The sequence below is a fragment of the Amycolatopsis sp. genome (assembly GCF_036008905.1).
GTDB lineage: Bacteria > Actinomycetota > Actinomycetes > Mycobacteriales > Pseudonocardiaceae > Amycolatopsis.
The window spans coordinates 1-55,305 of the sequence record NZ_DASYMU010000117.1; the positions used below are offsets into that span (position 1 = coordinate 1).

58 protein-coding genes are annotated in these 55,305 nt (G+C 68.0%); 45 read left to right on the forward strand and 13 right to left on the reverse strand.

Features of this window, described 5'->3' with window-relative positions:
- The first annotated feature begins 178 nt into the window (after positions 1 to 178).
- The 4 genes from VGP60_RS21210 to VGP60_RS21225 all read left to right on the forward strand — a co-directional run bounded on the left by VGP60_RS21210 (position 179) and on the right by VGP60_RS21225 (position 3,024).
- Positions 179 to 502: a hypothetical protein gene (locus VGP60_RS21210; protein WP_327549840.1), complete on the forward strand. Its 324-nt coding sequence runs from the start codon at positions 179 to 181 to the stop codon at positions 500 to 502.
- A gap of 68 nt (positions 503 to 570) precedes the next feature.
- Positions 571 to 894, forward strand: coding sequence for an antibiotic biosynthesis monooxygenase family protein (locus VGP60_RS21215; protein ID WP_327549788.1), 324 nt, complete (start codon positions 571 to 573; stop codon positions 892 to 894).
- Between the two features lie 67 nt (positions 895 to 961).
- The gene (locus VGP60_RS21220; RefSeq protein WP_327549789.1) at positions 962 to 1,780 is read left to right on the forward strand and encodes a siderophore-interacting protein; all 819 of its coding nucleotides are present in this window, start codon (positions 962 to 964) and stop codon (positions 1,778 to 1,780) included.
- 11 nt (positions 1,781 to 1,791) lie between these two features.
- A complete protein-coding gene (locus VGP60_RS21225; RefSeq protein WP_327549790.1) occupies positions 1,792 to 3,024 on the forward strand; it encodes a serine hydrolase domain-containing protein in 1,233 nt (410 codons plus the stop codon).
- 42 nt (positions 3,025 to 3,066) lie between these two features.
- On the opposite strand, the gene VGP60_RS21230 is transcribed toward VGP60_RS21225, so the two are convergent.
- The 5 genes from VGP60_RS21230 to VGP60_RS21250 form a co-directional block, all read right to left on the reverse strand.
- Positions 3,067 to 4,293, reverse strand: coding sequence for a glycoside hydrolase family 71/99-like protein (locus VGP60_RS21230; RefSeq protein ID WP_327549791.1), 1,227 nt, complete (start codon positions 4,291 to 4,293; stop codon positions 3,067 to 3,069).
- A gap of 169 nt (positions 4,294 to 4,462) precedes the next feature.
- Positions 4,463 to 5,461 (reverse strand): TIGR03842 family LLM class F420-dependent oxidoreductase, encoded by a 999-nt coding sequence (locus tag VGP60_RS21235; protein ID WP_327549792.1) that lies wholly within the window; start codon positions 5,459 to 5,461, stop codon positions 4,463 to 4,465.
- A gap of 47 nt (positions 5,462 to 5,508) precedes the next feature.
- Complete coding sequence (gene hydA / locus VGP60_RS21240) at positions 5,509 to 6,900, reverse strand: dihydropyrimidinase (RefSeq protein WP_327549793.1); 1,392 nt, start codon at positions 6,898 to 6,900, stop codon at positions 5,509 to 5,511.
- 3 nt (positions 6,901 to 6,903) lie between these two features.
- On the reverse strand, positions 6,904 to 7,746 hold the full coding sequence (locus tag VGP60_RS21245) for a nitrilase-related carbon-nitrogen hydrolase (RefSeq protein WP_327549794.1): 843 nt from the start codon (positions 7,744 to 7,746) through the stop codon (positions 6,904 to 6,906).
- Positions 7,697 to 9,280: an NCS1 family nucleobase:cation symporter-1 gene (locus VGP60_RS21250; protein WP_327549795.1), complete on the reverse strand. Its 1,584-nt coding sequence runs from the start codon at positions 9,278 to 9,280 to the stop codon at positions 7,697 to 7,699. The genes VGP60_RS21245 and VGP60_RS21250 overlap by 50 nt, the downstream gene beginning before the upstream one ends.
- A gap of 218 nt (positions 9,281 to 9,498) precedes the next feature.
- Between VGP60_RS21250 and VGP60_RS21255 the strand changes: the two genes are divergently transcribed.
- From VGP60_RS21255 to VGP60_RS21265, 3 genes are all read left to right on the forward strand, one after another.
- The gene (locus tag VGP60_RS21255; protein WP_422653004.1) at positions 9,499 to 10,188 is read left to right on the forward strand and encodes a response regulator; all 690 of its coding nucleotides are present in this window, start codon (positions 9,499 to 9,501) and stop codon (positions 10,186 to 10,188) included.
- A complete protein-coding gene (locus VGP60_RS21260; protein WP_327549796.1) occupies positions 10,185 to 11,225 on the forward strand; it encodes a HAMP domain-containing sensor histidine kinase in 1,041 nt (346 codons plus the stop codon). Before VGP60_RS21255 ends, VGP60_RS21260 begins: the two co-directional genes overlap by 4 nt.
- A gap of 72 nt (positions 11,226 to 11,297) precedes the next feature.
- Positions 11,298 to 12,872 (forward strand): DUF4153 domain-containing protein, encoded by a 1,575-nt coding sequence (locus VGP60_RS21265; RefSeq protein WP_327549797.1) that lies wholly within the window; start codon positions 11,298 to 11,300, stop codon positions 12,870 to 12,872.
- Positions 12,873 to 13,016: 144 nt separating this feature from the next.
- Here the strand turns inward: VGP60_RS21265 and VGP60_RS21270 are convergent, their stop codons facing one another.
- On the reverse strand, positions 13,017 to 13,391 hold the full coding sequence (locus tag VGP60_RS21270; RefSeq protein WP_327549798.1) for an SSI family serine proteinase inhibitor: 375 nt from the start codon (positions 13,389 to 13,391) through the stop codon (positions 13,017 to 13,019).
- Between the two features lie 72 nt (positions 13,392 to 13,463).
- Positions 13,464 to 13,844, reverse strand: coding sequence for a MarR family winged helix-turn-helix transcriptional regulator (locus VGP60_RS21275; protein ID WP_327549799.1), 381 nt, complete (start codon positions 13,842 to 13,844; stop codon positions 13,464 to 13,466).
- Positions 13,845 to 13,929: 85 nt separating this feature from the next.
- On the opposite strand from VGP60_RS21275, the gene VGP60_RS21280 reads away from it, so the two are divergent.
- Complete coding sequence (locus tag VGP60_RS21280; protein ID WP_327549800.1) at positions 13,930 to 15,387, forward strand: MFS transporter; 1,458 nt, start codon at positions 13,930 to 13,932, stop codon at positions 15,385 to 15,387.
- Positions 15,388 to 15,426: 39 nt separating this feature from the next.
- Here the strand turns inward: VGP60_RS21280 and VGP60_RS21285 are convergent, their stop codons facing one another.
- Positions 15,427 to 17,031 carry a PucR family transcriptional regulator gene (locus VGP60_RS21285; protein ID WP_327549801.1) on the reverse strand — a complete coding sequence of 535 codons (1,605 nt, stop codon included), beginning with the start codon at positions 17,029 to 17,031 and terminating at the stop codon, positions 15,427 to 15,429.
- 84 nt (positions 17,032 to 17,115) lie between these two features.
- Here VGP60_RS21285 and VGP60_RS21290 point away from each other — a divergent pair, with 84 nt between their 5' ends.
- Both VGP60_RS21290 and VGP60_RS21295 read left to right on the forward strand, forming a co-directional pair.
- Positions 17,116 to 18,417, forward strand: coding sequence for an aspartate aminotransferase family protein (locus tag VGP60_RS21290; protein ID WP_327549802.1), 1,302 nt, complete (start codon positions 17,116 to 17,118; stop codon positions 18,415 to 18,417).
- Complete coding sequence (locus VGP60_RS21295; RefSeq protein ID WP_327549803.1) at positions 18,414 to 19,910, forward strand: CoA-acylating methylmalonate-semialdehyde dehydrogenase; 1,497 nt, start codon at positions 18,414 to 18,416, stop codon at positions 19,908 to 19,910. The genes VGP60_RS21290 and VGP60_RS21295 overlap by 4 nt, the downstream gene beginning before the upstream one ends.
- 92 nt (positions 19,911 to 20,002) lie before the next feature.
- Here VGP60_RS21295 and VGP60_RS21300 read toward each other — a convergent pair whose 3' ends face one another.
- Positions 20,003 to 20,350: a hypothetical protein gene (locus VGP60_RS21300; protein ID WP_327549804.1), complete on the reverse strand. Its 348-nt coding sequence runs from the start codon at positions 20,348 to 20,350 to the stop codon at positions 20,003 to 20,005.
- Between the two features lie 135 nt (positions 20,351 to 20,485).
- Here VGP60_RS21300 and hrcA point away from each other — a divergent pair, with 135 nt between their 5' ends.
- The 18 genes from hrcA to VGP60_RS21390 all read left to right on the forward strand — a co-directional run bounded on the left by hrcA (position 20,486) and on the right by VGP60_RS21390 (position 34,861).
- Entirely contained in the window at positions 20,486 to 21,511 is a 1,026-nt protein-coding gene (hrcA, locus tag VGP60_RS21305; protein ID WP_327549805.1) for a heat-inducible transcriptional repressor HrcA, read from the forward strand.
- 59 nt (positions 21,512 to 21,570) lie between these two features.
- Positions 21,571 to 22,740, forward strand: a complete 1,170-nt coding sequence (gene dnaJ / locus VGP60_RS21310) for a molecular chaperone DnaJ (RefSeq protein WP_327549806.1) — start codon at positions 21,571 to 21,573, stop codon at positions 22,738 to 22,740.
- The gene (locus VGP60_RS21315) at positions 22,737 to 23,507 is read left to right on the forward strand and encodes a 16S rRNA (uracil(1498)-N(3))-methyltransferase (protein WP_327549807.1); all 771 of its coding nucleotides are present in this window, start codon (positions 22,737 to 22,739) and stop codon (positions 23,505 to 23,507) included. The genes dnaJ and VGP60_RS21315 overlap by 4 nt, the downstream gene beginning before the upstream one ends.
- 519 nt (positions 23,508 to 24,026) lie before the next feature.
- The gene (locus tag VGP60_RS21320; protein ID WP_327549808.1) at positions 24,027 to 24,395 is read left to right on the forward strand and encodes a histidine triad nucleotide-binding protein; all 369 of its coding nucleotides are present in this window, start codon (positions 24,027 to 24,029) and stop codon (positions 24,393 to 24,395) included.
- A gap of 108 nt (positions 24,396 to 24,503) precedes the next feature.
- Positions 24,504 to 25,565 carry a PhoH family protein gene (locus VGP60_RS21325; RefSeq protein ID WP_327549809.1) on the forward strand — a complete coding sequence of 354 codons (1,062 nt, stop codon included), beginning with the start codon at positions 24,504 to 24,506 and terminating at the stop codon, positions 25,563 to 25,565.
- Positions 25,562 to 26,134, forward strand: a complete 573-nt coding sequence (gene ybeY / locus VGP60_RS21330) for an rRNA maturation RNase YbeY (protein ID WP_327549810.1) — start codon at positions 25,562 to 25,564, stop codon at positions 26,132 to 26,134. The genes VGP60_RS21325 and ybeY overlap by 4 nt, the downstream gene beginning before the upstream one ends.
- Positions 26,135 to 26,145: 11 nt before the next feature.
- On the forward strand, positions 26,146 to 27,489 hold the full coding sequence (locus tag VGP60_RS21335; RefSeq protein WP_327549811.1) for a hemolysin family protein: 1,344 nt from the start codon (positions 26,146 to 26,148) through the stop codon (positions 27,487 to 27,489).
- A complete protein-coding gene (locus VGP60_RS21340) occupies positions 27,482 to 27,817 on the forward strand; it encodes a cytidine deaminase (RefSeq protein ID WP_327549812.1) in 336 nt (111 codons plus the stop codon). The genes VGP60_RS21335 and VGP60_RS21340 overlap by 8 nt, the downstream gene beginning before the upstream one ends.
- Complete coding sequence (gene era / locus VGP60_RS21345) at positions 27,814 to 28,722, forward strand: GTPase Era (RefSeq protein WP_327549813.1); 909 nt, start codon at positions 27,814 to 27,816, stop codon at positions 28,720 to 28,722. Before VGP60_RS21340 ends, era begins: the two co-directional genes overlap by 4 nt.
- A 1-nt stretch (position 28,723) precedes the next feature.
- The gene (locus VGP60_RS21350) at positions 28,724 to 29,155 is read left to right on the forward strand and encodes a CD225/dispanin family protein (RefSeq protein WP_414640387.1); all 432 of its coding nucleotides are present in this window, start codon (positions 28,724 to 28,726) and stop codon (positions 29,153 to 29,155) included.
- Positions 29,156 to 29,158: 3 nt separating this feature from the next.
- Complete coding sequence (locus tag VGP60_RS21355; RefSeq protein ID WP_327549814.1) at positions 29,159 to 29,614, forward strand: DUF2752 domain-containing protein; 456 nt, start codon at positions 29,159 to 29,161, stop codon at positions 29,612 to 29,614.
- A 166-nt stretch (positions 29,615 to 29,780) separates the two neighbouring features.
- Entirely contained in the window at positions 29,781 to 30,323 is a 543-nt protein-coding gene (locus VGP60_RS21360) for a CD225/dispanin family protein (protein ID WP_327549815.1), read from the forward strand.
- Between the two features lie 49 nt (positions 30,324 to 30,372).
- Entirely contained in the window at positions 30,373 to 30,873 is a 501-nt protein-coding gene (locus VGP60_RS21365) for a CD225/dispanin family protein (protein ID WP_327549816.1), read from the forward strand.
- A gap of 49 nt (positions 30,874 to 30,922) precedes the next feature.
- Positions 30,923 to 31,684, forward strand: coding sequence for a DNA repair protein RecO (gene recO / locus VGP60_RS21370; RefSeq protein WP_327549817.1), 762 nt, complete (start codon positions 30,923 to 30,925; stop codon positions 31,682 to 31,684).
- A 38-nt stretch (positions 31,685 to 31,722) separates the two neighbouring features.
- Entirely contained in the window at positions 31,723 to 32,556 is an 834-nt protein-coding gene (locus VGP60_RS21375; protein WP_327549818.1) for an isoprenyl transferase, read from the forward strand.
- Positions 32,553 to 32,990 carry a hypothetical protein gene (locus VGP60_RS21380; RefSeq protein ID WP_327549819.1) on the forward strand — a complete coding sequence of 146 codons (438 nt, stop codon included), beginning with the start codon at positions 32,553 to 32,555 and terminating at the stop codon, positions 32,988 to 32,990. The genes VGP60_RS21375 and VGP60_RS21380 overlap by 4 nt, the downstream gene beginning before the upstream one ends.
- A 147-nt stretch (positions 32,991 to 33,137) precedes the next feature.
- Positions 33,138 to 34,142 carry a permease gene (locus VGP60_RS21385; RefSeq protein ID WP_327549820.1) on the forward strand — a complete coding sequence of 335 codons (1,005 nt, stop codon included), beginning with the start codon at positions 33,138 to 33,140 and terminating at the stop codon, positions 34,140 to 34,142.
- Positions 34,139 to 34,861: a TIGR03943 family putative permease subunit gene (locus VGP60_RS21390; RefSeq protein WP_327549821.1), complete on the forward strand. Its 723-nt coding sequence runs from the start codon at positions 34,139 to 34,141 to the stop codon at positions 34,859 to 34,861. The genes VGP60_RS21385 and VGP60_RS21390 overlap by 4 nt, the downstream gene beginning before the upstream one ends.
- Here VGP60_RS21390 and VGP60_RS21395 read toward each other — a convergent pair.
- Both VGP60_RS21395 and VGP60_RS21400 read right to left on the reverse strand, forming a co-directional pair.
- On the reverse strand, positions 34,858 to 35,271 hold the full coding sequence (locus VGP60_RS21395) for a Fur family transcriptional regulator (RefSeq protein ID WP_327549822.1): 414 nt from the start codon (positions 35,269 to 35,271) through the stop codon (positions 34,858 to 34,860). The two genes, VGP60_RS21390 and VGP60_RS21395, sit on opposite strands and share 4 nt — an antisense overlap.
- A gap of 2 nt (positions 35,272 to 35,273) precedes the next feature.
- Positions 35,274 to 35,633 (reverse strand): metalloregulator ArsR/SmtB family transcription factor, encoded by a 360-nt coding sequence (locus VGP60_RS21400; protein WP_327549823.1) that lies wholly within the window; start codon positions 35,631 to 35,633, stop codon positions 35,274 to 35,276.
- A 240-nt stretch (positions 35,634 to 35,873) separates the two neighbouring features.
- Between VGP60_RS21400 and VGP60_RS21405 the strand changes: the two genes are divergently transcribed.
- From VGP60_RS21405 to VGP60_RS21460, 12 genes are all read left to right on the forward strand, one after another.
- The gene (locus tag VGP60_RS21405) at positions 35,874 to 36,938 is read left to right on the forward strand and encodes a hypothetical protein (RefSeq protein WP_327549824.1); all 1,065 of its coding nucleotides are present in this window, start codon (positions 35,874 to 35,876) and stop codon (positions 36,936 to 36,938) included.
- 76 nt (positions 36,939 to 37,014) lie between these two features.
- A complete protein-coding gene (locus tag VGP60_RS21410) occupies positions 37,015 to 37,602 on the forward strand; it encodes a class F sortase (RefSeq protein ID WP_327549843.1) in 588 nt (195 codons plus the stop codon).
- Positions 37,603 to 37,705: 103 nt separating this feature from the next.
- The gene (locus VGP60_RS21415) at positions 37,706 to 38,365 is read left to right on the forward strand and encodes a class F sortase (RefSeq protein WP_414640388.1); all 660 of its coding nucleotides are present in this window, start codon (positions 37,706 to 37,708) and stop codon (positions 38,363 to 38,365) included.
- Between the two features lie 89 nt (positions 38,366 to 38,454).
- A complete protein-coding gene (locus VGP60_RS21420) occupies positions 38,455 to 39,843 on the forward strand; it encodes a glycine--tRNA ligase (protein WP_327549826.1) in 1,389 nt (462 codons plus the stop codon).
- A gap of 158 nt (positions 39,844 to 40,001) precedes the next feature.
- Positions 40,002 to 40,928, forward strand: coding sequence for an ABC transporter ATP-binding protein (locus VGP60_RS21425; protein ID WP_327549827.1), 927 nt, complete (start codon positions 40,002 to 40,004; stop codon positions 40,926 to 40,928).
- Positions 40,925 to 41,665 (forward strand): ABC transporter permease, encoded by a 741-nt coding sequence (locus VGP60_RS21430; RefSeq protein ID WP_327549828.1) that lies wholly within the window; start codon positions 40,925 to 40,927, stop codon positions 41,663 to 41,665. The genes VGP60_RS21425 and VGP60_RS21430 overlap by 4 nt, the downstream gene beginning before the upstream one ends.
- A 14-nt stretch (positions 41,666 to 41,679) precedes the next feature.
- On the forward strand, positions 41,680 to 42,834 hold the full coding sequence (locus tag VGP60_RS21435) for a sensor histidine kinase (protein ID WP_327549829.1): 1,155 nt from the start codon (positions 41,680 to 41,682) through the stop codon (positions 42,832 to 42,834).
- Positions 42,831 to 43,367 carry a response regulator transcription factor gene (locus VGP60_RS21440; protein ID WP_327549830.1) on the forward strand — a complete coding sequence of 179 codons (537 nt, stop codon included), beginning with the start codon at positions 42,831 to 42,833 and terminating at the stop codon, positions 43,365 to 43,367. Before VGP60_RS21435 ends, VGP60_RS21440 begins: the two co-directional genes overlap by 4 nt.
- Positions 43,368 to 43,416: 49 nt before the next feature.
- Complete coding sequence (locus VGP60_RS21445) at positions 43,417 to 44,070, forward strand: YdcF family protein (protein ID WP_327549831.1); 654 nt, start codon at positions 43,417 to 43,419, stop codon at positions 44,068 to 44,070.
- Positions 44,071 to 44,127: 57 nt separating this feature from the next.
- Positions 44,128 to 45,402 (forward strand): deoxyguanosinetriphosphate triphosphohydrolase, encoded by a 1,275-nt coding sequence (locus tag VGP60_RS21450; protein WP_327549832.1) that lies wholly within the window; start codon positions 44,128 to 44,130, stop codon positions 45,400 to 45,402.
- Between the two features lie 184 nt (positions 45,403 to 45,586).
- On the forward strand, positions 45,587 to 46,696 hold the full coding sequence (locus VGP60_RS21455; protein ID WP_327549844.1) for a serpin family protein: 1,110 nt from the start codon (positions 45,587 to 45,589) through the stop codon (positions 46,694 to 46,696).
- A gap of 248 nt (positions 46,697 to 46,944) precedes the next feature.
- Positions 46,945 to 48,549 (forward strand): glycosyl transferase, encoded by a 1,605-nt coding sequence (locus VGP60_RS21460; protein WP_327549845.1) that lies wholly within the window; start codon positions 46,945 to 46,947, stop codon positions 48,547 to 48,549.
- Here VGP60_RS21460 and VGP60_RS21465 read toward each other — a convergent pair.
- Positions 48,539 to 48,997 (reverse strand): MarR family winged helix-turn-helix transcriptional regulator, encoded by a 459-nt coding sequence (locus VGP60_RS21465; RefSeq protein ID WP_327549833.1) that lies wholly within the window; start codon positions 48,995 to 48,997, stop codon positions 48,539 to 48,541. The genes VGP60_RS21460 and VGP60_RS21465 overlap by 11 nt on opposite strands.
- 54 nt (positions 48,998 to 49,051) lie before the next feature.
- On the opposite strand from VGP60_RS21465, the gene VGP60_RS21470 reads away from it, so the two are divergent.
- Both VGP60_RS21470 and VGP60_RS21475 read left to right on the forward strand, forming a co-directional pair.
- Complete coding sequence (locus tag VGP60_RS21470) at positions 49,052 to 50,437, forward strand: MFS transporter (protein WP_327549834.1); 1,386 nt, start codon at positions 49,052 to 49,054, stop codon at positions 50,435 to 50,437.
- 22 nt (positions 50,438 to 50,459) lie between these two features.
- Entirely contained in the window at positions 50,460 to 51,026 is a 567-nt protein-coding gene (locus tag VGP60_RS21475; protein WP_327549835.1) for a carboxymuconolactone decarboxylase family protein, read from the forward strand.
- Here the strand turns inward: VGP60_RS21475 and VGP60_RS21480 are convergent.
- Complete coding sequence (locus VGP60_RS21480) at positions 51,016 to 51,954, reverse strand: sigma-70 family RNA polymerase sigma factor (RefSeq protein WP_327549836.1); 939 nt, start codon at positions 51,952 to 51,954, stop codon at positions 51,016 to 51,018. The two genes, VGP60_RS21475 and VGP60_RS21480, sit on opposite strands and share 11 nt — an antisense overlap.
- Positions 51,955 to 52,005: 51 nt before the next feature.
- Between VGP60_RS21480 and dnaG the strand changes: the two genes are divergently transcribed.
- Genes dnaG through VGP60_RS21495 form a run of 3 tightly spaced genes read left to right on the forward strand, consistent with a single transcriptional unit; the run spans position 52,006 to position 55,245 of the window.
- Positions 52,006 to 53,907: a DNA primase gene (gene dnaG / locus VGP60_RS21485; RefSeq protein WP_327549837.1), complete on the forward strand. Its 1,902-nt coding sequence runs from the start codon at positions 52,006 to 52,008 to the stop codon at positions 53,905 to 53,907.
- Positions 53,908 to 53,909: 2 nt separating this feature from the next.
- Positions 53,910 to 54,431: a hypothetical protein gene (locus tag VGP60_RS21490; protein ID WP_327549838.1), complete on the forward strand. Its 522-nt coding sequence runs from the start codon at positions 53,910 to 53,912 to the stop codon at positions 54,429 to 54,431.
- A 49-nt stretch (positions 54,432 to 54,480) separates the two neighbouring features.
- Positions 54,481 to 55,245 carry a trans-aconitate 2-methyltransferase gene (locus VGP60_RS21495; RefSeq protein WP_327549839.1) on the forward strand — a complete coding sequence of 255 codons (765 nt, stop codon included), beginning with the start codon at positions 54,481 to 54,483 and terminating at the stop codon, positions 55,243 to 55,245.
- The last annotated feature ends 60 nt before the right edge of the window (positions 55,246 to 55,305 follow it).

A 55,305-nucleotide genomic window follows, 5' to 3' on the forward strand; every position in this document is an offset into this window, starting at 1 on the left:
TCCGGTTCGTGCGGCCCGGCGTCGCGCTCGTGCTGTCCGGCGGGGGACGGTCGCTCGGCGGTGAATCCGGCCCGGCGTCGATGGTGAGCTACGTCCTGGTCAAGGAGGACGTGGGCTGGCTGATCACGGCGTTCCAGAACACCCGTGTCAGCGACCCGCGGGCGACGTCGTGAAACCGATGGTCGAGGTCTCCGGGGTTGTGGCGGCGCCGGCGGACGTCGTTGTGGATCGGGTGTTCGAGTACTTCGATTCCCGGCGGGGCGCCCATTATCCGGCCGTCGAAATCGACCCGCCCGGCCGGACCGTGGCGATCCAAGGTGGCTGGTGGTATCGCGGCGAGTACACAGTGGACGATCATCCCGGCGGGAGCCGGGTCACCCATCGGGTCTACAACGTGGCGACCTGGATGCGGTGGGGAGTGCCGCTGGCGAACCGGCTGTTCATCGGCTTCCGGCCCAAGGTCGAAGCGGGGTTCGCGGAGTTCCTCAAGCAGTTGCGATAACCGCGGGTGAGCCGGATTGTCGGTGCTGGTCGGCACACTGGGGGCACGAACAGGAGAAGGAGGAGCCGATGGCCACCACGATCAGCACCGAGGCACCGGTCGTCACCTTGATCAACGTCTTCACCGTCGAGCCGGAGGACCAGCCGGAACTCGTTCGGCTGCTGGGCGAAGCGACCGAAACGGTCATGCGGCACCAGCCGGGGTTCGTCTCCGCGAACATCCACGCCGGACTGGACGGGGTCACGGTCGCGAACTACGCGCAATGGCGGAGCGAGGAGGATTTCGAAGCCATGCTCGCCGACCCCGTCGCCAAGAAACACCTGGCAGAGGTCGCTTCGCTCGCCAAAGTGGAGCCCCGGCTCTACTCGGTCGTGTCCACTCATGGTCGTTAATCGACGCGGCCCTTACGGTTAGGGTAGCCTTACCGCAACAAGGCAAGTTGTAGTGAGGAGCGTCCTAATGGCCGAACAGCCCGCCCGCAAGGCTCGCCCGCTGACGCGGCTGCGTGTCCTGCGCAAGGAGCAGCTCACGCCGCACATGATCAGGATCGTCGCGGGCGGCGAGGGATTGGCGACGTTCACGCACAACGACCTCACCGACGCGTACGTCAAGCTCACCCTTCCGCTGCCGGGGGTGAGCTATCCCGAGCCGTTCGACCTGGAGAAGATCCGGGCCGAGCTGCCACGCGAGCAGTGGCCGAAGGTGCGGTCCTACACCGTCCGCGCCTACGACCAGGCCGCCGGGGAACTCACGATCGACTTCGTGCACCACGGCGACGAGGGTCTCGCCGGTCCGTGGGCCGCGGCCGCGAAGCCGGGCGACGAGCTCATGTTCGCCGGTCCCGGCGGCGGGTACATCCCGGATGAGGAAGCGGACTGGCATCTCCTGGTGGGCGACGAAAGCGCGCTCCCGGCGATCGCGGCTTCGCTCGAAGCCGTCCCCGCGGGTGCCCCGGTGCACGCGTTCATCCTCGTCGAGGACAAGGCCGAGGAGCAGCCGCTCTCGACCAAGGGCGATGCGCAGATCACCTGGCTGCACCGGTCGTCCGGTGGCGACCTGGCGGAAGCCGTGCAGGCGTCGGACTTCCGCGAGGGGGTCGTGCAGGCGTTCGTCCACGGCGAGGCGGGTTTCGTGCGCCAGCTGCGGAAGCACCTGCTCGACGAGCGCGGTGTCCGCAAGGATCTGCTGTCGATCTCGGGTTACTGGCGGCGCGGCGCCGACGACGAGACCTGGCGAGCGGAGAAAGCCGCGGAGCGCGCCAAAGCGCAAAACGCGTAAAGTCCCGTTGTATGGCAACGGAGCTGAAGGTGGACGTCGACCCGGCCGAGATCGGGTTCGACGCGGGGCGGCTGGGTCGGATCGACGGGCATTTCGCCCGGTATGTCGACAAAGGACTGCTTCCCGGCTGGCTGGCCGTGATCACCCGGCACGGCAAGATCGCGCATGTCGCCGGTTCCGGGCAGCGTGACGTCGAAGCGTCGCTGCCGGTCGAGCCGGACACGGTGTGGCGCATTTATTCGATGACCAAACCGGTCACCTCGGTCGCGGCGATGATGTTGTACGAAGAGGGCGCCTTCGACCTCAACGACCCGATTTCCCGCTGGCTACCAGAATTCGCCGAGCCGCGCGTGTACGTCAAGGGTTCGGCGCTGCGCCCGCTCACTGAGCCCGCGACGGAACCCATCCGCGTCTGGCACCTGCTCACGCACACCTCGGGGTTGACCTACGGGTTCCATCACGCGCACCCGATCGACGCGATCTACCGCGCGGCCGGGTACGAATGGGGCACGCCGCCGGGGCTGGACCTCGCGGGCTGTTCCGAGGCGTGGGCCGGGTTCCCGCTCGTGTTCCAGCCCGGCAGTGAATGGAACTACTCGGTGTCGACCGACGTCCTCGGCCGGCTGGTCGAGGTCATCTCCGGTCAGTCGCTCGACGAGTTCTTCGCCGAGCGGATCTTCGGCCCGCTGGGGATGACCGACACCGGATTCTGGACCGAGGACCTCGAACGCCTTGCCGCGCTTTACCTTCCGGCCCCGGGCACGAAACTCGCCGTCCGCAACGACACCTTCGGCGCGCTCGGCACCAAGCCCCCGGCGTGCCTGTCCGGCGGAGGAGGACTGGTGTCGACCGCCGCCGACTACCACCGGTTCACACAGATGCTGTTGCGCGGCGGGGAACTCGACGGCGTCCGGCTGCTGGGACCGCGCACGGTCCGGCACATGGCGAGCAACCACCTGCCGGGCAACGTCGACCTCGAGGAGTTCGGGCGGCCGCTGTTCGCGGAAATGCCGTTCAACGGGCACGGGTTCGGGCTCGGCTTCTCCGTACTGCAGGACCCGATCGCGGCGAAAACCCTGGCCAGTGCCGGGGAATTCGCCTGGGGCGGCGCGGCGAGCACCGCGTTCTGGGTCGACCCTGATGAGGACATCACCGCGTTGTTCTTCACCCAGCTCCTGCCTTCGAGCACCCACCCGATCCGCCAGGAACTCCGCACCCTCGTCTACCAAGCCCTGCTGGAGTGAGCTAAGAGAAACGCCATCTGTCGACAGATGGCGAAAGTGAGCTCACCCGGGGCTGGTGGGGCGGGTGGGGGTGAGGCCGATTTGCTTTTTCAGCATGCGGCCGCCGTCTCCGGTGAGCCGGAGGTAGTAGTCCGACGAGCAGGCCGTGCCGTCTTCGTCGAGAGCCCAGAGGCCGGAACCCGCCGGGACCATCGAGGCGTTCGCGGCGGTCTTCGCGATCTGGTTGCCTTCGTTGTATTCGTCGAACATCGAGATATAGATGCCTTGTGCGCCCACGCGGGTCATGTTGTAGAACTGCCGCCACATGAAATCCCCGTGCGCGCGTTGCCGTGCCTGGGTGTCGCCGGGCAGGACACAGGGCTGGTAGTCGATGCCGTTGGCGTTGCAGTCCGCCTGATCCTGCAGGTTGACGTTGTGGTAAAAATTGTCCGAGTCGGCGGCGTTCCCGATCCGCCCGACCATCCATGGCGAGAGCATGTTGAAGGCGTGGTACACGCCGAGAAAACCCGGTCGGGAGTCTGAGTTCTCGTTGCGCCAGTGCGTCGGTACGCCACCGATCACGTAGCAGCCTTGGGCTTTGAACCAGTTGACGACGTCGAGGCAGGCCGCGGGACCAAAGGGGCGCCCGGCGTCGTTGAAGCCGAAGCCCCAGATGCACACGACCGGTTTCCCGTTCTGCTTGGCGTACGCCGAGGACGACGTCATGGCCTTCATCTTGTTCGTCCAGTCGGTTTTGATCTCTCCCTGCATGTTCGTCCAGCCGGTGACGTCGTACATGATGTAGAACTTCCGCCCGGTCGCCTCCGCGGCGGAGCGCACCTTCACCGCCATCGCGTCGCGGGTCGGGCCCTCGCCGCCGACGGGGTTGAAGCGTTGCAGCGCGGCGGTGTCGCAGCCGTAGTTCTGCATCCAGCGGAAATGCACGTCGACGGTCTGCTGGTCGTGGGAGGAGAAGAGGTTTGCCGGCTGGCCGTTGTTCAGGTTGGGGTATGCCGTGTGGAAGCTCCGCGAGTACTCGCTCATGTCCGGCCACGACTTGATGGTGGTGTTGCTCAGTGACGGCGGCTGGCTCGAGTCTTGGCTCCAGTGCCACCACCGGTTGATAGGCGAACCGTCACCGGTGCAGGCGAACCAGCCCTGGTAGCCGACGGTGATCTTCCCGACGACGTCACCCGGCCCGCTCGCCGCGCTGGCCACGTTCGGGGAGAGGACGCCGAGTGCCGATCCGGCCGCCGCGAGCGCGAGAAAAGATCGGCGCGAGATTCCCATGTATGAACGCCTCCTGCTTGGTGTAGAGGGCGCTCATAGTAGGAATTCCCCACGAAAGAAGGCAACAGTTTGGCAGGGATTATCAAGGATTGTGGCGGATGTCTTGAGCGGACGGGGTTGTCTAGACCAGACAACGCCTGTCATCACGACAGGCGTTGTCCAGGCTGGCTCAGGTGGTCAGTTTCGAGATGATCTGCGAGCCGTAGTCGTCGAGCGTCTGTTCCCGCTCGTCGTGCATCAGGTACAGGGCGAACTGGTCGACGCCGAGCTCGGCCAGTTCCTCCAGGCGCTGGACGTGCGCGCCCGCCGGGCCGAGCAGGCAGAACCGGTCGACGATGTCGTCCGGGACGAAATCGGTCGTCGGATTCCCGGTCTTGCCGTGGTGCGCATAGTCGTAGCCCTGCCGCTCGCGGATGTAGTCGGTCAGCTCGCGGGGCACCTGCCCCGCGTCGCCGTACCGGGCCACCAGGTCCGCGACGTGGTTGCCGACCATCCCGCCGAACCAGCGCAGTTGCTCACGCTGATGCGCCAGGTCGTCGCCGACGTACGCGGGCGCCGCGACGCAGATGGTGATCCCGGCCGGGTCGCGCCCGGCCGCGCGAGCCGCTTCCCGCACCGAACCGATGGTCCAGCGCGCGATCGCTGGGTCCGCGCACTGCAGGATGAAGCCGTCGGCATGCTCGCCGACCATCTTCAGCGCCTTCGGCCCGTACCCGGCCATCCACATCTCGAGCCGCCCGTTGCGGACCCACGGGATCTTGACCGCGGTGTCGCCGAGCATCGCCTCGCGGCCCTCGGCGAGTTCCTTGATCACGTGCATGGACTCGCGCAGCGTGGCCAAAGTAGACGGTGGCTTGCCGATCACGCGGTGCGCCGAGTCGCCCCGGCCGATCCCGCACACCGTCCGGTTGCCGTACATGTCGTTGAGCGTGGCGAACAGCGACGCCAGCACCGACCAGTCCCGCGTGCCGGGACTGGTCACCATCGGGCCCACCACGAGCGACGACGTCGCCGCCAGTATCTGCGAGTAGATGACGAACGGCTCCTGCCACAGCACGCAGGAGTCGAATGTCCACCCGTACCGGAAACCCTTGTCCTCGGCGGTTTTCATCAGCCGCACGACGTCACGGGCAGGCGGGTCCGTCTGCAGCACGATTCCGAAGTCCACTCCGGACCCCTTCTCTTGTCGAAGCAATAACCAAAGAAAACGGCGAATCAGTTGAGGTATTGGTTCAGCTCACGCGAAAGGAAGTGCCCGTGCTTCGTGCTGCCACTGAAGCCCGCCGGCGAGATGACGACGTTCCCGCGTGACAGCACGGTTTCCACCTTGCCGGTGAGCTCGAATCCTTCGTACGCCGAGTAGTCGACATTCATGTGATGCGTTTCGGCGGACAGCGTCTGCTTCGCGGCCGGGTCGTAGATCACGATGTCCGCGTCCGAACCCGGCGCGATGACACCCTTGCGCGGGTACAGCCCGAACATCCGCGCCGGGGTGGTCGAGCAGGTTTCCACCCAGCGGCCGAGCGAGATCTCGCCCGCGACCACGCCCTGGTGCAGCAGGTCCATCCGGTGCTCGACGCCGGGCATGCCGTTGGGGATGGCCCGGAAGTCGTTGCGGCCCATCTCCTTCTGGTCCTTGAAGCAGAACGGGCAGTGATCGGTGGACACCACGGACAGGTCGTTGGTCCGCAGTCCCCGCCAGAGATCGGTCTGGTGCGACTTCTCGCGCAGCGGGGGAGAGGCCACGTACTTCGCGCCCTCGAAGTCCGGTTTCGCCATGTCCTCAATGGACAGATAGAGATACTGCGGACAGGTCTCGGCGAAGACGTTCTGGCCCTCGTTGCGTGCCTGCGCCACCGCAGCCAAGGCCTGCGACGCGGAGAGGTGCACGATGTAGAGCGGGGAACCGGTCACCTTCGCGAGCGTGATCGCCCGTGACGTCGCCTCGCCTTCGAGCTCCGGCGGCCGGGTGTAGCTGTGCTGCACCGGATCCGTCTTGCCCGAGGCGACGGCCAGTGCGGCCAGCTCGTCGATCGCGATGCCGTTTTCGGCGTGCATCATGATCGTGGAGCCGTTTTCGCGTGCCTTCTGCATCGCCCGCAGGATCTCGCCGTCGGTCGAGTAGAAAACCCCGGGATAGGCCATGAACATCTTGAAGCTGGTGACCCCGGCGCTGACGCAGGTCTCCATCTCCTTCAACGAGGTGTCGTTGACGTCCGACACGATCATGTGGAACCCGTAGTCGATCGCGCAGTTGTCGTCGGCCTTCTCGTGCCACTTGTCCAAAGTGGCCAGTAGCGAGGTTCCCTTGGCCTGCACCGCGAAGTCGATGATCGTGGTCGTCCCGCCCCAGGCCGCGGCCGTGGTGCCGGTGGAGAAGGTGTCGTTGGAGAAGCTGCCGCCGAACGGCATCTCCATATGGGTGTGGGCGTCGATCCCGCCGGGCATGACGTACTTCCCGGTCGCGTCGATGACCGTGTCCGCGGTCTCGTCGGGGAAGACACCGGGCGCGGCGACGGCGGCGATCGTCTCGCCGTCGATCAGCACGTCCGCCGCCGAAGCGCCGGTCGTGCTCAGAACCGTTCCGCCCTTGATCAGCGTGCGCATCGCTCAGGCCTCCGTCAATGGGCCGTAGCTGTCGGGACGGCGGTCACGGTAGAAGGCCCACTGGTCGCGGACCTCGGTGAGCTTGCCCATGTCCAGGTCTCGGACGACGATCTCCTCCTCGGTGTCCGACGCGGCGTCGCCGACGAGCTGGCCACGCGGGTCCGCGAAGTACGTCTGGCCGTAGAACTCGTTGTCGCCCAAGGGTTCCACGCCGACGCGGTTGATCGTGCCGACGAAGTACTCGTTCGCCACGGCCGCGGAGGTCTGTTCCAGGCGCCACAGGTACTCCGACAGCCCGCGGCTCGTCGCCGAGGGGTTGAACACGATCTTCGCCCCGGCCAGTCCGAGCGCGCGCCAGCCTTCGGGGAAATGCCGGTCGTAGCAGATGTACACGCCGATCCGGCCGACCGCGGTGTCGAAGATCGGGTAGCCGGTGTTGCCGGGCCGGAAGTAGAACTTCTCCCAGAAGCCCTTCACCTGCGGGATGTGGTTCTTCCGGTACTTCCCGAGGTACGTGCCGTCGGCGTCGATCACCGCGGCGGTGTTGTAGTAGACGCCCGGCTGCTCGACCTCGTACATCGGCGCGACGATGACGATGCTGTGCCGCTCCGCGACCTCCTGCAGCAGTTTTGTCGTCGGGCCGTCGGGGATCTGCTCGGTGTAGGAGTAGTAGTCCGCGTCCTGTACCTGGCAGAAGTACGGGCCGTAGAACAACTCCTGCAGGCAGACCACCTGCGCGCCCTGGGATGCGGCCTTGCCGATCGCGTCGACGGCCGCGGCGATCATGGACTCCTTGTCACCGGTCCATCGTTGCTGGATCAATGCGGCTCGCACCAGATCGCTCACTTGACTCCTCCTCAGTGTGCATTTCGGACAGGGGTAGAGATTTGTGACCCGGCAAGGACAACGCGAGATACGTGACAAAGGCGGCCACCAGGCCGACCAGCCAGTTGTAGTCGTACAGCGGTTTCAGGAACGGGATCAGGCCGTCGGCCGGGAACGGACCGCCGTAGGCACCGCCGACCGAGAGCACGGCACCGACCAGCGTCGCGACCAGCGCTTTCCAGTTCCAGCCGCCCTTGAACCAGTACGCGCCGCGCTCGGTGTACAGCCCGGCCAGGTCGAGTTTCGTGCGGTTGACCACCCAGTAGCCCGCGACCAGCACGCCGGCGACCGCGCCGAGGAGCCCGCCGTAGAACCCGAGCCACGCGAAGATGTAGATGCTCGGATCGGAGTAGAGCTTCCACGGCATGATCAGGATCCCGATGACCCCGGTGATCAGGCCGCCGATGGCGAAGGTGACCTTCTTCGGGAAGGCGTTGGAGAAATCGTAGGACGGGCTGACGACGTTGGCCGCGAGGTTGGCCGAAATCGTGGCCAGCACCAGCGCGACGAGCGCGACCACCACGACGACCGGGCTGTCGAACTTGTCGGCGAGCCTGGCCGGGTCCCAGATCTGCTCGCCGTAGAGCACACTTCCGCCGGACGTCGTCAGGATCGCGACGATCGCGATGAACGTCATCGTCGTCGGCAGGCCGAGGATCTGCCCGCGGACCTGCTTGCGCTGGCTCCCGCCGAACCTCGTGAAGTCCGGCATGTTGAGCGACAGCGTCGACCAGAACGCGATCATGGCCATCAGTGTCGGCGCGAAGACCTTCCAGAAGTCCGGGCCCCAGCCCAGTTTGCCCGGCTCGGACAGGATCGGGCCGAAGCCGCCGGCCTTGATCAGGACGTAGCCCAGCAGGATCAGGAAACCGACCGACACGAGCGGCGCGGTCCAGTTCTCGAACTTCCGGATCGCCTCCATCCCGCGCCAGATGATCAGCATCTGGATCACCCAGAACACCGCGAACGACAGCCACAGCGTCCAGTGCTGCCCCGCGACCACCGCGGAGTCCTTCCAGCCGGACCCGGCCAGGCGCCCGACGATGATGTAGATGGCCTCGCCACCCACCCAGGTCTGGATACCGAACCAGCCGCACGCGATGAACGCGCGGAGCAGCGCCGCGAAGTTGGCGCCGCGGGTGCCGTAGAAGGCGCGGGCGAACACGGGGAACGGGATGCCGTACTTCGTCCCGGCGTGGCTGTTCGCCAGCATCGGGGCGAGTACGACGATGTTGCCGATGGTGATGGTGAGCAGCGCCTGCACCCAGTTCATGCCGAGCGCGATGAGCGAAGCGGCGAGGGCGTAACTGGGGATGTTGTGCGCCATCCCCATCCAGAGCGCGAAGTAGTTGTAGGTGCTCCAGGTGCGTTTTTCCACCGGCACCGGGGCGAGTTCGTCGTTGTAGAACCGGCTGTCCTGAATGGACGTCAAGTCGCCGAGTTCCACCCGGCCATCACTGTGCACGATCTGCGTTCCGCGTGCGGTCGGCTCCATTGCGGAATCCTGCGCGCCCGCGAAGCGTCGACGTCAGTGGCAGAGTGTTCACTTTTGCCGGTGTCGAGACGCATTCTGTCGATTGCGCCGCAGGCCCTCCGGTGCATGGCGTACGTCACACCCCTGCCCGTAGCACGCCTGAAACCCGACCTCAACCTCCACAGGATCTCCACAAATCACGCCGAGGCTCTCCACGGCGATTCCCTACAGTTCATCCCATGGAACCGGGAGCACGGCGGATTCTCGTCGTCGAGGACGAACTGACGATCGCCGAAGCGGTCGCTGCCAGGCTGCGTGCCGAGGGATTCGCCGTGGATCTGGCGCACGACGGGCCGTCCGCGGTGACGGCGTTCGAGGCCACCGAGCCGGACCTCGTGGTGCTCGACGTCATGCTGCCCGGGTTCGACGGGCTCGAGGTGTGCCGCCGGATCCAGTCGAAGCGGCCCGTGCCGGTGTTGATGGTGACAGCACGCGCCGACGAGACGGATCTGCTGGTCGGCTTGGGGGTTGGCGCCGACGACTACTTGACGAAGCCGTTTTCGATCCGTGAGCTGGCGGCGCGGGTCCACGCGCTGCTGCGACGGGTCGAACGCGCGACGCAAACGGACCACGACGAGTCGCGGATCGTCCTCGGCGACCTGGAGATCGACACGACCGAGCGACGCGTGTCGCGCGCCGGAGTCGCCGCGCAGCTGACGCCGATGGAGTTCGACCTGCTCGTCCATCTGGCCAGGCGGCCGCGGGCGGTGCAACCGAGGGAGCGGCTGCTCGCCGAGCTGTGGTCGTGGAGCGACGCGTCCGGGACCCGCGCGGTGGACAGTCACATCAAGGCGTTGCGCCGCAAGCTCGGGGCGGACCTGATCCGGACCGTGCACGGCGTCGGCTATGCGCTGGAGGTGGCCAAATGAGCCTCAGGGTGACCACGAGACGGTATCTGGACATGGTGCCGCGGCCGCTCGATTCGGTGCGGTCGATGAAACTGAAACTGGCGATCCTGTTGGTCGCCTCCGGTGGGCTGGCGTTCGCGTTCTTCTGGTCGCAGATCGGCTGGCTGCCGCCGCGGACGACGATCACGGCGTTGCTGGGCGCGTTGATCTTTTCGCAGCTGCTGGCGCACGGCATGACCAAACCATTGCGGGAGATGACCGCCGCGGCGAGGGCGATGGCTCGCGGCGACTACACCCGTCGCATTCCGGCCACTTCTCGTGACGAGGTCGGCGAACTGGCCCACGCGTTCAACCAGATGGCGGCCGATCTGGCGGCGGTCGACCAGGAACGCCGTGAGCTGATCGCGAACGTGTCGCACGAGCTGCGCACGCCGATCACCGCGTTGCGCGCGGTGCTGGAGAACCTGGTCGACGGCGTCGAGAAGCCCGATCCGGCGACGCTGAGCACCGCGCTCGCCCAGACCGAACGACTCGGCCTGCTGGTCGGCGAGTTGCTGGACCTTTCGCGGATCGACGCCGGTGTGCTGGCACTCGACCGTGAGGAGTTCGAACTGGGGCCGCTGGTGGAGGAGGCCGTCGCCGAAGCCGAGGTCACCGACGCCGCCACCGGCAGGGGGATCCGGTTCGCCATCGACGTCGAGCCGCCCGGGGTGCGGGTGCTCGCCGATCGCGGGCGGCTGCACCAGGTCGTCATCAACCTGCTCGACAACGCCGCCCGCCACGGCCCCGCCGGGGGCGAGGTCGGCGTCCACGTCCGCACGATGGGCGACGACGTGACGATCGAAGTCCGCGACGAAGGCCCTGGTATCCCGCGGGAGGAGCGGCACCAGGTGTTCGAGCGCTTCACCCGCGGCGGGCGCGCCGGAGGCGGCGGGACCGGGCTCGGCCTGGCCATCGTGCGCTGGGTGGTCGACCTGCACGGCGGCACGATCGCCGTCGTCGACCCCGCGGGCGGAGCACCCGGGGGCCATATCCGCGTGACGCTGCCCGCCCGCTAAAAGTCTTCTTTTCCTTGTATAGCCCGGACCGTTCTCGGTCACGGGGCGATGCCGCACACCCTGGAGGACCCGATGACCGACCCGTCCCCGCCCGTAGCCCACGCCACGCCGCCGGATGTCGCGGTGCCGGATGTCGCAGTGCCGACCGGCGGTTCCAGTGTGGCCACTGCCGAGCCGAAGCCGAAGATCCCGGAACCGATGCTGTTACGGCCGCCGGTGCTGCCGAAGTCGGCCGTCGTGCCGCTGCCGCCCGCGGTGCTCCCTGCCATGGGCGTCGCCGGAGTGGCCGCCGCGGCGATGCTGCCGATGGACCGGCCGGGTGTCGGGTGGCTGCTGGTCGGGCTGGTCGTGACCGCCGCGGTGTACCTCGTCCACCGGAAGACGCGCTCCGCCAAGAAGTTCTCGCCCGCCCGCGTGCTGTGGGCGGGCGCGGCGATCGTCCTGCTGGGCGTCGGGACGTTCCGCACCTCCGGCTGGCTGTTCGCGCTCTGCGTTTTCGCGGCCTGTGTAGCCGGTTCCCTCGCGGTCGTCGGGCGCCGCTCGTCCCACGGCTTCGCCTACGACATGCTCGCCGTGCCGCTCGAAGCGCTGCGGAGCCTGCCGTGGATCATGCGGGGCACGGCGAAACTCCGGCCGCGCGACGCCGCCAAGACCAACAGGGTCAGCATCGCGGTGGCGATCAGTGTCACTTTGCTCGCGGTGTTCGTGCCCCTGCTGGCCGGCGCCGACGAGGCGTTCGCCGATTTGCTGACCAACCTGATGCCCGACGTGAACGGGCCCACCACGTTCCGCTGGCTGTTCGCGTTCGGACTGGTCGGGCTGGGCACGGTCGGCGCGTGTTACGTCCTGGCGGCACCACCCGCGCCCGCCGGCTCGCCGAAACGGCCGCGGCGGCAGCTCGACCGGGTGGAATGGGCGTTGCCGGTCGGCGTGCTGGTGGCGCTGTTCACCGTGTTCGTGGCGGTGCAGTTCGTGGCGCTGTTCGGCGGGGACGCCTACGTGCTGCAAACCTCCGGCCTGCGGTACTCGGACTACGCGCGGACTGGGTTCCATCAGCTGGTCGCTATCACGGTGCTGACGCTGGCCGTCATTTCGACAGCGCTTCGGTGGGCCCCCAAGGAAACCGCGGGCGACCGGGCCTGGCTGCGGGGGCTGCTGAGCGGGTTGAGCGTGCTGACGCTGGTGATCGTGGCGTCGGCGCTGGGACGGATGTGGACCTACCAGCAGGCGTACGGGTTCACCGTGTTGCGGCTGCTGGTGGAGGCGGCCGAGCTTTGGCTGGGCGTGCTGTACCTGCTGATGCTGGTGGCGCTGATCCGGCTGGAGCAGCGATGGCTGCCGCGGGCTGTGATCGGGACGGCGGTGGCGGGACTGGTGACGCTGGCCGCGATCAACCCGGAGGGGTTCATCGCGGACCGCAACATCGACCGGTTCGAGCGGACGCAGTCGATCGACATCGCTTACCTGCGAACACTTTCCTCAGACGTGGTGCCGACGCTGGCCCGGCTGCCGGAGCCGATCCGCGCCTGTGTCCTGGTGGGGATCCGCGAGCGCGTACAGGACACGTGGTGGGAGTGGAACTCCGCCCGGTCCTACGCGCGGAGCCTGCCGTACCCGACTCTTTCCGAGCCGTGCAGCCGATTCTGACGAAAACTGACATGAACGGACCTTTCCTTGCACGAGAGGCCAGGAAAGGTCCGTTCATAGCGCGCTTTGGACATCACGAGATGTCGACATCTCGTGATACCCCGCGTCCGCAACTATCGCCATCTGTCGACAGGTGGCGGTGGGTCAGAAGTCGAAGATGCCGTTCGAGCTGACCGCCGCCAGGCACGGGTTGCCGTAGGACGCGGTGAAGGTCTTCGGTTTACCGCGCCAGTGGCCCTCCACGGAGACGTCCACGGGCTGGTAGATCAGCGTGCACGCCTCGGGGTTCGAGTGGATGTTCTCGAAGTCGCCGTCGACGGCGGCCAGTTCGGCGCAGGCGTGCGCGCGGTCGGGGTGGGTGCCGCCGGCCGGCTGACACTGGAGGGACACCGAGCTGGCACGACCGTCCACGGTCTGCATGCGGAGCTCGAAGGAGGAGCCGGCGGGTTGTGCCGGGGCGCCCAGGCACGCGAGGGTGAGCGCGCAGGCGGTGATCGGTTCGACAAGGAAGAAAGCCATACCTGACCTATCGGCAGTTTCAGCCGTTCACTCCCCACTCACCTGAGTGAAGATCACCCCACGAACGGGTGGTCAGTCGTCGCCCAGCATTTCCTTGAGCACCGCGCGTTGAGTCGGCTTCGCTTGTTCGTGGCGCAACCGGCCGGCTTCGGTCAGTGTGACGAAGATCCCGCGCCGGTCCTGCTCGCACATCGCGCGCTCCACGAGACCTTCGCGCTCCATTCTCGCGACAAGGCGGGAGGTGGCGCTCTGGCTCAAGTGCACGGCTTCGGTGAGGTCGGTACCCCGGCACTGACGGTCCGCGTTGGCCAGTCGCTCGAGTGCCTCGAACTCGCTGACACCGATGCCGTGCAGCTCCTGCAGCTTGGCCTCCAGCGCACCGAACACCGCGGCGTGGCGGGCGAGCAGCCCATGCCACTGCTGGACCAGACCTCGTTCCGCGACATCGCTCACGACACGAAGATAGCATGCACCTGAATTTGATGCAAACGGGTTTAATTCTCTTGCATTAGATGCACACGCATGTAGTGTGCTCCGCATGAGCTCTTCCACTCAACTGTCCACCACCTCGACACGGTGGGACGCGCGCCTGTGGGGCGTACTGCTCACCGTGTCCACCGTCGTCGGCCTCGACGCACTCGACGTCTCGATGGTCGGCGTCGCCCTTCCCTCCATTCGGGCTGACCTCGGCCTTTCCACCAGCGCGCTGCAATGGGTCGTCAGCGGCTACGTGCTCGGCTACGGCGGACTGCTCCTGCTCGGCGGGCGCACCGCCGACCTGCTCGGCAGGCGCCGGGTCTTCCTCGTCGCGGTCAGCGTTTTCGCGGTCGCCTCCCTGCTCGGGGGCCTTGTCGACAACGAGGCGCTGCTGATCGCCAGCCGCTTCGTCAAGGGACTCGCCGCGGCGTTCACCGCACCGGCGGCGCTGTCCATCGTCACCACGACGTTCAAGGAAGGACCCGCCCGCAACCGGGCGATCAGCATCTTCGCGGTGTTCGGCGCCAGCGGGTACTCGGCTGGGCTCGTCTTCTCCGGCTTGCTGACCGAGGTCGGCTGGCGGTGGACGTTCCTGCTCCCGGTGCCGATTGCGCTCATCGCGCTGGTGGCCGCGTTCATCTTGATCCCGGACTACCGGCCGGACCGCTCCGGCGCGGGCTACGACATCCCGGGCGCGATCACCGGTGCCGCGGGTTCACTGCTGCTGGTGTTCGCCGTCGTCGAAGCTCCTCACGCCGGCTGGGCGTCGCCCCGGACGCTGATCTCCTTCGTCGTCGCGGCCGCCCTGCTCGTCGCCTTCGTGTTCATCGAGAAGCGCAGCAGCCACCCGTTGCTCAGGCTCGGCATCCTGCGCTCGGGTCCGTTGGCCAGGGCCAACCTCGGTGGCGGCCTGTTCTTCGGTGCCTACATCGGCTTCCAGTTCGTGGTGATGCTCTACCTGCAGTCGGTGCTCGCCTGGTCCGCGCTCGAGACCGCGCTGGGATTCCTGCCCGCGGCGTTGATCGTGGCCTTCGGCTCACCGCGGATCGAGCCGCTGATCGATCGGTTCGGCACCTCGCGTGTCATCTTCGTCGGCGTTCTCGCGCACGTGGTCGGGTACGCGCTGTTCCTCGGCGTCGATGAGAACTCCGGCTACGCGGCTTCGGTGCTGCCGAGCATGATCCTGCTCGGGATCGGCTTCATGCTCGCGTTCTCCTCGCTCAACATCCAGGGCACCGCGGGGATCCCCGACAACGAGCAAGGCCTCGCCGGTGGCCTGCTCAACACCTCGCTGCAGGTCGGCGGCGCGATCGGGCTCGCGATCGTGACGGCGGTGCTCACCGCCAACGGTGGTGGCGACGCCTCACCGGCCGCGCTGCTCACCGGGCTTACCCCGGCGCTGAGCGTGGTCACCGGGATCGCCGTGCTCGGCCTGCTGGTCGCACTGTCGGGAATCGCCGGACGTCGGCGCCAGGAAGCCGTCGCCGCCGAACCGGAGCTCGCGCTCGCATCGGAGTAACCGGGATGCCACCACGGCCGCTTCGGCCGTGGTGGCACCTCAGTTTTGGACGTCGTGCGCCAGCAAGGCGACATACAGCGACAGCATCGACGCCGGGTCTTCCAAGTGGACACCCAGGATCTGCTCTATCCGGGCGAGCTGCTGGTAGTACGCCGTACGGGAAATATGCGCGGCGGCCGCGGCGGCGGACTTGTTGCCGCCCTGTTCGCAGTAGTGCCGCAGGGCCTGCACGAGCCTGCTGCCGGTGGTCGCGTCGCGTACCAGGAGCGGGCCGAGTTCGCGGGCGGCGAAGGCTTCGAGGCGTTCGTCGTGGGCGAGCAGTTGCAGCAGGCCGGGCAACCTGACGTCGTCGAGCCGGTGGAACACCCTGTCGACGTTCCCCTGCAACGCGGCGGCGGCGACCTGCGCGGCCTCGACGAGGGTGCGGCGCGCGTCGGCGGGCCCGTCCACAATGGTCCCGGCGGCGATCACGCACGCCGAGCCCGGCCGCGCTTCGTGGATATCGGTGGCGAGCCGCTGCAGCACGCTTTCGGCGTTCGCCTCCGGGGACAACGAGACGAGCGCGCGCACACCGGTGTCGTCGATCGTCGAGACCAGCAGTGACACCCGCGCCCGCCGCGCGGCCAGCGAAGCCGCTTCGGCGAACGCCCGCAGCAGCGGCGGAGTCGAGAGCGCGGGCTGCGTCGACACGGTCATCTTCGGCCGGACGGCGACACCCACCAGCCGTCGCCCGGTCAGCGGCACGGCCAGCGCGGACGACCTCGCGAGCAGCTCCGCCGAGGGCACCGGCGAAGCCAGCAACTCGGTCAGCACCGCGCGATGGGCCTGCCGTTCCAGACTGTCGGAGTCCTTCGCGACCAGCCGGTGCACGGCGAGCGCGGACGCGGCGCGTTCGGCGACGACGACATGCCGATGCGGCGGCGGTTCGGCGCAGACCACCACGAGCCGTCCCCAGTCGTGCCCGCGCGCGCCGACGATCGTGACCAGCCAGCCCGCACCCGCGTGATACCCGGTGCGCTCGCCGAGCTGGATCGCGCGTGAACGCGTCAGCCAGCCGGACAGCAGCTCGCTCGGGTCGGTGCCGGCCGCGTCGTAGGCGAGTACCTCGTGGGACAGCGTTTCCAGCACCACCGGTTGTTCGGTCATCCGCGCGACCTCGCGCAGCACCGCGTCGGGCTCGGCGCCGGACACCGTCAGCGTGGTGAACGTCTGGTGCACTTGCTCGGCGGCCCGCAGCTCGTCGACCTGCGCGTCCACGATCAGCCCGTTGACCGACTCGGTCACCGTGACGAACCGCGTCTCCCGCGACAGCGTGACCAGCGGGATCCCGTGCTCGTCCGCCGCGTCGAGCAGTGCGGCGGGCAGTTCGTCGCTCCAATGCCGCAGGAGTTCGACGACCAGCCCCGCGACGCCGACAGCGGCCAGCTCACCGATGTACTTGGTCAGGGCGTCGTCGTCGTCGGGCAGTGCGATGCCGGTGGTGAGCACCAGTTCGCCACCCTTGAGCAGATGCGCGATGTCGGCGACCTCGGCCACGTGGACCCAGCGGACTCCCGCGTCCAGCCCGGAAGCACCCGCGACGACGTGCGGCCTGCCGTGCCGGAGCACGGGAAGCTTGAGCACCTCGGCGACCGTGGGATACATAAGACACAGACTGTACGGCCGGGAGCGGGAGTCGGTACATGTTGACGGTCGCGCCCGCGCGGCGCGCACCCCGAGACTCAGACCATGAGCGACGACTTGGTGACCCGGCATCGGGCGGTCATGCCGAACTGGCTGGCCCTGTACTACCAGGAGCCCATCGAGATCGTGCGGGCCGAGGGGAGGCGCGTCACCGATTCGACCGGGAAGACCTATCTCGACTTCTTCGCCGGCATCCTCACCAACGCCATCGGCTACGACGTCGCCGAGATCTCCGACGCCATCCGCTCGCAGCTCGACACCGGGGTGCTGCACACCTCGACGCTCTACCTCATCCGCAAACAGGTCGAGCTCGCCGAGCAGATCGCGGAGCTCTCCGGCATCCCGGACGCCAAGGTGTTCTTCACCAACTCCGGTACCGAGGCCAACGAGACCGCGCTCATGCTGGCGACGCAGTACCGCCGCAGCAACCAGATCCTCGCGGTCCGGAACTCCTATCACGGCCGGGCGTTCGCCACGATCGGCATCACCGGCAACCGCGGCTGGTCGGCCAGCTCGCTCTCGCCGGTCAAGGTCAGTTACGTCCACGGCGGTTACCGTTACCGTGGCCCGTTTTCGGCGTACTCCGACGCGGATTACGTCGCCGCGTGTGTCGAGGATCTGCGGGATGTCTTGCAGACCACCACTTCCGGTGACGTCGCCGCGATGATCGTCGAGCCGATCCAGGGCGTCGGCGGGTTCAACGTGCCGCCGGACGGGTTGCTCGCCGGGTACAAGGAGGTCTTGGACGAGAACGGGATCCTGTTCATCTCCGACGAGGTGCAGACCGGCTGGGGCCGGACGGGTGAACATTTCTGGGGCTTCGAGTCGCACGGTGTCGTGCCGGACGCGCTGACGTTCGCGAAGGGGCTCGGCAATGGGCTCGCGATCGGCGGGATCGTCGCGCGCGGGGACCTGATGGACTGCCTCAACGCGAACTCGATCTCGACGTTCGGCGGCAACCCGATCTCCACCGCGGGTGCCAAGGCGACGCTGGATTACTTGCTGGACAACGATTTGCAGGGCAACGCGGCGAAGCAGGGCGACAAGCTGCTCAGCGGGCTGCGGGACATCGCCGCTCGTCACGACGTCGTCGGGGACGTCCGTGGCAAGGGGCTGATGATCGGGGTCGAGCTCGTCGAGCCGGGCGGTGTCGAGCCGAGCCCGCCGGCGGCGGCGCAGGTGATGGAGGAGACGAAGGCACGCGGGCTGCTCGTCGGCAAGGGCGGGCTGCACAACAACGTGATCCGGCTGGCGCCGCCGATGACGCTGACCGACGAGGAAACCACCGAAGCGCTGGGAATTCTCGGCGAAAGCATCGCGAAGGCACAGGAGTCGAGGGCGAAATGACCGGACGTATCAGCCATTGGATCGACGGCAAGCCGTGGTCCGGCGTCGCGGACCGCACCGGTGACGTGTTCGACCCGGCGACCGGCGAGGTGAGCTCGAAGGTCGATTTCGCTTCCACCTCAGAGGTTGCCGAAGCCGTCGCGGCCGCGTCCCGGGCGTTCCCGGGCTGGCGCGGGACGTCGTTGGCCGGGCGGACGAAGGTGCTCTTCGCCTTCCGTGAGCTCCTTTCGGCGCGCAAGGGAGACCTCGCGAAGATCGTCACCAGCGAGCACGGCAAGGTCGAATCCGACGCCGCCGGCGAGATCGCGCGGGCACTGGAGAACGTCGAATACGCTTGTGGCGCCGCACAAATGCTCAAGGGCGGCTTCAGCGAGAACGCGTCCACGGGGGTCGACGTCTATTCGATCGCGCAGCCGCTCGGGGTGGTCGGCGTGATCTCGCCGTTCAACTTCCCGGCGATGGTGCCGCTGTGGTTCGTGCCCAACGCGATCGCCAGCGGCAACACGGTTGTGCTCAAGCCGAGTGAGAAGGACCCGTCCGCGGCCAATTTCATCGCGGAACTGTTCGCCGAAGCCGGTTTGCCGGATGGTGTGCTGAACGTGCTGCACGGGGACAAGGTCGCCGTCGACGGTTTGCTGGAGCACAAGGACGTCAAGGCGATCTCGTTCGTCGGGTCGACGCCGATCGCGCGCTATGTCTACGAAACCGGCACGCGTAACGGCAAGCGGGTGCAGGCGCTGGGCGGCGCGAAGAACCACATGGTCGTGCTGCCGGACGCCGATCTCGACCTCGCGGCGGATGCGGCGGTGTCGGCCGGGTTCGGTTCGGCGGGGGAGCGGTGCATGGCCGTTTCGGTCGTCGTCGCGGTCGGTCCCGTCGGGGACGAGCTGGTCGGCAAGGTCGCCGACCGGATCTCGGGGCTGCGTGTCGGCAATGGTCACGAGCCCGAGTCGGAGATGGGCCCGCTGGTCACCGCCGCGCACCACACCCGCGTCAAGTCCTATGTGGACGCCGGAGTGGAGTCGGGCGCGTCGCTGGTCGTCGACGGACGGGGCATCGAGGTCGAAGGCGCGGCAGGTGGGTATTGGCTCGGCCCGACGCTGTTCGACCACGTCCGGCCCGAGATGTCGATCTATACCGACGAAATCTTCGGTCCCGTGCTCGCCGTGGTCCGCGCGGAGAGCTACGCCGAAGCGCTGGAACTGATCAACGGCAACCCGTACGGCAACGGCACCGCCATCTTCACCAACGACGGCGGCGCCGCGCGGCGGTTCCAGAACGAGGTCGAGGTCGGCATGGTCGGGGTCAACGTCCCGATCCCGGTGCCGGTGTCCTACTACTCGTTCGGCGGCTGGAAGGACTCCCTGTTCGGCGACTCCCATGCCTACGGGCCGGAGGGGTTCCACTTCTTCACCCGGACGAAGGTCGTCACCTCCCGCTGGCTCGACCCGTCCCACGGCGGCGTCAACCTCGGCTTCCCCCGCAACTCCTGACGCACCTCGGGGACTACGCCGGCAGTTTCCCGGGTACGGCCAGGCCGTGTCCTGTTCGTCTTACGTTCGCAAGGAAACAGGATCACCCAACACTAGGTCGTCGAACGTCTGCGGCGGGCGAGCAAGGCACCGAGGACGCCGAGCACACCGAGGCCGGTGAGTGGCCAGGCCCAGAGTCGACGGCCGGTGACGGCGTCGCGGCAGGCCGCCGTGTAGGTCGTGACGGAGCTGGTGCTGCGGGCGGGGGCGCCGGTGAGTGTCTTGAAATAGTCGTCGGCGGTTCCGAAGTATATGGCCTCGCGGGAGTCGGGGTTGACGGCGCTGCCGCAGTCGAAGGTGGCCCTCCAGGCGTCGTCCATGGTGACGGTGCCGGTGAGCGCGACGACGCCGATCACGAGCAGTGCGGTGGCGATGAGGCCGGCGAGTAGCCGCAGGATCATGGAGTTCCCTTCCTCCTTACGAGCCAGCAGATGCCATCAGATACGGTCACCGGCTGGTAAACAAGTCCATATTCCCCCGGGCGGAGGGAGCGCCGCGGAGCATGGGTCCGGCCGGTCTTCCCGTAAGCTGGAAGTGTGGCCAACTCGGATGAGCGCCGCTTCGAGGTGCTGCGCGCGATCGTTGCGGACTACGTGTCCAACCAGGAGCCGGTCGGCTCGAAGGCGATCGTCGACCGGCACAACCTCGGCGTGTCCAGCGCTACGGTCCGCAACGACATGGCGGCGCTGGAAGAAGAGGGCTACATCACACAGCCGCACACCAGCGCCGGTCGTATCCCGACGGACAAGGGCTACCGCCTGTTCGTCGACAGGCTCTCCGACATCAAGCCGCTGAGCGCCGCCGAGCGCCGCGCCATCACGAACTTCCTGGACTCTGGCACCGACCTCGACGACGTGCTCAGGCGCTCGGTGCGGCTTCTCGCGCAGCTCACCCGCCAGGTCGCCGTCGTGCAGTACCCGGTGCTGACCAACTCGACGGTCCGCCATCTCGAGGTCGTTCCGCTCTCCCCGGCGCGCCTGATGCTGGTGCTGATCACCGATACCGGCCGCGTGGACCAGCGCACCGTCGACCTCGGCGACGTCATCACCGAGGACGCCGTCGCCCGGCTGCGCACGGTCCTCAACGCCGCGCTGGGTGGCCGGAAACTCTCCGAAGCCGCCGCCAGGGTCGCCGAGCTGCCCGACAAGTCGCCCAACGAGCTGCGCGACGTGCTCGTCCGGGTCTGTACCGTTCTTATCGAATCACTCGTGGACCATCCGGAGCAGCGGCTCGTCCTCGGTGGCACGGCGAACCTCACCCGCAACGCCGCGGACTTCCCCGGCTCACTGCGTCAGGTGCTCGAAGCGCTCGAAGAACAGGTCGTCGTGCTGAAGCTTCTCGCGGCCGCTCGCAACCCCGGTGCGATCACGGTGAGCATCGGTGAGGAAAATGAGGACGAGCAGATGCGCAGTACCTCGGTGGTGTCGGTCGGCTACGGCATGGACGACCTGCTGCTCGGCGGTATGGGGGTGGTCGGGCCGACCAGGATGGACTACCCGAACACGATCGCTTCGGTGCGCGCGGTGGCCAACTATGTCGGACAGATTCTGTCCAGTAAATAGTCGTTCGGCAGTGGTTCGATCGAACAGAGTTTTAGTAATACAGAGGAGACGGCAAGACGGTGGCGAGGGATTACTACGGCACACTCGGGGTGGCCAAGAACGCGACCGATCAGGAGATCAAACGCGCTTACCGCAAGCTCGCCCGCGAGCTGCACCCCGACGTTAACCCGTCCGAAGACGCGCAACACCGCTTCGGCGAGGTCACCACCGCTTACGAGGTGCTGTCCGACCCGCAGAAGCGCAAGGTCGTCGACCTCGGTGGCGATCCGATGGACGGTGGTCGCGGCGGTGGCGGCGGCGGGCAGGACCCGTTCGCCGGTTTCGGCGGCCTCGGCGACATCATGGACGCCTTCTTCGGCGCTTCCGGTGGCGGAGGCGGCGCTCGTGGCCGCGGGCCGCGCAGCCGGGTCCAGCCCGGTTCGGACGCGCTCATCCGCCTCGGCCTGACGCTGGAGGAGTGCGCGACCGGCGCCGATCGCCAGATCGCCGTCGACACCGCGATCCTGTGCGACCTGTGTCACGGCAACGGCACCGCCCCGGGCGCGACCCTCAAGACCTGTGACACCTGTGGTGGCGCCGGTGAGGTCCAGTCCGTGCAGCGGTCGTTCCTCGGCCAGGTCGTCACCGCGCGGCCGTGCCCGGTCTGCCGCGGGTTCGGCGAGGTCATCACCGACCCGTGCCAGAAATGCGGCGGCGACGGCCGCGTCCGCGCGCGGCGCACTGTCACCGCGAAGATCCCGGGTGGCGTCGGCGACGGCATGCGGATCAGGCTGTCCGGCCAGGGCGAAGTCGGCTCCGGCGGTGGCCCGGCGGGTGACCTGTACGTCGAGATCGACGAAGCGCCGCACGAGGTCTTCGTCCGCCAGGGCCACGACCTGCACTGCAACTTCCGCATCCCGATGACCACCGCGGCGCTCGGCGCCAGCGTGCCCATCGAGACGCTGATCGACGGCGACTACGAGCTCGACATCGAGCCCGGCACCCAACCGGCCACCGAACTGGTGCTCACCGGGATGGGCATGCCGCGGATCCGGTCGTCCGGGCGCGTCGACGGCCGTGGTGACCTGCACGTCCACATCGACGTCCAGGTGCCGACCAAGCTCGACGACGCCCAGCGCGACCTGCTGGTCGACCTGGCGCAGCAGCGGGGCGAAGAGGTCCCGACGCTGGCCACCAACGGCACCAAGCACGGCGGTCTCTTCTCGAAGCTGCGCGCCAAGAACCGGTGAGCACTCGGGAATCCGGGACCACTGCCACCCCGCCGGTCTTCCTCGTCGAAACGGTGCCCGCGAGCGGGCAGGTCGTGCTCGACGGCGAGGAAGCCCGGCACGCGGCCACCGTGCGTCGGCTGCGGGTCGGCGAGCGGCTCATGCTGTCCGACGGCGACGGTGGCCTGGCGCGTTGTGTGGTCGACGCAGTTCAAGCAGGTCGTGACGCGTCGCTGCGGCTGTCGATCGAAGAGCGCTGGACCGAACCCGCGCCCGCGCTGCGCGTGATCGTGGCGCAGGCACTGGTGAAAGGCGACCGCGGCGAACTCGCCGTCGAACTCGCGACCGAAGCCGGCGCGGACGCCGTGCTCCCGTGGCGCGCCGCACGCAGCGTGGCGAAATGGGAAGACGGACCGCGCGGCGAAAAGGCGTTGGCGCGCTGGCGAAGCACGGCCCGGGCCGCGGCGAAACAAGCCCGGCGTTCACGTGTCCCCGAAGTCGGCGAACCGGTGAACACCCGCGCCTTGACCGAGCTGATCAGCGCGTCCGCGGTAACGCTCGTCCTGGAATCCGCTGTCAGCGAACGATTGGCTGACGTCGAACTCCCCGAAAGCGGCGACCTCATCCTCATCGTCGGCCCCGAAGGCGGCATCACCGACGAAGAGATCACCACCTTCACCGACGCCGGAGCCAAAATCGTCCGCCTCAGCCCGACCGTCCTTCGCACTTCGACAGCCGCCGCCGTTGCACTCGGCGCACTGGGCGCCCTCACCACCCGCTGGGCCTGAACAACCCTATAAAACCCGACCCTGCAATTCGCGCCCAGTTATGGCGCGATCACACTCCGACCCGTTACCCTTGTTAACTAGCAGGCAACACCACAGACTCGGGTGCACCGACGGCCAAACCCCCGGACGCACCCACAATCCCCGCCGGACACCTCCCCCCTCGGTCCGGCGGAGCCGCGAGGGCGGTGGAGCGACCCCCAGGCTCCACCGCCCCGCGGCGTCTACTCGTCGCTTCGCTTCCTCGTAGCCGCGGCGGTTCCGCATCCGTTTGGGGGGCCGAGCCCCCCACGGTGCGTCACGCCCCTGCTGCCAGCCGCTCGTCTTCGATATCGATTGTGGGCGCGAGTGCAGTCTGTGCGCGGCTAAGTGCAATCCATGTACGTGTGAGTGCCGTCTGTGTGCGCGTGTCGGCGATCTGGGTACGCGTGTTTCCGTCTGCGGAGTCGTGTTTCCCGGCTGTGTAGGTGTGGCTCCCAGTTGTGTGTGGCGGGTGGGGGTGGGGTGGTTAGGGTTTGGGGTATGAGTGACGTGGCGGAGACGTTGTTTGAGCGGATCATCGCTCGTGAGATTCCGGCTGATGTGGTGTACGAGACCGAGACTGTGTTGGCGTTTCGGGATATCAATGCGCAGGCCAGGGTGCATGTTTTGGTGGTTCCGAAGACTCGGTATCGGAATGTCGCCGAGTTGGCTGCTGCGGATGCCGGGTTGTTGGGGGACGTGGTGTTGGCGGCTAAGGCTGTGGCGGAGATCGAGGGGATTTCCGAGAGCGGCTACCGGGTGGTGTTCAACACCGAGGGGGATGCCGGGCAGACGGTTTTTCATGTGCACGCGCATGTTTTGGGTGGGGAGCAGCTGGGGTTTTTCGGTCGCCATGGGGCCGGGGCGTAGCTGGCTGGGGAAACCTGACTGCGCGTGGGTTGGTCGGGCGACTAGCATCGGTGGGGTCAAAGTTCGAAACAGGCACGACGATTGCGCAGAAAGCAGGCCCGAGGGCACGTGGCCGGTACCGCACAGGGTGGAGCCGCCCGATCCGACGTCCCCAGGGACGTCCCACAGGCGGCAGTATCCAAATTCCCCATCCCCGAGGCCGCGACGCTTTCGCTGCTCGGCTCCCGTGACGAAAACCTCCGGGTCGTCGAGGACCTCCTCGTCGCCGACGTCCACGTCCGGGGCAACGAAGTCACCCTCACCGGCGTACCCGCCGACGTGGCCTTCGGCGAGCGCGTCTTCGCCGAACTCGTGACCCTGACCTCCCGCGGCCAGCAGATCGATCCCGACGCCGTGCGCCGCACCATCGGCATGCTTTCCGACGGCGGTTCCGATTCGCCCGCGGCAGTGCTCGGCCTGGACATCATCGCGCGCCGCGGCAAGAACATCCGGCCCAAGACGCTGAACCAGAAGCACTACGTCGACGCCATCGACAAACACACGATCGTGTTCGGTGTCGGCCCCGCCGGTACCGGCAAGACGTACCTCGCCATGGCGAAAGCCGTCCAGGCGCTGCAGGCCAAGCAGGTCACCCGGATCGTGCTGACGCGCCCGGCCGTCGAGGCCGGCGAGCGCCTCGGCTACCTGCCCGGCACGCTGAACGAGAAGATCGACCCGTACCTGCGCCCGCTGTACGACGCGCTGCACGACATGGTCGAGCCAGAGTCGATCCCGCGCCTCATGCAGGCCGGGACCATCGAGATCGCGCCGCTCGCCTACATGCGCGGCCGCACCCTGAATGACGCGTTCATCATCCTTGACGAGGCGCAGAACACCACGCCCGAGCAGATGAAGATGTTCCTCACGCGCCTCGGTTTCGGGTCGAAGGTCGTCGTCACCGGCGACATCACCCAGATCGACCTTCCCAACGGCCAGAAGAGTGGCCTGCGGGTCGTGCGCGACATCCTCGAAGGCGTCGAAGACCTGCACTTCTCGACGCTGACCAGCCAAGACGTGGTCCGCCACCGGCTCGTCGGCGACATCGTGGACGCCTACGAGAAGTGGCAGGCCTTCCAGGACGCGGAAGACCTCAAAAAAACTGGTAACGGCTGGAAAGGCGGACGACGTTGAGCATCGAAATTGCCAACGAGTCCGGAGTCGCGATCGACGAGACCACCATCGTGTCGGCTGCGCGTTTCGCACTGGACAAGATGGAGGTCAGCCCGCTCGCGGAGCTGTCGATCATGCTGGTCACCCTGGACGTGATGGAAGACCTGCACGAGCGCTGGATGGACCTCCCCGGTCCCACCGACGTGATGGCCTTCCCGATGGACGAGCTCGACTCGTCCCGGCGACCGGACGCGGCGGACCCGTCGCCCGCGCTGCTCGGTGACATCGTGCTCTGCCCGGCGTTCGCCAAGGACCAGGCCAAGACGGCCGGGCACGGGCTGCTCGACGAGCTGCACCTGCTCACCGTGCACGGCGTGCTCCACCTGCTCGGCTACGACCACGCCGAGCCCGCGGAAGAGCGCGAGATGTTCGGGCTGCAGAAGCGGATCCTCGGCGAGTACCAGGCGGCGGCCGCGGCTTTCGAACGTCGTGACGCGCAGCGTGACGCCGACGACAGGCTGCTCGGCACCGCGGGTCTCGACGCGCCTCCGGCGCCGGTCAAGACGGCCGACGATGTCGACTCCGTATAGGACGGACGCCCGTGGCTAGCTCAACGGCATTGCTGGTCTTCGCCGTCGCGCTGGTCCTGCTCGCCGGGGTTTTCGCGGCGGCGGACGCGGCCATCAGCACGGTTTCGCAGGCACGGGCCGAAGGTCTCGTCCGGCTCGGCCGCACGGGCGCGCGCCAGCTGGCCATGGTGGTCGCCGACCGCAGGCGCCACATCAACCTGTTGCTGTTGCTCAGGATGAGCTGCGAGCTGACGTCCACGGTACTGGTCACGGTCACCTTCCTGCGCTGGATCGAGCCGGTGGGCCTGGCGATGCTGGTCGCCGCGGTGAGCATGGTCGTGATCAGCTACGTCCTCATCGGGGTCGGGCCGCGCACGATCGGCCGTCAGCACCCGTACCGTGTCGGCCTGCTGGTCGCGGGCCCGGTGCGCGTGCTCGGCACGGTTCTCGGGCCGTTGTCCAAACTGCTGATCGTCATCGGTAACGCGATCACCCCCGGTAAGGGTTTCCGCGAAGGACCGTTCACCACCGAGGTCGAGCTGCGTGAGCTCGTCGACCTCGCGCAGGAACGCGGTGTCGTCGAGGACTCCGAGCGCGAGATGATCCACTCGGTCTTCGAACTGGGGGACACCGTCGCCCGCGAGGTGATGGTGCCGCGCACGGAGATCGTCTGGATCGAGCAGACCAAGACCGTGCGGCAAGCGCTTGCGCTGGCCCTGCGCACCGGGTTCACCCGGGTCCCGGTGATCGGCGAGTCGGTCGACGAGATCGTCGGTGTCGCCAATATCAAGGACCTGATGCCCGCGTACATGGCCGAAGGCGGCCCGAGCCGTCCGGTCCACGAACTGATGAACCCGGCGAGTTACGTGCCGGATTCGAAGCGGCTCGACGAACTGCTCAAGGAAATGCAGCTTTCGCACAACCACATGGCGATCGCGGTGGATGAGTACGGCGGCACCGCCGGCCTGCTGACCATCGAGGACGTCCTGGAGGAGATCGTCGGCGAGATCACCGACGAGTCCGACACCGACGAACGTCCCCCGATCGAGTATCTCGACGACCGTTCCGTGCGGGTTTCGGCCCGGCTCGGGGTCGACGACCTGGGCGAGCTGTTCGGCCTGGAACTCGAAGAGTACGACGTCGAGACCGTGGGCGGCCTGCTCGCGCAGCGCCTCGGTAGGGTTCCGCTGCCCGGCGCGGAGGCCGAGGTCGCGGGGCTGCGCCTGCACGCGGAAGGCGGCAAGGACCGTCGCGGCCGGATGCGGATCACCACGGTGGTCGTGCACGCCTGCGACGACAGGATCGCCGGGCGCCGGGTGCGCGTGGCCGGCGCCGAAGAAGACGATGACCGCGACAGGAGCGTCGAACATGCTTGAACTCGATCCGGAAGACCAGAAGCTGGTGACGCTGGCGCGGTCGGCGAGGGCCCGGATCCAGGCCGAAGAAGGCGCCGCGGTGCGTGACACTGACGGCCGCACCTACGCGGCGGGTACCGTGAACCAGCCGTCGTTCCAGCTCACCGCCGTGCAGGCGGCGATCGCCGCGGCGCTGTCCAGCGGAGCCGAGGGCATCGAGGCCGCCGTGGTGGTCAGTGGAGAACCCATGCTGAAAGAGGCATCAGTGCACGCAGTGCGAGACCTCGCCGAAAAGGCGCCCATCTACCGTGCGGACCCTTCGGGCGCAGTACAAGAGGTACTTCAGTGAAGCCCGTCTCCGACGGTCACCGCTCCGGGTTCGCCTGCTTCGTCGGGCGTCCCAACGCCGGCAAGTCGACGCTGACCAACGCGCTGGTCGGCACCAAGATCGCGATCACCTCCAGCAAGCCGCAGACCACCCGGCACGCGATCCGCGGCATCGTCCACCGTGACGACGCGCAGCTGATCCTCGTCGACACCCCGGGCCTGCACCGCCCGCGCACGCTGCTGGGCCAGCGGCTCAACGACGTCGTGCACTCGACGTGGTCCGAAGTGGACATCGTCGGGTTCTGCGTGCCCGCCAACGAAAAGATCGGCCCCGGGGACAGGTTCATCGCCGCGGAGCTCGCCAAGATCGCGAAGCGCACCCCGGTGATCGGCATCGTCACCAAGACCGACCTGGTGAAGCCCGAGCAGATCGCCGAGCAGCTCATGGCGCTGCAGAAGGTGATGGAGTTCGCCGAGCTGATCCCGGTGTCCGCTGTGGACGGTTTCCAGGTCGAGTCGCTCAAAGATCTTCTGGTGAGCAAGCTCCCGGAGGGCCCGCAGCTCTACCCGGACGGCGACCTGACCGACGAGCCCGAGCAGACGCTGGTCGGTGAGCTGATCCGCGAGGCCGCGCTCGAAGGCGTCCGCGACGAACTGCCGCACTCCATCGCCGTGACCATCGAAGAGATGATCCCGCGCGAAGGCCGCGACGACCTGCTCGACATCCACGCTTTCCTTTACGTGGAAAGGCCGAGCCAGAAGGGCATCATCCTCGGGCACAAGGGTGAGCGGCTCAAGCAGGTCGGCACCGAGGCTCGCAAGCACATCGAAGCGCTGCTCGGCACCAGGGTGCATCTCGACCTGCACATCAAGGTGGCGAAGGAATGGCAGCGTGACCCGAAACAGTTGAGAAGGCTCGGATTCTGAGATGACCGATCAGTTCCCGCAGTATCCCGAGAGCTCCGGCCAGCAGCCGTACGGGCAGCAACCGCCCTATGGCCAGCAGCCGCCTTACGGTCAGCCGGGTTACGGTCAGCCGGGTTACGGCGGTCAGCCGTACTACGGCGGCATGCCCAACTACGGTCCTCCGCCGGACAACAACCTGGTGTGGGCGATCCTGTCGACGGTTATGTGCTGCCTGCCGCTGGGTATTGTCGCGATCGTGAAGGCCAACCAGGTCCAGACGCTCTGGTTCCAGGGACGGCAGGCGGAGGCACAGAAGGCCGCCGACGACGCGAAGAAGTGGTCCATCTGGTCCGCCATCGCGGTCGGCATCATCATCCTGCTGTACATCGCCTTCATCCTGATCATGATCTTCGTCGTCGGTGCGAACGCCGGTGGCTTCACATCGAGGAACTAGGTCGTGTCCACCACCACCGTCTACACCGGACTGCCCGCTCGCGGTTTCAAAGCGCGGCTGCGGGCGGTGGCCCCGCCGCTCGCCATCGTGGCGGCGGCGGGCGCCGGATGTGTGGGGATCTGGCTGGGCGACCCGACCACGCCGGGCGGGCCGCTGCCGTTGTGCCCGACGAAGGCGTTGCTCGGTATCGATTGCCCGGGCTGCGGCGGACTTCGGATGGTCTACAGCCTGCTGCACGGTGATCTTCCCGCGGCACTGCACTACAACGCGGTTTCGCTGGTGTTCCTGCTGTTGTTCGGGTGGAGCACGGTCGCCTGGGCGCTCGGCAGGCTCCGGGGCCGTTGGATCGACAGCTGGTTGCACTGGCGCTGGACACCGCTGGCGTTCGCGGTGGTCTTCGCCGTGTGGTTCGTGATCCGGAACCTGCCGTTCGCGCCCTTCACCGGATTGGCCGTTTGACGCGGAACCAAGAGGCCACCCCGGACGTCGGAGTCGACGCTGGGCAGGCCTTTTTTCGTTGTGCCTCCTGGTGACCGGAAGGTCGGCCGGACCGGGTACGCTCCCGCGCACCGGCTTGTCCATGACGGTGTGATGTGACATGAATTCAGCAGGGGGGACACACCCGATGACCAATCCTTACGGCCAGCAACCGGGCTACGGCCAGGACCCTGGCCAGCAGCCTTTCGGGCAGCCGCAGCAGGGCTACGGCACCCCTTCGGGCGGGGTACCCGCGCCCCCGTACGGCCAGCCGCAGTCCGGCGCGAACCCGGTGCCCTACGGCCAGCCCGGCGCTCCGGCTCCCTATGGCCAGCAGGCGCCGTTCGGCCAGCCCGCCCCCTACGGGCAGCAGGCTCCTTACGGACAAGCGCCGTACGGCCAGCAGCCCTACGGCGCGCCCGGTGGCGGTTTCGGCGGTCCCGGTGGCGACATCAACGCGATCCCGGACTACAAGACCTGGGCCATCATTTCGATCTTCTTCGGCGGCATCTTCGGGATCATCGCGATCTTCAAGTCCAACGAGGTCGGCCAATACAAGATGCAGGGCAACTACCCGGCGGCCGAGCAGGCGTCCCGCACCACCAAGACGCTGTGCCTGATCGGCAACATCCTCGGTGGCATCGGCTGTTTCTTCGTCTTGGTCTCGATCATCATTTCGGCCACCGCGTAGCGGGGATTTCTGTGCCGGGTGGCACACGAACGAGTGGGGAAACTCTTTCATGACCAATCCTTACGACCAGCAGCCGCCGTTCGGGCAGCAACCGCAGTCGGGCCCGCAGCCCCTGCCGCAGTCCGGCCAGCAGCCGGTTCAGGGCTACGGGCCGCCGTCCGCGCCGTACGGCCAGCCCGCCCCTTACGGCCAGCCGGCTCCCTACGGCCAAGCGCCGTACGGCCAGCCCTACGGCGGCCCCGGTGGTTATGGCGGCAGCCCGCAGGGTGACATCAACGCGATCCCGGACTACAAGGGCTGGGCGATCGTCTCGCTCTTCCTGGGTGGGCTGATCCTCGGCATCTTCGCGATCATGAAGTCGAACGAGGTCGGCCAGTTCAAGATGCAGGGCAACTACGCGGGGGCGGAGCAGGCGTCGAGGACGACCAAGACGCTCTGCCTGGTCTCGACGATCCTCGGCGGCATCGGCTGTGTGGTCCTCATCGTCGCGATCATTGTCGCGATCGTGGCCGCCGCCTCGGTCACCACCTGCTACGGCAGCTACTGCTGAAACCGGGTCGCCGCGCTCGAATGTCGTCCGGTAGTGGGACGATGTACGAGTGGTGAACCTCTATCGCGACACCGGTGTGGTGCTGCGGACGCACAAGCTCGGCGAAGCCGACAGGATCATCACCCTGATCACGCGACGGCACGGCAAGGTCCGTGCCGTCGCCAAGGGCGTCCGCCGCACCTCTTCGCGGTTCGGCGCGCGTCTCGAGCCGTTCGGCCATGTCGACGTGCAGTTCTACTCGGGGCGCACACTCGACGTCATCACACAGGTGGAGACGGTGGACGCGTTCGCGTCGCCGCTCGTCGCCGACTACCAGCGTTACACCGCGGCCAGTGCCATCGCGGAGACGGCCGACAGGCTCTCCGCCGAGGAAGGCGAGCCGTCACTGCGGCTCTATCTGCTGGTCGTGGGCGCGCTGCGGGCGCTGGCGGACGGTCAGCGTGACGCTTCGCTGGTCCTCGACGCCTTCTTGCTGCGGGCGATGGCCTTCGCGGGCTGGGCGCCCGCCATCTACGAATGCGCCCGGTGCGGACTGCCGGGCCCCCACAACGCTTTCAACGTCTCCGCGGGCGGCTCGATGTGCCAGAACTGCCGCGCGCCCGGCTCCGTGCACCCCGCGCCCGAGGTGCTGGCGCTGCTCGGCGCGCTGCTCCACGGCGAGTGGGACGTCGCCGAGTCTTCGCTCCAGGGCTCGCGCCGTGACGCGAGCGGCCTGGTCGCCGCGCATCTGCAATGGCATCTGGAACGCCAGCTCCGGTCGCTGCCGCTCGTGGAGAGGCGCGCCCGGGAAGCCACCCTTCCAGGGCAGTAGGGTCGGGCGTGTCGCGCACGGCTAAGTAGGAGGTTTCGGTGCTACGCAGGGGACGCGAGAACAAGGCGTCGGCGATCGAACTGCGGGCGCCCGAACCGCACCCGTCCGGGGCCAAGCCACCGGAGATCCCGAAGGAACTGGTGCCCAACCACGTCGCACTGGTGATGGACGGCAACGGCCGCTGGGCCAACCAGCGTGGCCTGCCTCGCATCGAGGGTCACAAGCGGGGTGAAGCCGTCATGATCGACGTCGCCGCCGGCGCGGTGGAGATCGGCGTCAAGTGGCTCTCGGTCTACGCGTTCTCGACGGAGAACTGGAAGCGCAGCCCCGAAGAGGTCCGCTTCCTGATGGGCTTCAACCGCGACACCATCCGCCGCCAGGTCGACTACCTCGGCTCGATCGGCGTGCGCATCCGCTGGGCAGGCCGCCGTCCGAAGCTCTGGGCGAGCGTCATCAAGGAACTGCAGATCGCCGAAGAGAAGACCAAGCACAACACCGCGCTCAACATGACGATGTGCGTCAACTACGGCGGCCGCGCCGAACTCGGCGACGCCGTCCAGAAGATCGCGAAACTCGTCGCCGAGGGCAAGATCAACCCCGACAAGGTCGACGAGCGCACCATCGCCAAGTACCTGTACCAGCCCGAGATGCCGGACGTGGACCTGTTCCTGCGGCCGTCGGGCGAGCAGCGGTCGTCGAACTTCATGCTGTGGCAGTCGGCCTACGCGGAGTACGTCTTCCAGGACACGCTGTTCCCAGACTTCGACCGGACCCATTTGTGGCGCGCCTGCCTGGACTTCGCCAAGCGGGACCGGCGGTTCGGGGCCGCTGTGGACGCTGCCGCTGCTACTTCTTCTAAGGGGACGTCGTGACTGCCGAGGCCGCTGCCACCGCTTCGTTGTTGACGCTGGCCCGGGAATCGCTGGAGCGGTTCCTCGAGGTGCAGGTCGACGATGACGGGGCGTTGAAGTTCCGGCATGCGGACGTGCCGTGTGTGATCCAGGCTTCTCAGCTTGCCGAGGGCTTGACGGTGCTGAGCATGACTTGTGTCGTGGCTTGGGATCTGCCGAAGGACGAGTCGCTGGCCGCTTCGGCGGCCGAGCGGGCCGGGCAGGGACTGTTCGGGACGCTGGGCGTGATCTACACCGAGCAGGGGATGGACGTGACGCTCCGGTACGCGTTCCCGGCCGAGGGGATGGATCCGGCTCCCTTGGGGACTCTCCTCATGCTCGTCGTCTCCACGGCTTCCCAGCTGCGGACAGAGCTTTTCGGTGCCGTGCCTGGAGAATCCTCACCTTCCGAGTAGCACCGCGCCGCGAGATGTCGACATCACGTGATCTCTTGGTAGCTAAGAGATCGCCATCTGTCGACAGCTGGCGATCCATTCAGGGGTGCTTGGGCCGGGGGAAAGTGTCGACGTTTTTCCCGGGGTGGCAGTATCTGACTGGTGGTAATGATTTCCGATAAAACGCGGTCGGGATGGCGCCGGGCGCGGGTCACCTCGATCGAGGTGCTGTGCGCGGTGCTGCTGATCGCGATCCTCGGGCAGAGCTGGCTGCAGCAGCTGTTCGACGTCCCGGCGCTGCGCACGGGGTCGACGGTGTTCGTCGCGGTGTGCGTGCAGGCGCTGCCGTTTCTGGTGCTCGGGGTGCTGATCAGCGGGGCGATCGCCGCGTTCGTGCCGGCCAGGGTGTTGCAGAAGGTGCTGCCCAAGCGCGAGAGCGCGGCGGTGGGGGTCGCGGGGCTTGCCGGTGTCGCGTTGCCGGGGTGCGAGTGTGCGTCGGTGCCGGTCGCCCGGCGGCTGATGGGGCAGGGGGTCGCGCCGGCGGCGGCGTTGACGTTTCTGCTGGCCGCGCCAGCGGTGAATCCGGTGGTACTCGTGGCGACGGCGGTGGCGTTTCCCGGCAAGCCCGAGATGGTGTTCGCGCGGTTCGCGGGATCGTTGGCCACGGCGATGGTGATGGGCTGGCTCTGGGCCCGGTTCGGCAAGCTCAGCTGGATCACCGAGCGGGCGCTGGCGCGGATGCCGGACGTCGAGAGCGGCAAGCGCTGGAAGACGTTCGTCGAGACGGCGCGCACGGACCTGGTCGAGGCCGGTGGCTTCCTGGTGCTCGGCGCGCTGATCTCGTCGGCGATGAACGTGCTCGTCCCGGCCCACTGGTTCGGCTTCCTCGGTGACCAGATCGTGCTCGGCGTGCTGGTCATGGCCGTGCTCGCGGTGGTACTCGCGCTGTGCAGCGAGGCTGACGCGTTCGTCGCGGCATCGCTTTCGGCGTTGCCGCTGCTGCCGAAGCTGGTCTTCCTGGTCGTCGGCCCGGCGATCGACATCAAGCTGTTCGCGCTGCAGGCGGGCACGTTCGGGAAGTCGTTCGCGCTGCGGTTCGCGCCGGTGACCTTCGTCGTGGCGATCACCTGTGGTGTGCTGTCCGGTGTGCTCCTGCTCGGAGGCGTCCAGTGAAGCGTGAGACCCAGAACATCCTGCTGCTCCTGCTCGGCGGCGCGCTGTTGAAGATCGCCCTCAACGGCGACTACCTGCGCTACGTCAAGCCGTCGCAGCAGCCGTGGATGATCGCGGGTGGCGCGGTGATGATCGGCCTCGGCGCGCTCGCCATCATCGGTGACCTCTTGGCGTCCCGACGTGCCGCCGAGCCCGTCGCCGGTCATGAGCACCACCATCCGGCGCGCTCGGCGTGGCTGCTGATGGTGCCGGTGCTGGCCGTCTTCCTCGTCGCGCCGCCCGCGCTGGGCGCCGACTCGGTGACCCGTACGGAAGCCAGGGCACCGCTCTCTGCCACCGCGACGGACGCCGCGGCCTTCCCGCCGCTTCCGGCCGAAGACGTTGTCCCGCTGAGGATGTCGGACTTCGTGAGCCGCGCGGGCTGGGACGGCAACGGCACCCTGAACGGCCGCACGATCGCGCTGTCGGGTTTCGTGGTGCAGTCCGACGAGGGCACGCTGCTCGCGCGGATGGTGATCAGCTGCTGCGCGGCGGACGCCTATCCCGTGACGGTCAAGCTCACCGGGGACGCGGCCCATGCTTACAAGAGCGACGCGTGGATCGAGGTCACCGGCACGGTCGTGCCCGGCACCGCGACGAAGGCGAACAGCTACACGCCCGATTTCACCGTGGCGACCATCCGGCCTGTCTTAACCCCTCAGGATCCCTACGAGTACTAGTGCTTGTCGCAGGTGCCGACGATTTCCACGGTGTGGCTGATGTCCGAAAAGCCGTTGGCCGAGGCGATCTTGTCCGCCCACCGTTCCACGGCCGGGCCCTCGACCTCGACGGTGTACCCGCACACGCGGCACACGAGGTGGTGGTGATGGTGTAAGGAGCAGCGCCGGTAGATGGCCTCGCCCGAGCCCGTCCGCAGGACGTCGATCTCGCCGGCGTCGGAAAGCGACTGCAGCGTGCGGTACACCGTCGTCAGGCCGATGCCGTCGCCGCGCTTGCGCAGCTCGTCGTGCAGTTCCTGGGCCGAGCGGAAGTCGTCGATCTCGTTGAGCAACTCGACGACGGCGGATCGCTGTTTGGTGGACCGGCGGCCGGGAACCGGTGCGGTGCTGCGGGTCTCTGCGGAGCTCATCGTCACTTCCCCTCCTGGGCATGCGCCACCGCGTCGATCACGATGTGCGCCAGGTGATCATCCACTAGCCGGTAGACGACCTCGCGCCCCCGTCGGTCGCCCTGGACGACGCCCGCCGTCTTGAGAACCCGGAGATGCTGGCTGATCAAGGGCTGGGCGACCTCGAGCGCGGCGACGAGCTCGTGGACGCACCTGTCGGCGTCGCGCAGCTGCAGGACGATCGCGATCCGCACCGGCGCGGCCAGAGCTCGCAGGAGATCTCCCGCGTCGACGAGGACCTTCGCCGGGTAGGCGGCAGGGGACGCCGCTGCCGCCTCTTCGGGCGATCCTGCCGAGGCCGTGCTCGAACTCACCGTCGCCATCTCGCGCTCCAGCCTACCTCGACATGATTTTCAGAGTCATCGTCAACAACGCCCACCGCCCATCCTAGTGTTCCCGCAGTTCGACACGGGTGCCCACGGTTTACCGCCCGGACTTCCGTTGCTCCATTTGGGTGAGTTAGGCTCTAATTCCGTTTTCGTCTGCCCAACTCGCCGTGAACAGTGCAAGGTAATCTCGGAGGGTTGCCTGGAGCAGAGCCTGAGGGAGACATGACCCGGTCCTTGACGAAGTTAGCCCTGGTCGGGGCCGTTTGCGCGCTGCTGGCGACGCCCGGCGTCGCCACCGCGCAGAACGTCGCGGAGGTCGACGAGCAGACGGGCCCGGTTTCGTTCGCGAACGGCGCCTCGATCCTCATCGACGCCGGCAAGGTCGTCACCGAAACCCAGCGGTCGCCGCTGCGGGCGGGTCAGTCGAGGCTTTCCCAGGACAGGACGAGCGTGCCGAAGTCCGGTGACCAGGGCGAGCTCAACGCCATGGGGCCCAACTTCGTCGTGCAGCTCGGGCGCTTCTCCGGCCAGAGCCCGTTCCCGGCCGGGGTGAAGAGCCAGGACCACGAAGTCATCGCCGCGTTGCAGGACACCAACGTCCCCACGGCGTCGGCCACGGCCAACTACACGCTGCTCGACAACAGCCGCGGGCGGGCCACCCCGAGCGACAACTCGCTCTTCGCCTTCCAGAACGCCAAGTCCAGCGTCGACTGCTCCACCACCAAAGCCGTCAAGTCGACGACGACGGCGGACAAGTTGTGGGTCCGAGACGCCGAGGACAAGCTCGTCCAGGTCGGCGTCCCGGCGGGCACGGACAAGGTCGAGGTCGGCGGGATCAAGGCCGGCGCGCCGATGAAGATCGACAACGTGGACCTGTCCAAGACCACCGCGAAGCTGACCATCAGCCGCGTGACGCAGTTCGACCAGCTGATCCGGCAGAGCGTCTGGCGCGGCGGGGACATCACCACGGTCGGCGGCTGGCAGGCCGAGATCGACACGCATGTCATCCGCACCGACGGTTCGTTCGCGGACGTCCACACCAAGGTCGTGCTCGGCGGCGTGAGCTGCTCGCTGCCGAAGAGCTTCGCGAAACTGACCCCCGGCACGCCGTCCACGCAGGCCACGCCGACCGTCCCGACGAACGTTCCCGCCGGTGGCGTGCCCGTCGCGGCCGAAGCCGCGGGCGTCTCGAACGGCTCGGCACTCGGGTTCGCCCTGTTCGGCGGCGGTCTCGTACTGGCCTTGGCCGCGGTGCTGACGCTCCGGGGGCGCAAGCCCGGCGCGGACCACCGCGAGTAGGGCCGTGACCGCGCAGCCGCTGCCCGCCCGGCGGAAATGGCTGGCCTCGGTGCTCGGGGTGCTGGCCGTCGCCGCGATGGTCGCCGGGGTGCTGGTGCTGACCCCGCAGAGCAGCGGCTCGCCGGCCGCGCAACCGCCGGCGGTGCCGACGGTGATCGAGCAGGGCGAGGCCGAGCCTGCGCCCGGTGTCGAGGTCGACGCGCAGCCGGGTCCCGTCCAGGCACTCGGCACGGTCCAGCTGCCCGGCGGCGGCACGGCCCGGTTGGTGCGCAAGGAAATCACCGCGAACGCCGTCCTCCCGATCCCGCGAGGTCTCGGCGACGCCGCGTATTGGGGCGCGAAGCTCGGCGCCCGAAACGGTGTCGCGCTGGTGTCCGGGCACGTCAACTGGGGCGGCAAAAAGGGTCCCTTCGACGAGCTCTGGTTGATGCGGCCCGGGCAGGACGTCAGCATCATGGACTCCGCGGGCGGGCGCTGGATCTACCGCGTGACCGACGCCGTCACGCTGCACAAGGACACCCTCCCCGCCCAGGCGCCGCGGCTGTTCGGTCAGGACGGCCCGCACCGGCTGGTGCTGGTCACCTGCGGTGGCGACTACCTCGGCGGTACCGACGGTTACCGCGACAACCGCGTCATCACCGCGACGCTGCTCGTCCGTCCCTGAAAAGCTCCTGAAACTCGGTGCAACCGGCTTGGTCCGCCGGCGCGTGTCTAGCCGTGCCGGTCGGTGTTCGGCCCGGTTGCACACGAGCGAGGAGCATGAGTTGATCGAGGATCAGGTCGTAGAGGCCAAGCCGCGACGTTCCCCCTTTCGGTGGATTTTGGCCGGCGCCGCGGTGTTCGTGGTGGCCGCGCTCGTCCTCGTACTGACGGTGTTCAGCGGCGACGACCAGCAGACCGCGCTGGCCGGTTCCCCCGCGAGCGGGCAGGCCGGGCAGTCGCAGGAGTCGAACGCCGACGCTCCGGCGGAACCCGCGTCGGCGCAGCCCACCACTGTCTGGCTCCCGGGCGGCGGGACGGCGAAGCTGATCCACGCCGACGTCAAGGACGACGGCTCGCTGCCGATCCCGCAGGGGCTCGACGAAGCCACCTGGTGGGGCGCCAAAGTCGGTGCGGCGCAGGGCGCGGTGCTGCTGTCCGGGCACGTGAACTGGAAGGGCAGCAAGGGCCCGTTCGACGAACTGTGGCGGCTGAAAGCGGGCCAGGACGTCGAGGTCGCCGACACCGCGGGCGGGCGCTGGGTTTACCGCGTCGACGAGGTCGTCACGGTGCACAAGGACAACCTGGCCGCGCAGTCGGACAAGCTGTTCAGTCAGGAAGGCCCGCACCGGCTGGTGCTCGTGACCTGTGGCGGGGAGTACGTCGGTGGCACGGAAGGCTATGAGGACAACAGGATCGCGACGGCTTCGCTGGTCTCCCGGCCCTGAGTCACCACTGCCCGAAAGAGTGCGGGGGCGTGCGGATAGTCTTAGAGCTTCCCGTCCCATATCCGTACCCGCATGCTTCGGAGCGTGGAGTGCCCGCTAAAACCATTGAGACCGTTGTCAGCCTTTGCAAGCGCCGTGGCTTCGTCTTCCCGTCCGGGGAGATCTACGGCGGTACCCGGTCGGCGTGGGATTACGGACCTCTCGGCGTCGAGCTCAAGGACAACATCAAGCGTCAGTGGTGGAAAACCATGGTGCAGGGCCGAGACGACGTCGTCGGCCTCGACTCCTCGGTGATCCTCCCGCGCCAGGTGTGGGTCGCGTCCGGTCACGTGAACGTCTTCACCGACCCGCTCGTCGAGTGCCTTTCGTGCCACAAGCGGTTCCGTGCCGACCAGCTGGCCGAGGAGTTCTCCGAGCGCAGTGGCAAGCAGGTCAACGAGGACGACCTGTCCGAGGTGCCGTGCCCCAACTGCGGTAACCGCGGCCAGTTCACCAAACCGCGTGACTTCAACATGATGCTGAAGACCCACCTCGGCCCGGTCGAGACGGAGGAAGGGCTGCACTACCTGCGCCCGGAGACCGCGCAGGGCATCTTCGTCAACTTCCTGAACGTGCAGACGACGTCGCGGAAGAAGCCGCCCTTCGGCATCGGCCAGATCGGCAAGTCGTTCCGGAACGAGATCACCCCGGGAAACTTCATCTTCCGGACGCGCGAGTTCGAGCAGATGGAGATGGAGTTCTTCGTCGAGCCGGGCGAAGACGAGACCTGGCACCAGTACTGGATCGACACGCGGACAGAGTGGTACAAGGACCTCGGCATCAACCCCGAGAACCTGCGCCATTTCGAGCACCCGAAGGAAAAGCTCTCGCATTACGCGAAGCGGACCGTCGACATCGAGTACCGGTTCGACTTCAACGCCGGTCAGGAATGGGGCGAGCTCGAGGGCATCGCCAACCGGACCGACTTCGACCTGACCACGCACTCGAACCACTCGGGCGTGGACCTGTCGTACTTCGACCAGGCTTCCGGCCAGCGCTACCGGCCGTTCGTCATCGAGCCCGCAGCCGGTGTCGGCCGGTCGATGATGGCGTTCCTGGTCGACGCGTACAAGGAGTACGAGATCCCCAACGCCAAGGGCGGCACCGACAAGCGGGTCGTGCTGGAGCTGGATTACCGGCTCTCGCCGTACAAGGTCGCGGTGCTTCCCTTGTCCCGCAACGCGGACCTGACGCCGAAGGCCCGTGAGGTCGCCGCGATGGTGCGCAAGCACTGGAACACCGACTTCGACGACGCCGGCTCCATCGGCAAGCGCTACCGGCGTCAAGAGGAAATCGGCACGCCGTTCTGCGTCACGGTGGACTTCGACTCGCTCGACGACCACGCGGTGACCGTGCGCGAGCGCGACACCATGGCTCAGGAGCGCGTCGCCATCGACAAGCTCGAGTCGTACCTGGCCGCCCGCCTGATCGGCTGCTGACCCGAGCTCCAAAGTGGCATGAACGGACCTTTCATCTCAAAAATCGAGATGAAAGGTCCGTTCATTTCAGTGTGTCGGCCCCACCCCTGACGGATGTCATGCCCAGGTCGTGACGCCCGGCCCGTGAGCGGAGCCCCTCGCGGCGGCACGCTCAGGGCATGGAGAAAACACAGGGCCAAGTCGCCGCGGGGGCGGCCGTACACCTCATTGGCCTGCACAAGCGATACGGCGACGTCCGCGCGGTCGACGGCGTTGACCTGACCATCGCGCCCGGCGAGATCGTCGCGCTGCTCGGCCCCAACGGCGCCGGCAAGTCCACCACCGTCGACATGATCCTCGGGCTGACCACGCCCGATCAGGGTGACGTGACCGTTTTCGGGTCCACGCCCGAAAAAGCTGTCGCCCACGGCGCCATCGGCGCGATGCTGCAGGGCGGGTCGCTGCTCGACGACGCGACCGTCGGCGAGATGGTCACCGTGGTGGCTTCGCTGCACCGCAAGCCGATGCCGGTCGCCGACGCGCTGCGCCGCGCCGGGATCGAGGACCTCGCCGGCAGGCGCCCCAACAAGCTTTCCGGCGGCCAGCGGCAGCGGGTGCGTTTCGTTGTCGCGCTCGTGAGCGATCCCGATCTTCTGGTACTCGACGAACCGACCGCCGCCATGGATGTGGGAACCAGGCGGGAGTTCTGGAAGTCCATGTACGAGTACACGGCTTCCGGCCGTACGGTGCTCTTCGCGACCCACTATCTCGAAGAGGCCGAGGAATTCGCCGATCGGGTGATCTTGATGCGCGCCGGGAGGATCGTGGCCGACGGTTCGGTCGCCGAGGTCCGTGCGCTCGCAGGGGGGCGCACGATTCGCGCGGTCGTACCGGGTGCCACCGAGCCGGTGATCGCGGCCCTGCCCGCGGTCACCGGCCTCGACCTCCGCGACGGCCGCGTCGCCGTCTCCAGCAGTGATTCCGACGTGACGCTGCGCGCGCTGCTGACCCGCTGCCCCGGCGCCCACGACATCGAGATCACTTCGATCGGCCTCGAAGGCGCGTTCCTTTCCCTTACCTCCGACGAGAACGTGAGCGTCCGATGAGCACCACTTATGTCCGCATGGAGATCTTCCGGACGTTCCGCAACACCCGGTTCGTGCTGTTCGCCATCGCCTTCCCCGTGCTGCTTTTTCTGTTGCAGGCCACGGTTTTCGTCAACACCGACGCGCCGGGCCACGCTCAGGTGGCCGCGGTGCTGATGGTCAACATGATGGCTTTCGGCACGATTTCCGGGGCCATGTCCGTCGGGGGCAGGCTGGCCTTCGAACGGGCCGCGGGCTGGCAGCGGCAACTCCGGCTGACGCCGTTGTCGGGGCCGGGTTACCTGACGGGCAAAGCGATCTCCGGCATGCTGGTGACCTTGCCGCCGCTCCTGCTGGTCCCGCTGGTCGCGGTCCTGTTCGAGGGCGTAAGCATCGACGCCGGGGGCTGGCTCCACATCGTGCTCGGCATCTGGCTCGGCGCCATCCCGTTCGTGCTGCTGGGCCTGCTGCTCGGGCAGTTCGGCACGGCCGACTCCATGCAGCCGGTCAACATGGTGGTGACGATGGGCATGGGCTTCCTCGGTGGCCTGTGGATCCCGATCGAGTCGATGCCCGGCTGGCTGCACACCGTGTCGCAGGCGATGCCGAGCTACTGGCTCATCCAGATCGCACGGCCGGTCGTCACCAGCGAGCTGACGACCGGGTTCGGCACCGCGGCGGGCGTGCTGGCGATCTTCGGTCTGGTGTTCGGGGTCGCGATGATCCGGCGCTACCGTAAAGACAGCGCGCGAGTCTGAGGGGAGGAACGACCGTGACCGGGCAAGGGGAGAAGCTGAGCGCCGGGCTCGGCACCAAGGCGAACTGGTGGGCCGAGCTGCCCGCCGACATCGCCGAAACGTCCGGTCCCGGGAGTCGCCCGATCGGCTGGGTGGTCCTCATGACCGGCTTTCTCCTGCCCCTGATCCTTCCGGCCTCGAACCAGTTGCTGACCGCCGGAAAACCGCTCTGGTGGGTGATCCTGGGGTTCGCCCTGCTGCTCGTCTACAGCCTGTTTTATCTGTTCTTCCCCGTTTTCGTGCGCCGCAGCCGCCGGACGAACTTCGCTGCCTGCATCAGCATGGTCGTGGTGGGCCTGGCCCTGTTCTTCTTCTACGGGAACAGCCCGTACGTGGTCATCTACGCCACCGGCATGATGGTGTTCGCGCTGCCCGCGGCCTGGTCGCTGCTCCTCAGCGGCGCGACGCTGCTGGTCGTCGCCGTCGAGCTGATGTCGACAGGGAAATTCGCCGACTCCGCTGGTGATCTGATCACGGTCGTTTCGGTGACGTTCACGCTGTTCATGATGTCCAGGCTGGTTTTCGCCGTCCGGGCGCTGCAGCAGGCGAACCGGCGGATCGCGACGTTGGCCGTCGCGGCCGAGCGCGAGCGCATGGCCAGGGATCTGCACGACATCCTCGGCCACAGTCTCACGACCATCACCGTGAAGGCGGGGCTGGCCCGGCGCGTGCTCGAAAGCTCGGGAGACGTCGAGCGCGCGATCATCGAAATCCGCGACGTCGAAACGCTCACCCGCAGTGTGCTGTCCGACGTCCGCACGACCGTGTCGGAGAACCGGGAAGTGTCGTTGTCCACCGAGCTCGTGGGCGCGCGGGTCGCGCTCCAGGCCGCCGGGATCGAGGCCGAGTTGCCGTCCGCTGTCGACAACCCGCGGCCCGAGCTGCAGCGCACCTTCGGTTACGTGCTGCGCGAGGCGGTCACCAATGTGCTCCGGCATTCCGGTGCGCGGCGGGTGAAAGTGCGGCTGGGGGACACCTGGATGGAGATCGAAGACGACGGCACCGGCGCGGCGGCCGGGCCGGGCAATGGGTTGCGGGGACTGGAAGAACGGCTCACCCAGGTCGGTGGCACGATCCACGCGGCGCCGCGGGCACAGGGCGGTTTCCTGGTGAGGGCGGAATCGGCATGATCAAGGTGTTGCTCGCCGACGACCAGGCGATGGTCCGTGGCGCACTGGCCACGGTCCTCGGTCTCGAAGCCGATATCGACGTCGTCGCGCAGGTCGGGTCGGGGGACGAGGTGCTGGCGGCCGCGCGCCGGCACCTGCCGGACGTCGCGCTGCTGGACGTCCAGATGCCCGGCAAGGACGGGCTGGAAGCCGCCGCCGAACTGCACCGCGCGATGCCCGCGTGCCGGATCATCATCTGCACCACCTTCGGCAGGCCTGGCTACCTTTCGCGGGCGATGGCCGCCGGTGCCGCCGGGTTCGTGGTGAAGGACGCCCCGCCCGAGCAGCTCGTCGACGCCGTCCGTCGAGTCCACAATGGACTGAGGGTGGTCGACCCGGCGCTCGCCGCGGAATCACTCGCGAACGGCGCCAGTCCGCTCACCGCGAGAGAACACGATGTGCTGAAAGCGGCGAAGGACGGCAGTACGGTCGCCGACGTCGCCCGCACCCGTGCCGAAGCCGTTCGCCTGGTGGAAGACCGTGGCTGGTTGTAAGCGTGTCCCCTGCGGCCGTTCGGCGTACCGGCTCTGGGATGATGGCCCGGTGAGCACGCCAGCGAAAACCAAGCCGGGTCTCGGCGGCTGGGTGCGCCGGACCGTGTTCGGCACCCTGCTCATCATCGTGGTCGTACTGGGCGGGACGGCTTTCCGGGTCTGGCAGGACGCCAGGTCCGACGTCCGCACGCCCGCCGACGTCATCGTGGTGCTCGGCGCCGCGCAGTACAATGGCACGCCGTCGAAGATCTTCGAAGCCCGCCTCGCGAAGGCCAAGGAGCTGTACAAGGAGGGCGTCGCGAAGACGATCATCACCTCCGGTGGCAAGAAGACGAAGGACAACTACACCGAAGCCGCCGCCGGCGCGCAGTGGCTGCGGCGCGAGGGGGTGCCCGCGGCGAACACCATCGCCGTCGGCACGGGTAACGACACCCTGCGCAGCCTGCGCGCGGTCTCCGACGAGGTGCACAAACGTGGCTGGCACACCGCCGTCCTGGTCAGCGACCCGTGGCATTCGCTGCGCGCGACGATGATGGCCGAGGACGCCGGGCTGGAGGCGTGGCCTTCGCCGGTCCACCGCGGGCCGATCGTGCAGACCCGCGAGACCCAGTTCCGCTACATCTTCCGCGAGACCGGCGCGCTGCTCTTCTACCAGCTCACGAAGACGCCCGCCGACGACTTCGGCGGCACCGACGTCGGCTAGCGGGTTCTCCACCTGCTGAAACGGCTGAATGTCGGTTCCGGCGAATAAGCTGACCGGGTGAACGCCTATTCCGCGCACGACAAGGCCCGCCGGCTCGACGAGCCGGAGAAGGGCTCTGTGCTGCCCGGGTCGCGCTCGGACGGCCGGAGCCCGTTCTCCCGCGACCGCGCGCGGGTCCTGCACTCGGCCGCGCTGCGGCGGCTCGCGGGCAAGACCCAGGTGGTCGGGCCGGGGGAGGGCGCCGAGGTCACGGGGGTGCCGCGCACCCGGCTGACGCACTCGCTCGAAGTGGCGCAGATCGGCCGCGGGATCGCCGAGGAACTGGGCGCGGACCCGGATCTCGTCGACACCGCCGGGCTCGCGCACGACATCGGGCATCCGCCGTTCGGGCACAACGGGGAGCTCGCGCTCGACCAGGTTTCCCAGTCCTGCGGCGGGTTCGAGGGCAACGCGCAGACGTTGCGGATCCTGACCCGGCTGGAACCGAAGGTCCTGACGAGTGGCGGTGACGTCGTCGGGCTCAATCTCACGAGGGCCTGCCTGGACGCGACGGCGAAGTACCCGTGGCCGCGCGAACCGGGGCAGGTCAAGTACGGCGTCTACGACGACGACATCGAGGTCTTCCGCTGGATCCGCGAGGGCGCGCCCGGGCGGCGGGCGTCGCTGGAAGCGCAGATCATGGACTGGGCCGACGACGTCGCGTACTCGGTGCACGACGTCGAGGACGGGGTGCTCGCCGGGCGGATCTCACTGCACGTGCTGGCCGATCCCGAGGAGCGCGCCGCCATCGCCGAGGCCGCGGCGAAGCACTTTTCCGGGCAGTCCGTGTCGACGCTGGAAGGTGCGGCGAAGGAGCTGCTCGACCTGCCCGTGGTCGCCGCGCTGGCCGAGCCGGGTCACGACACGTCGTTGGCCGCGCAGGTCGCGCTCAAGCGTCTGACCAGCGAACTCGTCGGCCGGTTCGCCTCCGCGGCGGTCACCGGCACCCGCGCCGCGTATGGAGACGGGCCGCTCACCCGGTACTCGGCCGAACTGGCCGTGCCCGAGCAGGTCGCCGCCGAGGTCGCGCTGCTCAAGGCACTCGCGGTGCGGTACGTCATGAGCGACAGGCGGCGCCTGGCCATGCAGGACGGCCAGCGCGAGATGGTCGCCGAGCTCGTCGCGGCACTGACCCGGCGGGCGCCGGAATCCCTCGACCCGATCTTCCTGCCCGCGTGGCACTCGGCGTCCGACGACCCGGCCCGGCTGCGGGTGGTGATCGACCAGGTCGCGTCGCTCACCGACGCCCAAGCCCACTCGTGGCACTCCTGGCACACCGGCCGCCACAACTAGTTCCCGCCATCTGTCGACAGACGGCGATAGTTGCGGACGCGGGGTATCACGTTATGTCGACATCTCGCGGGGAATCCCGGGGCGCCATCTGTCGACAGGTGGTGATCGTTGGTGGGCCGGGACGGCTTTGCCTGGCCCGTCCATGTCCCGGGGCGGAACACGGTACGGTCGCGGGGTGGCCGCCCTGGAGAAGTCGAAAAGGCAGCACCTCGAGCTCTGCCTGACCTTGCACAGAGCCGTCGCTTCCGGCGGTGGGAATTCGTGCTTTTCGCCTTATTCCGTCGCCAGCGCGCTCGGGCTCGTCAGCCGCGCGGCGCGGGGCAAAGCGGCCGACGAGCTGATCAGCCTGCTCGCCGGGTCCGACGACGAGCTCACCCGCCAGGCCGAACTGCTGCTCGGCGCGTCGACGTTGCGGGAGGACCGTGGCCGCGAGAAGCCGGTGCTCGCCGTGTCGAACACGCTCTGGGCTTGGGATCAGCTGCCGCTCAACGACGAATTCCAGGACGAGCTGGCAGGCTGGCCAGGGGGCCGCGTCAAGTCCGCGCCCTTCGTCAGTGATCCCGAACAGGCGCGGCAGGTCATCAACGCCGACGTCGCGGAGATCACCCGGAACCTGATTCCCGAGCTGCTCGAGCCGGGCACGATCGCGCCGGACGCCGTCGCCTCGCTGGTCAACGCGTTGTACCTCAAGGCTGGGTGGATCCATCCGTTCCCCGAGGATCGCACCGAGCGCGAGGACTTCCATTCCACGGGCGGCACCCGGCGGGCGCTCACCATGCGCCAGTCCGAGATCTTCCCGTACGCCGCGCGCGACGGCTGGCAGGTCGTCGTGCTGCCCGGCGCGGGCGGGACCGAGGCCGTCATCCTGCTTCCCGGCGGCGACCTCGCCGAAGCCGAAGCCGGGCTTGACGCCGCGACCCTCGCCCGGCTGCTCCAGGAGCCGCATCGCACGCAGGTCCACCTGTCGATGCCGAAGTTCGACGTGGACGTCCGGAGCCTGCTCACCGAAAGGCTGCGGGAGCTCGGCGTCTCCGAGATCTTCTCGCCCGACGCCGATTTCACCCCGCTCACCCCGGATCCCAGGCTGTGCGTCCAGGACGTCGTGCACCAGGCGGTACTGCGCGTCGGCGAGCAGGGGTTCGAGGGCGCGGCGGCCACCGCGGTCACCTTCCGCGCGGTGTCGATGATCATCGCCGAGCCGGTGACCGTCGAGGTCAACCGGCCTTTCCTGCTGCTCGTGCGCCACGCCGAAACCGGTGTGGTCTACTTTTTTTCCCGCATCGTCGATCCGTGAGGAACCCAAGTGAGGGCGACCCTTCCAGTGACCAGCGTGGTTGAGCCGGCGTGAGCCTTCACGAAACCGAGGCCGCCCCGGAGGCGGAAATTCCCGAGCCCGAATCCGAGCTACCGACCAAGCGTTCTTGGACGTCCGCCGACAGCTGGATCGTCCTCGGCTACGTCCTGTTCGCGTTCGTCCTGTTCAACGGGCTGTGGCTGAACCTGAGCCAGGGCTACCTGTGGAACAGCGCGTCGGACCAGAACATGTGGGAGTGGTTCTTCGCCGTCACCGCGGACAACGTGCTGCATCTGCGCAACCCGCTGATCAGCGACTTCCAGAACTACCCGCTCGGCGTGAACATGATGTCGAACACGGCGATGCTCGGGCTGAGCATCCCGTTGACACCGGTGACGCTGACCTTCGGGCCGACGGTGACCTGGGCGATCGCGCTGACCGGCGGTATCGCCGGGACGGCGGCGGCTTGGTACTACGTGCTTTCGCGGCACCTGGTGCGGTCGCGGGTCGCGGCGGCCATCGGCGGGGCGTTCTGCGGTTTCGCGCCGTCGATCATCTCGCACGCCAACGCGCATCCGAACTTCGTCGCGTGGTTCCTGATGCCCTTCATCGCGCTGAAGGTCATCCGGCTTTCCCAGGGAGTCCGGCCGGTCCGTAACGGCGTGTTCCTCGGGCTCATGCTGGCGTACCAGATCTTCCTGGGCGAAGAGCCGCTGTTCATCGGCGCGCTGACGTTCATCGTGTTCGGGCTCGTCTACGTCCTGGCGCGTCCGCGCGAAGTGCCCTCGATGCTCCGCCCGCTGGGCATCGGCGTCGGTATCGCCGCGTTGATCTCGCTGGCGCTGGTCGCGTTTCCCCTGTGGTGGCAGTTCTTCGGCCCGCAGAGCTACCAGACGATCGAGCACGGCCCGGTCGGCAACGACACCGCCGCCTTCACCCGGTTCGCGACGCAGTCCATCGCCGGGGACGCCAAGGCCGCCGCCGACGTCTCGATGAACCGGACCGAGGAGAACGCGTTCTTCGGCTGGCCGCTGATCGTGCTGATGGTCGTGGTGACCATCTGGCTGTGGCGCGACATCGTGGCCAGGGCGATGGCGATCGCGATGTTCGCGATGGCCTGGTTTTCCACCGGGCAGTACCTCATCGTCGCGCACGACAAGACCGACATCCCGGGGCCGTGGCTGTGGTTGCACGAGCTGCCGCTGTTCGATTCCGTGCTGGAGTCGAGATACGCGATGGGCTCGGTGTTCCTGATCGGCGCGCTGCTCGCGCTGGCGACCGATCGCGTGTTCACCGCCGCCGCTTCACCGGACGGCCCGCAGCTGCCCGTGCGGCTGATGTGGGTGGGCGCCGTGGTCGCCGTACTGTTGCCCATCGCCCCGACGCAGCTGGTCGTCAAGGACAGGCCACGCACGCCGATGTTCTTCACCGACGGCACCTGGCGTCAGTACGTCGGCGTGAACGGGACCCTGGTCACCGTGCCGCTGCCCAGCGGGTCGAACTCCGAGCCGCTGCACTGGCAGATCGACGCGGACCTCGGTTTCAAGATGCCCGAGGGCTACTTCATCGGCCCGAACAGCGAGACGGACCGGCGTGGCCGCTACGGCGCCATCCAGCGGCCGACGTCGATCCTGCTCGACAACGTCAAGGAATCCGGGATCACGCCGGAGATCACCGACGTCGAGCGCGCGCAGGCCGTCGAGGATCTGCGGTACTGGAACGCCGACGTCGTCGTGTTGCCGCCGCGGACGAACGAAGCCGCGCTTCGGTCCACTGTGGACCTTCTGCTCAACGTGCCCAGCGAGCTCGTCGGCGGCGTCTGGGTGTGGGACGTCCAGCCCCTCACCCCGTGAGGACCTCGCCGGCGAGTCGCCGCAGGTAGCCGGAGAACCGCTCGCAGTCTTCGGCGGGCCAGTGCTCGACCAGCCGGTCGAAAGCCTGGTGCTGGAAGGCGATCGCGCTCGCCAGGTACCGCTGGGCTTCCTCGGTGAGGGAGAGCGCGGCGCGCCGGGCGTCGCGCTCCGACGTCTCGCGCAGGACGTAACCGTCACCGGCGGCCTCGGTGATCATCCGGCTGGCCACCGACCGGTCGAGCCCCAGCTGGCGGGCGACGTCGGCGACGGTCACTTCGTCGCTGGAGCCGGACGCGCTGTGGATCGCCTGGATCACGTACAGGTTCTGGACCGTCCATGTCTCCGGCGCTTCGGCGTCGAGCCGCTGGACGACGTCCGGCGCCCATTGCCGTGACCAGAAACGGACCAGCCGGAACATCGCGGGCCCGGCTCCGTCGTCAACATCCATGGTGGTGATCCTAGGGCTTGATACGTGCATATCGCACGTTATAATGTGTGCTTTATGCACGTAATCACTCGTCGCGACCGAGCCTTCGCCGCCGTCCTCCTCGGCATGGCGATGGCGCAACTCGACGGAACCGTGGTCGTCGCCGCCCTGCCGACCCTGGCGCGCGAGCTGGACGCGGGCGCGGCCGTCGTCGGCGTGAGCGCCGCCTACCTGCTCACGGTCACCATCGCCACGCCGATCCTCGCCCGCCTCGGCGATCTCCATGGCCGTCGTGTGGTCACTCTCGGCTCGATCGCCGTGTTCGCCGCGGGTTCGGCGGCCTGCGCGGTGGCGCCCGGGATCGAAGCGCTGATCGCGGCGCGGGCGGTGCACGGCGTCGGCGGCAGTGGGCTGATCGTCGGCGCGATCGCGGCGCTGGGTGAGCTGTTCGACAAGGCCGAGCTGATCCGGCGTCAGGGCTGGCAGACGGCGTTGTTCGCGGTGTCGGCGCTCGGCGGCCCGCCGGTGGGCGGCCTGCTCACCGGCGGCCCGGGCTGGCGGTGGATCTTTCTGCTCAACCTGCCGCTCTGTGTGTTGGCCTTCGTGCTGGGCGCGCGCGGTCTGCCCGGCCGCGTCGCGGACCGGCCACCGCGGAGCTTCGACGTCCGAGGTTCGCTGCTTGTGGCTGTCGCGGGGACGGCGGTGGTCGCGCTGGGCAGCGTCGAAGGTCTCGCCCGGAGTCCACTGTGGACTCCGCTGCTACTGGGGACGGCCGTGCTTGCCGGAGCCGGTTTTGTTGTGGTGCAACGAAGATCCGCGAATCCGCTGATTCCGCCGAAGGTGTTCGCCGACCCGGTCGTCGCGCGTTCGGTACTGGTGACCGCGCTTTGCGGCCTCGCGCTGTTCGGCACGTTCACCTATGTCTCGCTCGTCATCGCGGCGGGTTCCGACGGCGATCCAGCCCGGACCGGGCTGCTGCTCACCGCGATGACCGCCGGTCAGCTGGCCGTGTCGGTTTCGTTCGCGGTGCTGGCCAGGCGCTGGCCGCGGATGGTGCCGTGGGGCCGTCTCGGCTGCGCGCTCGGCGTGGTCGGACTCGCGCTGCTCGCGGTGTCGCCGCACGTCAGCGGCCTGGCGACGCTGATTCCCGGCCTCGCGCTGATCGGCGCGTCGTTCGGGCTGTGCGCGTCGGCGTACACGCTGCTCGGGCAGTCCAGGGCCGCGATCGACGTCATGGGCGCGACGATGGGGGCGTTCTCGTTCGCCCGGCAAGCCGGTGGCGTGCTCGGTGTCGCGGTGTTCGGCTGGCTCGCCGTCCTCGTCACCGGTTCACTCGGGAAAGCCGGCCTCACCGTGGTTTTCGCCGCTGCCGCGTTCGTGATGCTCGCCGCGTTGTGCGTGTCACCGCGTTCGGCCGGCGAAGCTGTCACGTCCTCGTCGCCGGTCTCGTCTGCTTCTTGACCGACCGAACAGGGGAGACGACATGCCTCGTATCACCGCCGTCCCGGCGACCGAAGCCGGACCGTTCCTGAAGCTCTTCTACCGCGTCGCGCGCAAGCGGTTCGGCGCCGTGCCCGAGCCGATGGCGATCGCCGCGCACCACGGCAAACTGCTGCGCGCGAGCGTGATCCATGAGCTGCTGGTCGAAAAGGCGGCTGCCACGCTGCCGGTCAGCGTGCGCGAACTCGCCGTGTACCGCACCGCGACCCAGCTCGGCTGCTCGTGGTGCGTCGACTTCGGCACCATGCTGCAGCGGCTCGACGGGCTCGACATCGAGCGGCTCAAGAAGATCGACGACTACGCCAGTTCGCCGGCCTACACCGAGCAGGAGCGCCTCGCGATCGCGTACGCCGACGCCATGACCGCGACTCCGACGTCCGTGACCGACGAGCAAACAGCTGAACTGGAACGGGAATTCGGCCGCAAAGGCCTGCTCGAGCTGACCTACCTCATCGCGCTCGAGAACCAGCGGGGCCGGATGAACAGCGCCCTGGGCATCACCGACCAGGGCTTCACCTCCGGCGACGCCTGCCGCGTGCCTATGCCGTAGGTACGCGGGTCAGCTTGTCCGGGTTGGCCAGGTCGTAGATCGCCACGATCTTGCCGTCCCGGATGTCGATGGCGTCCAGGTGCGCGTCCAGCGCGCGGAAGCCGGCGGTGGCGGGCTTCGCCGGTAGGTAGAAGCCGAGGTCGCCGTTGATCATCAGCGCGCGCGCCGCGGCGATCGCTTCGGGCTCGTACAGGGTGACCAGGCCGCTGAAGAACCGCATGATCTTCTCCGCGCCGACCATGATCCGGCGGGTGGTGCGGGCCTTGCCGTTCGAGTCGCCGATCAGGACGACGTCCGGGTGCAGCACCTCGGCCACGGCCTGGACGTTCCCGGTCAGGAGAGCCGCCATGAATTTTTCGAGCACGGCTTGCTGCTCCGCGAGCGGGACACGGGGCGGCGGATCGGCGTCGGCGAGCGCACGGCGTCCGCGCGAACCGTGCTGGCGCGCGGCTTCCGGACTGCAGCCGAGGATCCCGGCGATCTCGCCGAACGGCACGGAGAACGCGTCGTGCAGGACGAACGCGACGCGCTGCTCCGGGCTGAGCTTGTCGAGCACCACCATCGCGGCCATCCGGATGCCGTCGTCGCGCACGACGGCCTCGAGCGGATCCTCGCCGATAGGAGTACCCAAAGGTGTGACGATCGGCTCGGGCAGCCACTCGCCGACGTACTGCTCGCGGCGGACCGTGGCCGAGCGCAGATGATCGAGGCAGATCCGGCTGACGACCGTGGTCAGCCAGGCCCGCAGGTCCAGGATCTCGGCCCGCTGCGCCGCGCGAAGGCTGGTGACGCGGAACCAGGACTCCTGGACGGCGTCCTCCGCGTCGCTCACGGTGCCGGTGAGCCGGTAGGCGACGGCGACCAGATGCGAGCGGTACAAGGCGAACTCGTCGGCCAGGACGTCGAACTCCGAGGGCACTCTGCTCATTCACCGAGTGTGCCGCACGGCGCCGGGTGAGCCGGAACTAGAGTGGTCATCGTGGCAGGACGGATTCGGGACAGCGATATCGCCGAGGTGCGTGAGCGCAACCGGATCGACGAGGTCGTGGGCGATTACGTCGCCTTGCGGCGCGCGGGCGGGGGGAGCCTGAAAGGGCTGTGCCCCTTCCACGACGAGAAGACCCCGTCGTTCAACGTGCGCCCCACGCACGGCACTTTCCACTGCTTCGGCTGTGGCGAGGGCGGCGACGTCATCAAGTTCATCCAGTCGATCGAGCATATTTCGTTCGTCGAATCGGTGGAGCGGCTCGCGGACCGGGCGGGCCTCCAGCTCACCTACGAAGGTGGCGGCGGCAGCGTCCAGCGCGACCGCGGCACCCGCGCGCGCATGGTCGAGGCGCACAAGGCGGCCCAGGCGTTCTACGCCGAGCAGCTCGCGACCCCGGACGCGCAGGCGGCCCGTGACTTTCTCAATCAGCGCGGGTTCGACGCGGCGGCGGCGAAGACGTTCGGCTGCGGGTTCGCCCCCGGCGGCTGGGACAAGCTGACGAAACACCTGCTCAACAAGGGTTTCGAGGTCAAGGAACTGGTCACGGCCGGGCTCGCCAAGGAAGGCCAGCGCGGCCCGATCGACAGGTTCCATCGGCGGCTGGTGTGGCCCATCCGCGACGTCGGCAACGAGGTCGTCGGGTTCGGCGCGCGCCGGTTGTTCGACGACGACCGGATCGAAGCGAAGTACCTGAACACCAGCGAAAGCCCGATCTACAAGAAGTCGCAGGTGCTGTTCGGGCTGGACATGGCGAAACGCGAGATCTCGAAGCGCCACCAGGTGGTGGTCGTCGAGGGCTACACCGACGTGATGGCCATGCACCTCGCGGGCGTGCCGACGGCCGTCGCGTCGTCGGGAACGGCGTTCGGCGACGACCATATGCAGGTGCTGCGACGGCTGCTGATGGACGACGACGCCTTCCGCGGGGAGATCATCTTCACCTTCGACGGGGACGCGGCCGGGCAGAAGGCGGCGCTCAAGGCGTTCGAAGGCGACCAGACCTTCGCGGGCCAGACCTACATCGCCGTCGCGCCCGACGGTATGGACCCGTGCGACCTGCGACTCGCCAAGGGCGACGCCGCGGTGCGGGACCTGGTCGCCCGGCGGATCCCGCTCTTCGAGTTCGCGATCAAGTCCATGCTGGCTGGTTTCGACCTGGACTCCGTCGACGGGCAGGTCGCGGCGCTGCAGAAGACCGTGCCGGTGGTCGCCCAGATCCGCGACAGGGCCAGCCGGGACGGCTACGCGACGAAGCTTTCGTGGTGGGTCGGCTGGCAGGACGTCGCGATGGTCGTCAGCCAGGTGCGGGGGAGCAAGGGCGTCAAGCCGTCGTCCAAGCAGCCGCTGCGGCGCCCGGCCGAGCCCCAGCAGAGCGGTGCCACGCCGGCCACGCCCGACATCCCGGTGCCCAAGCGTGACGACCCGCGGCTCACCGCGCAGCGTGAGGCCCTGAAGGCCGCGTTGCAGGAACCGGCCATCGCCGGGCCCGAGTACGACGCGCTGCCCGAGGACGCGTTCACCCATCCGGCTTACGCCGCGGTGCACAAGGCGATCCTCGCGGCCGGCGGCGCCGCGTCCGGGCTCACCGGCCCGGCCCTGATCGACGCCGCCACCCCGCACTGTCCACAGGGGACGGTCCGGCGGGTGCTCAGCGAACTGGCCGTCGAATCACTGCGCTCCAAGGGCGACGTGGACTCCCGCTACATCGGCGGGGTGCTCGCCGCGGTGCAGGAGAACCTCGTCGGCAGGCAGATCAACGAGATCAAGTCGAAGCTGCAGCGGTCTTCGCCGGTCGAAGCGCCCGAGGAGTACCGGGCGCTGTTCGGTGACCTCATCGCGCTCGAGCAGTACCGGAAGGCGCTGCGCGAGCAGGCAATCGGCGGAATGGACTGACGATGGGCTGGCTCCGGTATCTCTTCGGCGACAGGCTCCCGGAAGGCTTTCCCGGCACTCTCGACCGCGGGGAAGACGTCCTCGGCGTCGCGACGGTGTCCGGTGGCGGGCATCTGATCGTCACCCAGCTGGGGCTCTGGATCCCGGCGCCCGACGGTGCGCGCCGCGTCGGCTGGCACCTGGTCGCCAAGGCGGCCTGGGCCGACAGCGTGTTCACCCTGACCGAGGCCGAGGAGACCCGCAAAGCCGGTGAGGCCGTGCTCCTGGCCGATCTCGCGCCCGTGAGGTTCACCCTCGACGAGCCGGCGAGGGTGCCGCACCTCGTGCGCCAGCGCGTCGACGGCTCGATCCGCTCGCGCTACCGCAAGGAGCTCACGCCCGGCGGCGCGTGGTTCGTGTGGCGGAAGGTCCCCGGCACCGATACCACGGTGCTGCAAGTGCGCCCCGACCCTGGCACCGACCTGGACGTCGTCGCGGCGATCGCGAGCGAAGCGTCGACGAAGATGGCGAACCCCGAGCTGTAGCAGTACGCTCGTACTGTATCTAGCAGTATGGACGTACTGGGAGGCTCATATGTGGGACCCGGCCAAGTACCTCGATTTCGGCGACCTTCGTGGCCGCCCCTTTTATGACCTGCTCGGACGCGTCCCCGCGACCGACCCGCGCCGCGTCGTAGACCTGGGCTGCGGCCCAGGCAACCTGACGGTGAGTTTGGCGGAACGCTGGCCGGACGCCACGCTTGAAGCCAGCGACAGCTCCCCGGAAATGGTCGCAGCCGCCCGCTCCAGGGGTATCGACGCGCAGGTCGTCGACGTCCGCGACTGGAAACCGGCGCCGGACACCGACGTCCTGCTGAGCAACGCCGTCCTGCAATGGGTGCCCGGCCACCAGGCCCTGCTCGAACGCTGGGTCACCGAGTTGCCGTCCGGCGCCTGGCTGGCCGTGCAGGTGCCAGGCAACTTCAACGCCCCCTCGCACTCGCTCGTCCGCGAGCTCGCGGCCACCCCAGAATGGGCTCCCCAGTTGGCCGACGTCGTCTTCCGCGAGGACGGCACCGTCAGTGAACCGGCGGAGTACGCGGAACTCCTCGCCTCCGCCGGCTGCGCTGTCGATGCCTGGGAAACCACCTACGTGCAACGCCTGACCGGGCAGGACGCGGTGCTGGAATGGATCACCGGCACCGCACTACGCCCCGTCAAGGCCGCTCTGGACGCCGACGACTGGACCCGCTTCCGCCGTCAACTCGCCCCGATCCTCGACACCGCGTACCCCTCGCGCTCCGACGGCACGACCTGGTTCACCTTCCGCCGGATCTTCTTCACCGCCCAGATCCCCTAGATGATTGATTCCGTGAAGTTGGTGTTAGTGGTCGAGTGCGATCAGTGACCTTTTGCTGGT

Bases quoted from the DNA above. Each gene is read 5' to 3' on its own strand.
- VGP60_RS21270 (WP_327549798.1), bottom strand. From the start codon at position 13,391: ATGGCTTTCTTCCTTGTCGAACCGATCACCGCCTGCGCGCTCACCCTC.
- VGP60_RS21250 (WP_327549795.1), bottom strand. From the start codon at position 9,280: ATGGAGCCGACCGCACGCGGAACGCAGATCGTGCACAGTGATGGCCGG.
- VGP60_RS21430 (WP_327549828.1), top strand. From the start codon at position 40,925: ATGAGCACCACTTATGTCCGCATGGAGATCTTCCGGACGTTCCGCAAC.
- VGP60_RS21480 (WP_327549836.1), bottom strand. From the start codon at position 51,954: ATGAGCAGAGTGCCCTCGGAGTTCGACGTCCTGGCCGACGAGTTCGCC.
- VGP60_RS21350 (WP_414640387.1), top strand. From the start codon at position 28,724: ATGACCGATCAGTTCCCGCAGTATCCCGAGAGCTCCGGCCAGCAGCCG.
- VGP60_RS21495 (WP_327549839.1), top strand. From the start codon at position 54,481: ATGTGGGACCCGGCCAAGTACCTCGATTTCGGCGACCTTCGTGGCCGC.
- VGP60_RS21475 (WP_327549835.1), top strand. From the start codon at position 50,460: ATGCCTCGTATCACCGCCGTCCCGGCGACCGAAGCCGGACCGTTCCTG.
- VGP60_RS21285 (WP_327549801.1), bottom strand. From the start codon at position 17,031: ATGTATCCCACGGTCGCCGAGGTGCTCAAGCTTCCCGTGCTCCGGCAC.
- VGP60_RS21440 (WP_327549830.1), top strand. From the start codon at position 42,831: ATGATCAAGGTGTTGCTCGCCGACGACCAGGCGATGGTCCGTGGCGCA.
- VGP60_RS21395 (WP_327549822.1), bottom strand. From the start codon at position 35,271: ATGAGCTCCGCAGAGACCCGCAGCACCGCACCGGTTCCCGGCCGCCGG.
- VGP60_RS21320 (WP_327549808.1), top strand. From the start codon at position 24,027: ATGAGTGACGTGGCGGAGACGTTGTTTGAGCGGATCATCGCTCGTGAG.
- VGP60_RS21230 (WP_327549791.1), bottom strand. From the start codon at position 4,293: ATGGGAATCTCGCGCCGATCTTTTCTCGCGCTCGCGGCGGCCGGATCG.
- VGP60_RS21400 (WP_327549823.1), bottom strand. From the start codon at position 35,633: ATGGCGACGGTGAGTTCGAGCACGGCCTCGGCAGGATCGCCCGAAGAG.
- VGP60_RS21215 (WP_327549788.1), top strand. From the start codon at position 571: ATGGCCACCACGATCAGCACCGAGGCACCGGTCGTCACCTTGATCAAC.
- VGP60_RS21280 (WP_327549800.1), top strand. From the start codon at position 13,930: ATGAGCTCTTCCACTCAACTGTCCACCACCTCGACACGGTGGGACGCG.
- VGP60_RS21465 (WP_327549833.1), bottom strand. From the start codon at position 48,997: ATGGATGTTGACGACGGAGCCGGGCCCGCGATGTTCCGGCTGGTCCGT.
- VGP60_RS21410 (WP_327549843.1), top strand. From the start codon at position 37,015: ATGGTCGCCGGGGTGCTGGTGCTGACCCCGCAGAGCAGCGGCTCGCCG.
- VGP60_RS21220 (WP_327549789.1), top strand. From the start codon at position 962: ATGGCCGAACAGCCCGCCCGCAAGGCTCGCCCGCTGACGCGGCTGCGT.
- VGP60_RS21460 (WP_327549845.1), top strand. From the start codon at position 46,945: ATGTGGGAGTGGTTCTTCGCCGTCACCGCGGACAACGTGCTGCATCTG.
- VGP60_RS21290 (WP_327549802.1), top strand. From the start codon at position 17,116: ATGAGCGACGACTTGGTGACCCGGCATCGGGCGGTCATGCCGAACTGG.
- VGP60_RS21265 (WP_327549797.1), top strand. From the start codon at position 11,298: ATGACCGACCCGTCCCCGCCCGTAGCCCACGCCACGCCGCCGGATGTC.
- VGP60_RS21255 (WP_422653004.1), top strand. From the start codon at position 9,499: ATGGAACCGGGAGCACGGCGGATTCTCGTCGTCGAGGACGAACTGACG.
- VGP60_RS21470 (WP_327549834.1), top strand. From the start codon at position 49,052: ATGCACGTAATCACTCGTCGCGACCGAGCCTTCGCCGCCGTCCTCCTC.
- hydA (WP_327549793.1), bottom strand. From the start codon at position 6,900: ATGCGCACGCTGATCAAGGGCGGAACGGTTCTGAGCACGACCGGCGCT.
- VGP60_RS21365 (WP_327549816.1), top strand. From the start codon at position 30,373: ATGACCAATCCTTACGACCAGCAGCCGCCGTTCGGGCAGCAACCGCAG.
- VGP60_RS21210 (WP_327549840.1), top strand. From the start codon at position 179: ATGGTCGAGGTCTCCGGGGTTGTGGCGGCGCCGGCGGACGTCGTTGTG.
- VGP60_RS21340 (WP_327549812.1), top strand. From the start codon at position 27,482: ATGCTTGAACTCGATCCGGAAGACCAGAAGCTGGTGACGCTGGCGCGG.
- VGP60_RS21260 (WP_327549796.1), top strand. From the start codon at position 10,185: ATGAGCCTCAGGGTGACCACGAGACGGTATCTGGACATGGTGCCGCGG.
- VGP60_RS21385 (WP_327549820.1), top strand. From the start codon at position 33,138: ATGATTTCCGATAAAACGCGGTCGGGATGGCGCCGGGCGCGGGTCACC.
- VGP60_RS21225 (WP_327549790.1), top strand. From the start codon at position 1,792: ATGGCAACGGAGCTGAAGGTGGACGTCGACCCGGCCGAGATCGGGTTC.
- VGP60_RS21360 (WP_327549815.1), top strand. From the start codon at position 29,781: ATGACCAATCCTTACGGCCAGCAACCGGGCTACGGCCAGGACCCTGGC.
- VGP60_RS21295 (WP_327549803.1), top strand. From the start codon at position 18,414: ATGACCGGACGTATCAGCCATTGGATCGACGGCAAGCCGTGGTCCGGC.
- VGP60_RS21425 (WP_327549827.1), top strand. From the start codon at position 40,002: ATGGAGAAAACACAGGGCCAAGTCGCCGCGGGGGCGGCCGTACACCTC.
- VGP60_RS21490 (WP_327549838.1), top strand. From the start codon at position 53,910: ATGGGCTGGCTCCGGTATCTCTTCGGCGACAGGCTCCCGGAAGGCTTT.
- VGP60_RS21300 (WP_327549804.1), bottom strand. From the start codon at position 20,350: ATGATCCTGCGGCTACTCGCCGGCCTCATCGCCACCGCACTGCTCGTG.